A 56413-nucleotide genomic window follows, 5' to 3' on the forward strand; every position below is an offset into this window, starting at 1 on the left:
TGCCAGTGCGTCCAACCGGTCGTCATGGCCCAAGGCCCCCTTCTCAGCTGTGATTCTACTCATCTGGTAGAAGAGAGAGTACGCTGGGTTGCTCTTGGTTGACTCGTAGTCAGACACGATGACCCGTGGGTCTACAATCAGACGGTGCTGCATCATGACAGGCTCAAGGGTGTCTATGATGCGTTTTTCCTTCTGGATATGCTGACGTTGGCCTATGGTTGAACATGGGTACACACGGCTCAGGACAGGCTTCAGCAGGGCCTCAAACATGCCATCACCGAAGTTATCCTCAATGATAATCTCGTTGACCTGATGTTTCTTAGCGATCTTTGCCAAGGACTCCAGAACCTCAGGGCCATAACCGCCGATCAGACCGCCGGCTTCAGGTACAAAGACGTTACCGTTGAGCATGTAACCCACGGCATAGGCTGTCTCGTCCTTACCACGACCTGAGGGGTCAATGGACATTGCCCGCATCTGGTAGTCCACCAGTTCCTTGGCCACATAGAATGGCTGGAAGTAGCGGTCACCGGCCAACCCCAGGTTAGGTAGCTCGGACATCCCATAGTCTTTGTCCAGGGTGTGTACCAGCTCAGTTGGCCCCTTCTGGTATGGGACAGACATGACCAGGAGGTCGGAGAACTTCAGGGGATACTTGTCGGCATCGCTGAGGCTTGTGTCCAGCATGAACTGGAGGGCAAAGCCTGCCTTACCATATGACAGCAGACGTTCCTGCAGGTCTTCGTTACTGAACCGCTTGGGGTCAGTCGTAGAGCCTTGCTCGTAGTTCGGGTTCTCCAGGATGAATGGTGCCAGTTTCCCGGCATAGGCCATGACCTGCTCATCACTTGGGTATAGTGCCGGCCAGATGCGACACTCGTAGCCACGCTTCGGCAACTCGTTGTACAGGCTCATCTCACACTGAGGTGTTCCCAGGAAGATGATACGACTGGTCGGCAGAGGCTTGAGGATAGCGTCGAACTCTTTGACCAGCTCTGAGAGACGCTCTCGGGCTGTCTGGGTCTGACTATTATTCACGACTTCAATGTCATCTGCGATGATGACGTCAGCTCGGCTACCTGTCAGCTGACCTGTGATACCTACGGATTTAACCGAAGGACTGTGGTCAGGACTGGCGGGGCCAACATCAAAGGCGTGGAGGCTGTCTCTCTGTTCCGATCTTGCGGACAGGTGCGCCAGCCAGGGCACGGTGTTAATCAAACGCTTGGTAAACGTGGAGAACTGGTCTGCCCGATCTTTACTGGCCGATACCACCATAATCTTGAGCTGGGGGTCTCGGTACAGAAGCCAGACCACAAAGGCAGAGGTAATCCAGCTCTTACCGACGCCCCGGAAGGCTTCGATGATGCACCGCTTTGGGCCGTGCTGGAGGTACTTACCAATGTCGTACTGGAGGGGTGTTGGGTCAGGGAGCGCCAGTTCTTTCCAGATGGCCAGAAGGAAGTAACGAAAGTCTGACTTCAGTTTCTTCTCGGCCACCAGAACTTTATCGCTCATGGGTTGGTTCCGATGTCGGGTCTAAGGCCCCTCAGGTCGTCCTGGAGAGGCCTCAGGTTAATCAGTGCGTTGGGTACTGGTCGTCAACGTCAAAGGCATCTGGCAGCTCGTCAGCCAGTTTCCCGAGGGGGCTTGTGGCGTTGGGTCGAAGCTCGATGTTGTTATCTTTGAGCATCTGACGGGCTACGTTCAGTTCTGACGCTGAGGCCTTACCTGACCTCACCCGATTGAGCAGTTCACCGGCAGTTGCGATGTGCAACTCTTCCAGCAAAATCTCCAAGGTAAACTGACCGTCACTCATTTGTTTCGTCCTCTGTTCTCTTTCTGAGATTGAATACGGAGGTTGCTCCTTGCGTTATTCCGGGGGTTTCTGTCCCTGTGATCGACGTCCTTGCCGTCACCCTTACGTACCTTTCCAGCCTTCTCCATCTTGCGTCTGGCGGCATTACGCCCTGCCCTACGCTTCTTCTGTTCAGGCTTGGAGTGGTACTCACGGTACTCTTTCTTGTAATCGCGCTTCTTGGACATAGGCGGTCATCGCTGTTCCGTGGGTGTCAAAGAGCCGGGACAACCAGCCTTTGCCAAAGTGTTTGAAGGTTGAGAGGTTGACGTAATGGAGGGCACGTCTAACGGAGTACTGGAGCATCACCACATTGAGTGGGGCCTCGTGTGCGGCACCGAGGGTCATAGGCCCGACGATACCGTCCTGTTTGACCCCAAGTGATGCTTGGAGGAGTCTCTTGGCTCGGCCTTGGCCTTGGTTTACCGCTGAGTCAAAGACCATGAGAGCCAGAGGCCCAGGAAGCTCACCGCAACGGCAAGCCTCCCAGTAATCTCTCCGGTAAATCTCACGGGCCTGTGCCTTGGTCAAATTCGCGATGTCAACCGTAGGGTATGCTCGCTTGGAGATTCCGTACTTCGTTTCACCACCAGGGTCTCGGGGGTCATTAACGTAACCCCCTTCCCAGTGAAAGACGTGCTCCATGGCTACTTCAAAGTAATCCACAGGCACGTAGTCCATTACTTCACCTCAGGGCCGTAGTAGGCTTCCTTGACGGCTGCAACCACTTCGTCATCCACGGTGTTGGTGGTGCGACCAGCGGCATACTCCAGGCCAAGGATGACCAGACGCATGAGGAATTTCTCGGTCAACAGCTTGGTTGCCAGAGAGGTCAGGATTGTTGCAAATACTGCAGGCATAGGAATAACTCCTTGTTATTGTTGTTTTTTAAGGTTTTTCATTTCAGTGCGCAGCTCTACGATGGCCTCAGCAAGCCCCCGCATGTTGTCATCCATCTTGTCGAGCACCTGAACGAAACGCTCACGCTCCTTCCTGGTCTCGTAGTGAGACTGTTCAAGAAGGGTGATTCGGGTATTCAGGTGAACCCAGGACGGGACAATCGCGATGACAGCTGTAAGAACCACCGCCAAGAACCACTTGGGGAGGTCTTTAAGCATGTCTTAGAGCTTCATGATGAAGGCCAGCGCATAGTACGGCGGCAGGTTCTTGTCAGTGCCAGCCTCACCGGCAGAACTCACAGTCACTGTGTGGGTGTGAGCGCCTGTGGTGTTGGTGCTGAAGGTGTGGGTGTGAGCGCCGGACGAGGCCACAGGTGCTGAAGACGTACCTGCGGTTCCGTTGGCACCATAACCTGTAACACGATCTTTGCGGTCGATGCCGGCCTGAGCGTAGATTGTTAGCGTGTGAGTGTGGGAACCAGCACTCGCGGTTGTACCGGAGTGACTGTGTGAGCCTGAGCTTTCGGTTGTGGCTGAATGTGTGTGCTCCACCACAACAGCGTCAGCAGAGCCTCCGGTATCACCTACGGCCCAGCGACCACCAGCACCTACCACAAAACGGTCTACCAGATTAGGCGTCCCGTTCTGCCCATCACACAACGCCCAGCCAGACGGCAGGTTCGTGATTAAACCAGACCACATGGCAATGATGCCGGCAGGAACACCCCGGTTAGTCTCTAGGGCGGACAGAAGGCCATCAACCTGAGTCTGTGTGTAGTAACGACCATCGTGATCACCAGATGTCCGGTGGTCATTCATAGCCTTTGCCTGGAGCAGGCTCACAGTACTGGTTGAAGTACGACTTGCAGTTGTGGAGTTGGGGATATTACCCAGACCCACATCTTCCTTGGTTGTAGCCTGAGCACGTAGCCCAGAGTATGTGCCGGAGGTATTAGCCTTACCGTTCAGAGCGGTCTGTGTTGCCGTGGAGATAGGCTTGGCGAGGTCAGAAGTGTTATCCACGTTGCCCAGACCGACGTCAGCCTTGGTTTCAGCCTTTCGAGTGTCAAGACTGTTCAACGCTTCCTGCAGGTCAGTCACATTCGCAATCGTGTGATTATGGCTGTTATCAGCAACCGTGGCTGTGATCGTTACGTTGGTCGTGCCGTTGAAGCTCGCAGACCCTGTGACAGCACCACCGAGGGCGATGGTACGAGCAGTTGCCAGTCTTGTTGCAGCCGTAGCCGTAGCCGTTGCGTTCAACTTGGAGTCAAGAGCTGTTTGTAAGCCTGTGACCTTACTAATGGTGTGGGAATGGGAGTCATCACCAACCACAGTTGCCAGGGTCACGTTCGCAGAACCGTCCACAGACGCTGAGCCCGTCACACCACCTGTTAGGGTGATTGTCCTGGCGGTAGTCCACTTTGAGGCAGACACAGCGTTTGCTGTTTTGCCCAGGTAACGGGCGTCAGCTGCAGTGATGTCCGGGACGTTCGCACTGGCGGTTCCAACAGCGCGTGTTGCTGCGGTTCCAAGACCCAAGGTTGAACGCATACCCGCTGCTGTAGTGTCATCCAACACCGTTGCGGCGAAAGTAGACACACCAGATGACGGGAAGAAATCACCGGATGCATTCAGAGCCGCAGTGCCTAGACCCAGCAGAGAGCGGCCAGCTGCAGCATCAACCAAGGCTGTTACAGACTCACCGAAGGTTGATACCTTGTTGGCACGGTAGAAGGCACTCGCATGGAGACCATCAACCAAGTCGGCATCAAGCCCTGAACCAGCTCCATCGACGGTCTTAATCTTTGTCAACACGTCGGAGGCGGTGTATCCGTCCTTCCGCTGGTAGATAGACGCGATGTCGGGAACATCAGTTGAACTGAGAACGACGTCAGGGCCTGCCTTCCCGTTAACCGATGACACAAGGTTCGGAGGTAATAGGTTTGCAGACTCGTAGGCAAACGCATCGTTGATTGAGAGTTCCCAGCCAACGTCAACGAAGCCTACACCAGGAAGCGTACCAGCAGTATTGATAATCCAGTACTTACCTGCGTCACCTGTACCAGGACTTGTAATAGGTAGGGCACCACCTGAGGCGTTCCACTGACCCACGTAAGTCTTTGCTCCTGAGGTAATAGCCCGAGCTTCGTCAGCGTAGGCTTTCGCAGACTTCAGTCCTGGTTCAATTTCTCCTGTACCAACAGCCCATGAACGCGCAGTATTCTTCGAGGCCAGAGCCTCCGCAGCAGAGTTCGAGGCAGAACTTGCACTTGACGCCGAGGCAGATGCGCTTGATGAAGCAGAACTCTCTGAAGCTCCGGCAGCATTAGCAGACGCTACAGCTAAATCCTTGGCAGCAACCGTGACGTCCTTATCGGCGGCTACAGTTACCTGTGCCGATACAGCCGCGTCCTTGGCAGCAACAGCTGCGTTTCTTGCCGTCGTGGCTTCAGAGGCCTTGGTTGTAGCTGTAGTTGCAGCTGTTTGTGCTGTAGCGTTGGCCGCAACCGCCGCAGTTTCAGCGTCTGAAGCTAAAGAGGCCGAGATTGCCGCTGCCGATTCGTAACCAGCAGCCGCAGTAGCTGCAGCTTGTGCCGCTTGCTTCTGAACCAGAGCATCAGCAGCAGCAGCCTGGGCGTCAAACCTGTCGTTATCAGCATTGGCCTCAGACAGAGCAGCGTTGTTTGCAGCCTGTACCGCTTGGTTCCTTGCATCAGTTGCAGTCAAAGCATCCTGTTCAACACGGGTAGCCTCAGTGACCACCGTGTCGTGGAGGGTTTGAACTACATTCCGAAGACCCTGAGCCTTTGTCGCATGGTGCAACGCAGAGTAAGAGCCCGGAGACACCGGAGAGTCCACAGCCTTTTCAGACCATTCTGCAGCTCTAACCGCATGATGCTTGGCTGAATACAGAGAAGGGTCTACCTGAACCCCAGGAGCTTCCTCAGCCCACTTACGGGCTTTCAACTCATGGTTCAACGCAGCGTTCTTGGAGTTCTCGGCCTGAATCTTGAAGGTCTCTGCATCAGAAACCTTAGACAGAACAACGGTCTTCGTGGCCTCAACCTGATCGGCCTTGGTCAGGACGATGTCAGTCTTCTCCAGAACCAGCTCTTTGGCGGACTCAGCAGCTAACATGTGCTCAGTAGCGAGAGTTCGGCTCTCCAAGGCACCCTGAGCGTATGTGTTTGCCAGCTGTGACTTAGCATCAGCGTTGGCCGCAGCAGAAGCCGCAGCCGTAGCACTTGCAGAGGACGCAGCCTTATCAGCTGTGATGCCATTACGCAGAGCAGAGTTGATACCATACTGGTCGTCAACGTACTGACGGTTTGCACCATCAGTCGGGAGCAACGGGAAGGCCAAATCCTTCAACCGGCGGTCACTCATTGAGAATGAACCGTCAGGCTGGGGCTTGATGCTGTCCCTAGCCAAGTCGTAGGCTTCCTGCATGGCGTAGAACACTTGGTCTGCGCTGTCGTCCAAGTCTTTCTCGGTCAACTCCGCAGCATTCACGAAGTCAACCACTCGGCTCTCCAGGAAGGTATCCCGGAACACAGTAACAACCTCTGAGCCATTGAGGGGGTTATTCAACTTGATCGTGTGTGAGTCGAGAAAAACGAAGTCAAAGGTCTCAGCGCCATCAATGCTCACATGCACGTCAGACCTGTTGACATAGTCAAAGTCGAACACAAAGGTGTCATCCCCGAGGACGGTACTGTCGTAGATCGTCCTGGAGTAATAGCTTTCTGCCATTCATTAATCCCGTAATACAGAATTGTTGATGTAATGGAAGCCGTACCATGAGTTGGTCGGGATTGACCGCCAGAGTCTCTGGATGTCTTGTTCCCCGAAGTTGCCCATAGCGGCATTACCAGCGGATTTGGTGATGTTTTCGATGGTGGTCAGCCACGGTGCTGAGAACAGAGCGCCCTCAAGTGACTGGTAGCGTTGGCCGAAGGTTGGGAACCCGAAGGGGGCCGCAGCTTTGTTCCAGATGGAGAATGCTCCACCGAGACTTGTGGTGTAACCCAAGGCTCCCTGCCAGTAGGCATGACCACCGAACTGCCGTTCCCGCCATTCGTCTTTCTCTCGTTCAGACATGCCGGCAGCTTTGATTTCGTTACGGGCCGTGTACCACATGGCACCACCCACGATTTCACCCATGAGGGTCAGCCACGTCTCGGCCCTGTTCCAGTTAGCCACCTTGTTGCCCAGGCTCTTGTAGAGGCCAGACAGCAGAAGTTGCTGGAACTGGAAGAGAAACTGCTCGACCGTGGCGTTAAAGAAGACCACACGTTCACCGGCTAGAATCTTCAACACCTGATTGGAGTTCATCCGGTACAAACCTGAGAGGAAGGCTTCCCGTGTGTCTGTGTCCCACTTGTCGAAGTTGACCGTATGGATTGTCTCACCGAATTTACCCTTGGTTCCCTCGGCATGTTTTGACAGGTAGTCAATGGCCTTGGCGTATTGCTCCTCGCTCATTCCCATCTCTGTCCGAGTGAAAAGCATCCTGCCCTTGTTTCTGGCCATCTCAACGCTCTTGTCGATTGACATATAGAACGTGGTCTGACGTGACCAACGGTCGAATGGCGCCATTAGGGAAGCCACAGCGAAGCCCTTGGAGGCATCATGCATGTGGCGTGAGAACCAAGACCCCTGGCCATACATTCCAGTTTCTTCGTATAGGTTGAAGTAGTGGTTGTAGAACAGGTTGTCGACGTTGAAGCCGAACTTCTCGAACTCCTTGGCCAGCTTCACAGAGCCTTGGCCACGGATTGCCGGCACAGACTTCAGAGCTGTCAGTACACCACCACGGGCGATTGCTCCCACCAGTTCTGCCATACCAGCCAGACCAGCCATACCCAGCATCTGAAGGCTTGAAACCTGAAGCAGGTTCCCTGCCCATTCCTTCTGCTTGTCTGTCAGTCCACGGAAGTGGATTGGATGCCCGTTGACCATGGTTATGGCGTCATCGAAGATTTCCAGTTCCTTCTTGATGGCCACATCGTCTAGGTTCTGAGCCTTGAGTTCCTTCTCGATACTACGCCGGAGGTCATTGATAGCCTTTGGACTGTTCAGCCCTTTTTCTGCCAGAGCTGCTGCTCCCTCCATCTTGCGGACATACATCTCGGACACCTGGAAGATGTTCATGTTGAGCATGTCTGCAATGGAGACTGAGCCGTCGTCACTCCTGGCATAGATGTCCAGATCAAGCCGTGGCTTCAGCCTGTCGATAACGTCAAGCTTGTTCTTCCCGTTGGTCTCCTTCTTGTTTTTCTTGAGGTAGGCGAAAGTTTCCTCAGCAACCTCATCGACCGACTTCCCTGCCCTGGCTGCTTCGGTTTCCAGAACCTCGGTCATGAACTCCTTGAACTTGTCGGCATCCTCGAAGATGTCATCCATGACCACCCGACCGTTCGATGCCGCTTCAGCCACACCCCGAGCGATTAACTCGGCAGCGCCTTTGGGCATCTCAGGGTCTTTGTTAATCAGACCGTTACGGATGGACTGAATCACACGGTCATCACCATGAGCCTGCTTTGCGGCAAACATCTTGGCCTTGTCCCAGATGCGTGGTAGGTAGCCCTTGTCGTAAGCCAGACCACTGGTTCCCTTAACACCGAAACGCTGGGCATCATGGAACGCACCTTTCATCCGTTCGTCCACAATCTCCAGCATCTTGCGTAGGTGGGGGTTATCAGGGGTCGTGCCCATCATCCTTTGGTGCGACAATTCGTTTGACACCTCAGACAACGCCTTGTGAACCTTGTGTCTGGTGGCGATATTCCAGCGGTTGATGCCTTGTTCCTTCAGGTAAGCACGGAAGGCCTGAGCCAGTTCCCGGTTCTTCGGGGCAATCAGGTTCTCAACCCGGCGTTGGGCGTTGACGTCTGCAGCATTAAGTTGAACGTCATCCTGCCTACGGATACCGTTTGACAGAAGCTTATGACCCCAGTTACGGAGTGTCTGAGAGTTAGCCTTCTGGGTCTTGCCCCAGTAGTCATAACGCAGCATCCCCTTGATTTGCTCACGGTCAGGCAGGGTATCTTCCATCACGTTGACTGCAGACTGTTGAGCTGGCGACATCTCCTCTACCGCTTCAGGCGCGAGGTCAGGACTTTCAGTCTTAACTTCAGCCTGTTTAGCAATGCGAGCTTGCATCTCAGCCTCTACGTCCTTGAGACTCGAAGGCATCTCCATCTTACTCAGCCGTGCAATCTCAGCGTCTGCCTTGGCGATCTGAGCCTGGAGGTCTGCAATCTCTCGGGCGTTCTTCTTGGCCTTACCCTTGGAACGCTTGGCATCACCCTCAGCCTTCTCAAGCTTCAACTGGAGGGTCACCTTATCGTCCTGAACCCTTGCCATGGTTGATTCACGGCGTACCCAATCCTCAACCCGACTCAACTCAGACTCAGCATTCCTGGCCTCTACATCACGCCCAAGTTTGGTCTTGACCCTATCTAGGCTCTCCGTCAGGGTTTCAATCCGTGAGTTAAACGACGCGACTTCCTCAACCTTACCTACGGTCTTGCCTTTACGGTTTGCGATGAGGTCATTCTTCTGGGTTTGAAGTTCAGCGATCTGGTCAAGCAGTATTCGCTCTTCAGCCACCAGTGCCTTGTTCGTCCCTCGGTCGTTCTTGTTGCCTGCCCTGGCAGTGAGTCCAGCCTTAACACCATCTACCATTTCCTCGTAGCTCAGCTCTCGGATAATGGGCTTCACGGCTTCCTGAACCTCACGGTCAACGACCTTTTGTGAGGCCACAGCAACATCCTCAAGCATGGCATCCGCTAAATCCGTCTTCGCCATAGTCGCGAGGTCAATACTTCTTGACGCACCTCGAAGTGCCAGACCCCCAAGTGGCCCAATCAAAGCTGCAGCAATGGCAGTGTCTACCATCGCGTCATGGCCATTATAGGTATCCTGTGTCTTCGCAACCAAGGCGTTATAGCCGGCAGCTTCTGCCAGAGGTAGACCCAGGTATTCCATAGCCTTAGCGGTCTTCATGGCCGTGCGTGATAACTGGAGGGTTCTGACCGATGCATTAATCGCAGAGCCTGCACCCAGTGTTCCAAGGGTCATCCCCCAGAACGTGGTGTCACCAAGCATTGCAGCCATTTCCGCTTGCAGCATGTGGCCGATACCAGCACCTGAAAACTCTGACATCAGCTCATGTTCTTGCTTTAGGTTGCCAGCAATACGTTGAGCCATGGAAAGATTCACGGGGTTTTCCCGGAAGAATTTCTCCTGGTAATCCCTCGGAAGGTCAGAAATCAGGCTCTTCACCTCGTCAGACTTGAGGTTAAAGTTGGGGTCTTCTTCCTCGTCTGCGAACAGGTTGTCCATGTTGACCGCCCGGAATGGCACAAGCTTGGCAGCCATTGGCAGAACCTTGAGGTTGCCCTCGACGTCACCATACTGTTCACGCAGGCGTTCGTAACTCTGCGCCCGAAGGTTCTGAGCCTTCAGTTTGGCGGCATAGCCACCATCCTGGTACATAGGAGCAGAGAGTGGGTTTCCCGGAACCTCAGGAGTCCTGGCCTGAGCCGGACTCATGGTTGGGACGCGGGGAGCTTCCTCCGCAGGTTTATCCAGCCCATAGCGGGACATGATGTTTTGAGCGTCGGCCTCTGCACCCATGTCCACAGCCTGATTGAACAGACGGTGAGCTTGGGCTACGAGTTGCTCCCTACGTTCATCCATTTACTTCTCCTTATTGCAGACCCCTGCGTCCTCCCATACGGAGTTGTTGCAGCTGGTCGTAGGTTGAAAGTTCATCTTTAGGTTTGATTGGTGACCTGAGGTCATTCACACGGTCTCGTTCTTCCGAGAGAGCCTTGGCTTCAGTATCCAGACGTGACCTGCGGTTGGTGCCATACTCAATGACTTCATCCAGACTATATGAGCGACCGCCCAGAGGCAGGCCAGTCTTGTCCGTCATGGTGATGACACCAGTTGGCTGGATGATCACGGTCACATCGCTTGGACTGTAATCCGTGGCGTACTTGAGGTTATGAGTCTGCAGGCCGTACCCGATGAAGCTGTTGAGAACTTCTTTAGGCGTATCCTCAGGCCTGAGGTACGGAAGACCTGTCTTTTCGTCAGGAACCCCAACGGCATCCAGCAGTGCATCACTCATAACCTCCTGGAGCTGAGGAGCACCTGCGCCATATACCGGTCTACCCCATGAGAAGACCCCATCATCCAACTCTCCGGCCTTAGCTTTCAGGATGTTCCTGGCGGCTTCGTCTGCTGTCTTTAGGGGTAGCATTGAGTACTTGGCCAGGAGTTGACGGTACTCAGAGATCATCTGAGGTGGAAAGTCGTCTGCAAAGTCAGCAACCTTCTCGTCAATACCAGAGGCTGTATGTGAGGGGTCTCTGGCCATCTTGTCGCGGTACTGGTGGTCTGTGGCAGCGCGAAGACCCATTTCCCGACTACCGAAGGCCTGTGAGAATACGACCATATCTTGGAGTCTTGCCCTTTGGGTCTCATCCTTTAACTGGTCTTGAATCAACGCGAACTCATTTCCACCATAGGCTTGAGCCCATGTATCCCATGGAGCTGGGTTGCCGTCTTGTGGGAGCAGAAGTTGACCTGAGGCACCAGCCAGTACCCCGTCTTCTGGGTTTGCATCTGGCGGTAATACCGTGGTTGCCAGACCGACGAGTTGGTTCTGGACTTCGATAGGACGCATACGGATTGAGCGAGCCAGCATGTCCTGGGCCTCAGCAATCTCAAATGGGTCACCACTTTCAGCGGCCTCAGCCATGCGCTCCTGAGCCGATTGGAAGAACTGCTGGGTAGCCTGTCGTTCAATCTTCTCACGTTCAGACTCTTTGATATCTCGGAGCTTACCCACCTCCTGGACGTAATGCCTGAGCTGGTCACGACTCTGGATTGACCCATCGAAGAGCTTGGGGTACACATCCATCGTAGACACACCGTCGGTCAGTTTCCTCAGCATGTACTGACGGTACTTGTCGGCGTCTACACCATCGGAGAACAACTTGTTCTGGATGCCCAACTGTACGTGAGACTCAATGGTTTGAGCCGTGGTATTCGGGTCGAGAATGAGCCCATCACCCTCTTCTGTATAGGCTTGCTTGACGGCAGCAACCCGTGCTTTCTCAAGACCAGCGGTAATGGTTCCACGTAGCTGGGTCACAGCGTTGACACCCTGAGCTGTCTTCGCGTCGAACATCTTGTCCAACTGGTCAGCCAACTCGAAGTCACCACCTTTAACCCTGGCGTCCAGGTGACCCACCATTAGGGCCTCATACTCCTCGGGGGTGTACTTGTAGTAACCCTCGGGGTCTGTGTACTCGGCTCTCAGCTCAGTCATTGCCGCTGTCAATGCCTCGGGATTGTCCCGGTTCATCTCAATGGTGCCGGCCAGGGCGTCAACCGCGAGGTTCTGACGGTCTAGTTCAAGCTTCGCGTATTGCTTGTTGGTTGCATCTCCCCACAACTCGTCGTCCAGGCTCTGGTAGAGCTGGGCCTTGGTCTCAGGGTTATCAATCTCAGCAAACATGTTGTGGTAGGAGTCCAGACCCTTCACGTAGTCGAGGATGACCTCAGGCTTCTCACCTTCGAGGTTGGCCTCTTTGATGGCGTTCTGGATTTCCGGCAGATAGCGCATACGGCGTGACACCGACATGTGCTTGTCTCGGGTGTCAATCTCCCGCTGTTGCTCTGCCACGTACTGCTTCCGCATGTTTCCGACTGAACCCATGGAGTCCAGGATGCGGGTTGAAGCTTCTGCCTCCCGTCCGGACTGACGAATACCCTGAGTGTTTGGTGCATAGGCCAGTCTTTGCTGGTTTGGGGCAGAGTAGATTTGACGTCTTGGTTGTTCGCTCAAGGTTTAACCTCCAGGTTTCGGAATCGTTAGGGTTGAGACCCCAGCGTTCTTGGTTGCTACTGTGGCACCTTCAAGAGGCTTTGAAGCCATCCCTGAGCCAAACTGAGCACCAGAGACACCGCCTTGGATACCTGCTTGAATTGCTGACATCCATGAGAACTTTGGAGTCTGGGTCTGACTTGTGATTCGGCTCTGGGTTGAGAACTGGTTACCCTGAATGTCCTCGGAGTAGGAAGCCCTGGAGTTCTTGAAGTTGGCGTCCAGCGTTGCCAGAGCCCGTTGAGCTTGCTCATTGATTGCCCGGATAATGTTCTCAGTGGAACGTCCGGTCACACCCGAGGCTGCTCCAGCGGTTCTGGCTGCACCTTGAGCCTGCAGTCGTTCGAGCATGGTGTTAATCCGGTCACCCTGGATTACCTGCTCAATCTGCATCTGCTGGGTCGATCTGCCACGGTTCTGATACATCAGGCCTGTGACTTCACTGTCTCGCATCTGCTTGTTGTACTTAGAGGCAGCCTTGATTGCGGCCCTTTGACTGGCGATGTTGAAGCCAATACCCAGCACCGCACCTGCGCCACCACCTGCTGCTGCGCTCATGCATAACTCCTGTGAATAAAAACGAAGGGTTCACCGGAACCCATGAAGTTGGTGTCAATCACACTCTCGGTGAAACCAATAGTTGCCAGCCAAAGACGGGAGGTCTCGTTAGCTAAGGCAACCCAGTTACAGAGGTGTGTGTATTTTGAGACCCATTGGCGGGTCATAATGTGGGAGAGCTTGAGGAAGGACTTGCGGCACTGCGGGAGTCGGTCATCAGTCAATAACCAGACGCCATACCACTCACCATCTAAGGGTGTAACCCCAGAGATTCCCAGAACTGAACCGTCGAGGACGAGTGTTACAAGTTCCAGGCTATCCTTGATACTCTCTTGCAAAGCAGCCAGTGGTTCTAGGCCTGAGGCACAGTAACACTCGTACACGTCGATTTCTTTGAGTCTGGGAGCCAGTTCAACCTCGTCTCCACTCTCGTAGGGACGAAGCTCAAGCATCAGACTCTCCGGTTCCTGGTGTGGTAGAAGCCTTCCCAATGAGCAGACTGGAAGGTAAACCCGAAGATTTCCTTATTCCTAATCCGCACCTTGATAGCCCCGGATTGACCCATGATTGGCGCCGAGAATTTACCTGAGGTCACAGGTACAACACCAATCATGTTGTCCAGACGTCCAAGAACACGCCCCTGAAACACCAGCTCCCGAGTCTCCCGGCCTAAGGTTTCAACCTCAAGCACGAAGTTCGTGGTCTTGTGATAGTCAAGGAACAGTCGCCGCAACTGCAGGCGTCCATCAGACCGTGTCTTCAGTTCCCCATCCCTCAGGAAGAAGGGAGAGAACTCATACATCACATCCAGGAGGTATCCCTTGTAGTAACGGTCTTTGACCCGCTTGGTCACTTCCCCAGGCCTAAGCTCTGAGGCATCCCAAGGGGTGTCCCTGAAGGTGTATGAGTCGAGGTAGACACGGTGGTTGTGGTGCTGTTCAAGCTCATCGAATGAAAGCTCGATTGACTCCAGGAATGTCTTCTGGGAAGGAACACCAGCCTCCACCACGTCGCGCTCAATCAGGAAACTGAGGTTGGTGCTGTCCACCGAGACGTCCACGACGTTTCCATCGAACACCCACTTCGACCAGGATGATTGGAGCCTTTCGTTTCCTTCATCAAAGTAGTTGTAGACGTAGATGGTATCGACGGTGGTATCAGTGCCTGTGGTCTGAACAAAGATTGCATTATTCGCGGTATTACCCACCAGTTTGACCACATCACCCTCAATGTATTCGGGGATATGTGCGCTGACGTCCAGGACAGCAAAGGTCTCGCTCCCTTCCTCAACGTACAGCTCCTTCAGGGCGTGATACTTCCCGCGCTTACTGATGAAGAAGACCCTGTTGCCCACCGCCAACGGTTCGATTGTGAGGTCAGCGTCCTCAGCAGCAACCATCCGTGATGACACTCGGTCAGCTGCAAACACTTGGTCTTTCTGGATAACGTATTGCTTTCTCGCCGTCCAAAGCACCAGAGACCCAGCACCTGGGGTGATATGCTTGACGTCCAGCACGTCATTGGTATCAAGCGTTGTTTCCATGGGGTCACTGTCCACAGTTGTGGCCACAGTGGTTGGAAACATATTGAAGAACTGGTCAACCTCAGAGATGCACAAGGTATCGCCGGCAGCCATGATCAAACGGTTCTGGAAGACACACATAGCGGTTATCGTGCGCTCAGCTTTGACCTTCCCAGTGGTAACGTCGTGTTCTGACATGAAGTATGGGAAAGGGGCTGACAACTCATCACCTACCGCCCGAGGTTCCCACTCTGTGGTGTGAAGCTCGAAGTAAATACCCAACGGGTTCGTCTCACTGATGAGTGCTACGTCCTGCTTCCGGCTCAGTGACAGAGGCATGGTTGTCAGGTCGTACTTGTTGTGCGTGTCCAGTCCTGTAGTTTCAACCCAAACACCTTGGCCACCATCGTTCCTGTCGAACTCAAGCCAGTAGCCTGAGGTGGTTGCATCCCCGATTTCACCCCGTACCTTGACCTTGTAGCCGTTCGGTACGTTTGTGCCTGGGAGGTCACTCTCTTCACGGACAGTTCGCTTGAAGGCGACCAAGGCTGTATCACCAAGTGAATCGAAGGCTTCAATCTGGAAGTCAGACGCCGAGGTAACGTGGACGACATTACCTTGAGGTAGAGCTGTGATTCCCGCAATACCGTTGATGGACGACGCCAAGCCTGCGGCAATGACCTCAGTACGAAGACCATCCCGTGCCTGTGTTGACGTGGCCTCTGGTGTCTTGAAGTTGTTGACCGTTCCATTAATCTTGACGTTGTAGTTAGTGGCATAGTCTGCCCGTCTAACCCACACCAGGGCCTCGAACGCTGGCCTACCGTTTACACCCGTGACCACTGTCGTGACGCTGTTCTTGATCGTCAAGGTTTTGTACGTTCGATGACCTCCATCCACCAAGCGTGTGATTCTGGATTTGTCTGTCACCTTCAGCGTGGTGTTTGCCGGCACTGTGACTGTAACCTTTGACTTCAGGTTGCCTACCTCAAAAGCCGGAAACTTCTCGCCAATCTGCTTAGCGAAGTCTGAGGCGACCTCATTAGCAGTCTTGAGGGGGTCAACCACAATGGACTGACCATTGACCAAGTACCCATACCCGGAGAAAGACGGGCTGTCGATGATTCTGGATTTTGTCACCTGAGATGAGCGTTTGGCCCAAGCCTTCCAGTCCATCGTTGTGAAAGTGAACTCGTATTGCCTGATGTTACTAACCGAGGGCTCTGCAGGCTTGTCCTGAGAGAATAAACGCCGAGTTGTGAACGTCCGGTTCAGAACCAGGAGTGTGTCCTTGATTGGAAGCAGCTGGAAAGCCTCACGATAGGAGACGTTACCTTGTGGGGTCAGGTACGGAACGTCCTTGTAGCTTCCATCCCAAGCTGTGAGCCCTTCCAGAAGTCCATCCTTGATGGTCACTGGATACTCATGACCAAGCTTCCCGTCAAAAACCCTGAGGTTCTGCTGTCCGTCGTGCCTGATGGCAATCCGGTAGTGTTCGTTCTCGTCTCGACGGTAGTCCATGATATGGGCATCGTCAGATGTGATGGCACACTCACCTACAAGTTTTGTGCCCCGCCTTGGCATTAAACCCTCAACCACGGAGTTCCAACAGTTGATTTGCTCAGAGGCCTGAGTTGGTAACCTCAGGGTGGGACTTTGTTGTGAGACCCCACCAACAAGGTTGGGAATATCCTGAGAGACCAGTTGACCCATTAATCATAACCTCCCAGTAATTGCTCGTAGGTGTAACCCAGAGTTGAGCCTGAGCCTGCCTCCTTGCTTGAACTACGACGGAGGTCAGAAGCCACTTCGGGGTTATTGAACAGGTTGTAGTTACCGGCCTCCAGTTCTTCCTGCTTCAACGCAAAGTGGGCCTCAGCCTCATCTTGAGCGTGGAACTGGTTGAGTGTCGGGGAGCCGATGAAGTCAGCCTGGAACTTACGGCCAGCCTTGATGACGATGTAGCGTTTTGCTGTCTCAGGCAGGTTGAGCCATTCAAGACCCAGTACCACGGTCACCCACACGGGGCTGTTGAACTTGGTGGTCTGTCTCAGGCGGTCATAGAGAACACCCCCACGTTGGACGTAGTGTGTGTTCTGGGAGTCCAGCTTCAGGCAGTTACGCGGTAGCTGACACTCACTCTTGTTGTTCGGGGAGAGCTTGTAGTTCTCGGTGTTGAAGTACCAACCGACGGACTGAACCTCGCGTGACGTGCGCTCCAACTGGAGCTGGGCCAAGCGTGACTCAGAAAGGCCAGTACCCACGCTGTTAACAGGAGCTTCACCGATAGCGGCCAACATTTGGTTGATGGCATCAAGTTCAGTCATTGGGCCGATCAAATTTCGTACTCCTCAGAAAAAAAAGCCCGCAGGCCCAATTAAGGGTCTACGGGCTAGGGTTAAGAACCCCGACGTACTTCGCGTATTACCAGAGTGACCTTGTTGTCTCCGGTTCAGCTTGCAGTGGTCAGGGCCGTGTTATTAAACGTGGTACTTCTCGATGTTCACGGAGCAGCCCGGACGCAGCATGTCGTGACCAACAGCCAGTTTGGCCAGGACTGTCTCACCCAGACGCAGAGGCTCATCCACGTTGCGGACTTGCAAGTCCATCAGCTTGGTGGTAGCTACAGCATCTTCAGTGAAGGCCAGACCGATGATGTTGGAGTAGTTACCACGGTACTTGGCAGCATTACCAGAACCGAACTCAACGTCAGACAGCGGCTCAGGGTCAGTTACCAGACCAGCGGTTTCGTTCTGGTTCGGCAGGTTGTTGGACTCGTAGATGGTGAAACCAGCGATACGAGCAACAGGCCCAGTGCCTTCCATGTTCGGGTTCACAGAACCGTTCACATCTTTGTTCAACCAAGTGATAGCGTTCACTTGACCTTGAGCGATGTTGGTCAGAGCCTCGATCTGCTCAGGGCCGAAGACCACATGACCCGGCTTGTAGATGTTCTGCTTACGCAGCTGAGTGCGGGCACGGAACAGAGCGTCCACCAGGGCAGCACCCTCGAACTCGTCACCGGCAGCAGCCAGCATGATGTTCTGGGAGTAGGTTTCTTCAGGCAGAACCTTCAGACCGGCAGCCACAGCTTCTGCTTGAGAAGTGATGTAGCCAGCCTTGGCGATCATACGGAAGATGTTGCGGTCAACCAGACCAGCCAGTGCTTCGGCACACTCAGTTGAGTACTGAGAACGCACGTCGTAGTGAGAAATCGCTTCCTGGATGTCAGGGATGAACACCGGAGAGATGGCGATGTCGTCAATGGTGACGATACGTTCCGCGTGGCCAATCTTGTTGGTCTCGATCAGCTTACCCGGAGTGTGGTACTTGGCGGTGTTCTTACCGATCAGCGGGAAGGAGGCAGATTTACCGTTCTTGATGGTACGAACACGGGTCAGACCCATGGCAATGTGACGAGTACGGAACATCGTCAGAACTTCACCGGCAAACAGCTTCAGGAAGAGTGCGCGGGAATCACCGGCCTTGTTAATCTGACCGGATTGAGAGATAGCTTGGTCTACAGGAAATACCATTATGGTTCCTTATTCTTATTGTTGTTGTGGAATCAGGTTCGTCCCGATGTCAGGACTAAAGGTCAAAGGTTAATACCAGCCGTTCACGCTAGGCCCGGACAGCAGAGCCATAGCGCGGCGAGATACCTCTTCGCGGTAGGCTTCACCAATGGAGTCCATCCGGTGGTAGCGTGGGTCGGCCATGGCTTCGTGCAGCTCACCTTCGGATTTGAAGTTGGAGGTGACCTGGGCGTTTGACCCAGAGACCTGCTTCCCTTCGTAACCAGCGGAGTCACGATAAATGGCTTGCATGGCTTTTACTGCCAGCTTCTTGGCTGCGAGGTCAGAGCTGTCCAGTACGTTGTTGTAGAAATCCAGCTCATCTGCTTCGATGTTCTTGGATGCCCACTCACGGAGCTGGTTATACTCTTCTTCACCGCCAACTTGGCGCACCAACTCTTGGTCATGAAGCTTGATTTCCAGGGCCTTGATACGCTCATCGCGTTCATCGACCTCAGGCTCATCTTCATCTTCCTGGTCGTCGTCACCCCCAGGTTCTTCAGCCTTCGGCTCTTCCTGAGGTTCTGTGGGTTTTTCACCCTTCGACTGCTCGACAAGGTCGTTGTAGCGGTCAATCAGTTGTTCGAGTGATTCGATACCTTCCGGTAGACCGGCTGGCTTCTCTTCGGCACCCGTGGGGATAACGTCACCGTTACTGTCCTGGATTGTTACGTCCGCGAGGTCAACGGTTTCTTCATTCGGTTTAGACTCGGGGTTGTCCATTCTGTCCTCCCATCATTTGTTGAATCGCGGCCTCTCCTCCAGACGCAGCGAGTTGTTGCATGAGCTGTTGTTGGGCACGTTGCTCACGTTGTTCTTCAGTCAGTACCAATCCCTTCCGGTCAATGCTGAGAGCTGCCATGATGCGAGACGCCAGTTCACCGACGTTCACATATTCAGCGACAACTTCAGGCCCGAACGGTGCGAGGGCTTGTGTCAGGATGTTCAGCTTTCCGAGTTCTTGCTCACGACCCAACGCCTCAATGCCAGTCAGAATCTGAGGCTTGAAGGTGTCCTTGGGTAACTGTGGGAGTTTGCCCTCGGCCTGGAGGTAACCAAGCTCAAGGTCAATAATCGGAAGCTGGACTGAGCCAGCCAGCTGGGTGTAAAGACCTCCAAGGCCTTCTTCCAGCATCTGGGTCACCTGCCTGATTTCCTCAGCGGTAACTCGTTCGGCATCCCTTCGGATTGCACCGGTCATCAGGAAAGCTTCCTGCAGACCGGCGATTACCTCTTGGCGAACCTGCTGTGCAATCGCAAAGTCCTGCATCTTGTCCATTTGCAGACACTTCACATCTTCCTCGTTACCGATGACGAACTCACCGTTACGTGCTTTTTCCAAGGCTTGAACCTTGGCAGCAGCATTCGGCTTGACCAGGAAGATGATGCGGGCAGCGGCTACTGATGCCTGGGTAACAGCACGGGTAAGAACTTCAAGTGTATTGAAGTCTCCCATGTGTTCTTCCACGTAGGAGCGACCGTAGTCCTCACCTTCAACGCGTATTAAACGAGCTGCAATCCAGGGACACTTACCCTTGGGGTAACGGCTGCGGGATGTCTGGATGACATGACCTGCAACCTCTTGGTAAGACTCCCAGTAATCCGGGGATGACTGGTAGATACGTGTGTAGACCTTCAGGTTCTTCTTCAGGTCAACGGACTGAGAGTTGTCCAGGCGAATACGAGCCAGGGCTTCAGCCGGCAGTTTGGACGGAGAGACTTCCTCACAGAGGATGATTTCCTCGGTGTCTCCCTCTCCATCCCTCGACACAACGTATTTACTCAGCGGGTAATGCTTGGCTTTCTTCTTGCCGTAGAAGAGCAGGACGTTGCCGGCGATCAGGAGATGCTTCATCCCTTGATACAGCGTGTCCCTTGTGCCCTTGTTCTCTACGTTTCTGACCCCAATACGTTCGATGGAAGCCAGGGTCTCTTCAACCTCGCCATATGACTGCTGGTCTAACCCAGCGTCAGTGAGGGTCTTCTCATCGACGGTCAACCGGAAGAACGGATGACCAGGAGGCAGGATGCCGAGCAATAACTTGGAACTGAGAGTCTTAACTGCCCTAGCACCGAGACCAGAGGACGGGAGTGGAAAGTCCTGACCCTCAGCCTCGTCTCGGGGAACCAGACTTGGAATTGTTACTGACGCACATGCCCGTGCCCGTTGGAGGTATGGTTCGCGTTGTGATGCCAACTGGCGGTAGCGACCCTCCAGCGATACGGTTTCTGACATTCAGATTATCCTGTGCGTGTGATGTTAAGCCCACTCCGGGCACTTGCTCCTGGCATTGACACACCGGGGTTCTTCAGGTCTGTACGCAGCTTCTTGCGGGTCTTTTGACCAGAATCTTGTGTCTTTGCGCTTTTACCCTTACCGAACTCAATGTCTGCAGGTGCAGCGGGTGGCGGGGCAGGAGGAGGCGGCGGGGGTGGAGCAGATACCTTAGGTGTTTTCAAACACATTAAGTGACTCCAGTTTGCCTTCAAGGAACTCAAGGACTTCCCTGCGGCCAATCTTCAGGCCAACAGTCTTTTCGTCATCCTTGAGTTCTACCCTTGTGTTAAAACTGGAAGAGAGTTCTTTTAGCAATAACTTTAGGTACTCTTCCATTTCTATCCTTTGGTGCGACTTTATTCAGCGGGGTCTGCTGGAGCAGTTTCACCGACAGGTTTCTCAGCTTTGACCACAGCACGTTTGCGGGCTACTTCAGCCGGGGCACCCTTCGGTTTTGTCACAACCATGGGAGCACCAACGGGTACTGGTCGGACGTCATAGCCTTTGGTTTTACCCATGGCCTTCTCGGCGTCTTCACGGGTCTTGAACAGGTCTTGACCCTTCACATCCAGGAACTCGCCCTGGGCGTTTACAGCGGCATATCGAAACATCAGGTGTTACCTTCAGTTTTGGTTGAGGAGGTCAGCGGCCTCTTGGACACGCTGGGCGTACTCGTCACGCTTGATCACCTCGTACTGCTCCAGCCGTTCAACGGCAATGCGGGCCACACGGACACGCTCGGAGCTTTTGATGATGCGTTTTGAGTTCAGGTTCATGTGCGTGGTTGCCGCACGGATGAATAGCTTTCGGAGGAATACTGCGAGTGTCAGGAACATTGGCCCCTCATGATTCGGTGGTTGTGGTTGGTGATTGCGCACTCAGCCTGGAGCGCGGCGTAGGCGGTCTTGTCGAGGTAGTCATCTTCGGTGAATTGACCGGCACGACTCCGGGCATCCTTCAGGTACTGCATGAACAACCAGCCGTCCTCTTCGGTCAGCTTGTGGCCAGTCATGGCGTTGAAGGTTGCAACGGTGCGGGCCATTGATCGTTCCTGACCAGCTCCATCACGCTGTTTGCCGCGCTCATCAATGACGTCAGCGGCTTTACGCAGGATGTCACCTGCAAACGGTTTTACTTCTCCGGTGTCCATAACTTCACCTCCTTGGCGTGGAAGTCATAATCATTGGCCTGGAGTATCCGAGCCACCCTCGCTTGACGCAGGGCTTCCTCCTCACACAGACCTTGTTTGTTGAACAGAGAGACCACGACGTCCCAGAGGTCATCGGCTTCATCGGTTGTCCAGCGGGTTTCAATCTCGCCTTTCCGCTTGCCTGACTTGAGTTCGTGGGCGTAGGAGACCACCTTGGAGACCTCTGTTAGGTGCTTCTCAGCGATTACAGGCCCTATGCCTGGGCATCCGTCGTAACCGTCAGTCGCATCTCCCATCAGGGTCTGGAACATGTGCCAGTAGTCAGCCTCCTCTTTGGAGACCTCCCACGGCTGGTAGTCTTTCTGTGGGTTGAACAACCAACCCGGAATGGTCTTCATGTCCTTGTCGATGGACACAATGATTTTCTTCGCCCCTGGCTTGTAGCCGTCCCATGTGGACAGGATTCCCATGACGTCGTCAGCCTCCAGTCCGGGGCGCATGAATGACTCATACTTCTCGGCTAGAGCTTCTTTCAGGGGTCTCAGGGCAAGTGGCTTGCGGCCACCTTTACGTGATTGCTTGTAGGTAGGCAGGACATCGTGACGCCAGTAACGACCAGCAGGGTCAGACCAACAGAAGACAATGGTGTCAGCGTTCAGCTGCTTCTTTAGGTCTTCCATCCGTCTGACCGCGTGGTCAAAGGCATCCTCGAAGAACGAGTGGAGCGTCCAGAGGCCATCACCCCAGTCGATTTCTTGCTCGACTACAGATGCGGCCTCGAATGCAAAGATGTCGCCATCCATAAGCAGGATGGTTTCACTCATTAGTGGGTCTCTTTCCAGGAGTCACCTACAGCGAACTCGCAGTCCAGCGGACAGCGGAACGTGAAGTACTCCTCAGTTATTTTGATGGCTTCCTTGACGACTTCACCCAGAGCTTTGGCTACGTGCTCACCACGGAATGCAATCTGCACTTCATCGTGAACCCAGGCACAGAACGCATAGTCACCGTCCCAGCCATGCTTGAAGCCGCGCTCCTGCATTAGCCGGTCGATTTCCACCACCCACTTCTTGCAGACCAGCGCACCAGCCCCCTGAAGCAGGAAGTTCAGTGCCGCATGGGCTGACCGGACGTAGATGAGGCGACCGTCCAGACCGAACAGATGTCCACGTTCAGCCGCAGCTTTGACGGCGTCACGGAGATTCCTGATGGCAGGAGTGTTGTCGAGGAACTTGCGTTTGATCTTACGGCCAGCCTTGACCTTCTCTTCGGGCGTACCCTCAGGGCAGACAATGGCTCCAATAAGTTCATCCCCTGCCCCATAGAGGAAGGCGTAGATAAACGTCTTGGCGAGGTCACGGGTTGCGAGACCAGCGGCCATCTGGTTGGCGGTGTGGATGTCACCTTCCAGAAGTTCACGGATGTAGGCACCACCGTCGAAGGTGGCCATGAAGTGTCCGAGGCACCGGAGTTCCAGACCTGAGGCGTCAGAGCCAAAGAGCTTCCAGCCAGGAGGAACGGTGAATAGCTCCCGGCACTGCGGGCCGTATTCCACCTTACCGCTGGGAACCTGGGCGACGTTGGGTCTGGAGTGTGTGGCCCGACCTGTGGCTGCACCACCGGTATTCACTGACCCATGGATAAAGCCTTCTGGAGTCACACACTTAGTCCAGGCCTGCTCACCGTCTGCCAGTTGTGATAGTCGTTTCACAACCATGAAGTAACGGGTCAGAGCCTTGGCTTCCGGGTACGGGAGGTCACCCAGAACTTCCTCATCAATCTTGGGTTGGCCACCGTCAGTGAAGACTGTAGGCACCCAGTTGTAGAGGTCTTTCAGACGCTTTGCGATGTGCTGACGTGAGCCTGGGTTGAACTCAACGTACTTGACCTCACAGAACGGGGCGTCAGCCGTTCGGTCAGGCATGTAGGGGTCTTTGTAGCAGATGGTCTTCTTGGGTTTCTTCAGGGCGGTGAACTGATACCAGCACCCGAAGATGTCCTTGAGTTCTCGCTCAATTTGAACCTGTTGGAGGCGAAGCTCCATTTCCAGCCGTTCGGCCTTCTCCACGTCGAAGAAGAAGCCGTTACGCTCCTGTTGTGCCATGACCCAGCAAATTTGGTGTTCAAGCTGGATGGCACGTTCGGAGTAGTTCTTGCTGTCGATTAACTCAAGCAGGTCTAGGGTTACCCAGACGTCCTGCTCACAGTAATCAAGCATGTCCTCGGAGTATGTCTGCCAGTCTGTCTGTTCGGCAAAATCACCTTTCAGACGGTTCAGGCGATAACCCCAGGCTTTCAGGCTGTGGGCACCAAAGAGTTTCGGTGGCAGCATCTGCTTGCCTTCCAGTGTGTTCAGATGCCATGCGATGTCTTTCAGCTTGTTCTGCTGGTAACCATCGGTTTCCATGGACTGCCAATGCTGGAGGTCACCCTGTAGCTGCTCATACTTCCGGTATCTGCGGGTCAGGACTGTGTCCTTGTCACCGATGTTTGGGAAGATGAGGCGGCTGAGTACCAGGGTGTCGATGATGTTGTCACGACGAACCTTCCGGCCAGATAGCTTCTCCAGCGCGGGGTGGTCATACTTGATGCCGTTGTGGAACGCTACGGATGTGGCGCTCTCGATGAGGTCAATGAACTCGGACATCTGGTGTGGGCGGAACTTGTAGACCTTCCGGGAATCCCGGTCGATGGCCACCGCACACCAGAACCTTGAGACCGACTGCAACAGACCATTGGTTTCAATGTCTGCTACGAGCCGCATGTTGTGATTTATTCCTCTGGGTTGTAGACCACTCGAAGGTCGAGGAGATTCATTTCGACTTTCTGGTTGTTGAAGACCTTACGGATGATGTTCGTGCTCACTCCCTGAAGGAATGGCTCAAAGTTCAATTCACCGGCCAACTTGAGGATTTCAGCTTGGGTCAGTTCGATGTGGTCAATCTCTCTGGCCTGTTCAGCAGCCTTAGCCTTCGCTTCAGCCACGCGTTCGGTAATCGTCAGCTCATCTTTCAGTTTCACCTTCAATATCCGTACTCCTCTTGTTCGTTGTGGAACGCACCCATCGTGTACTGAGAGAGCAACCCGGTGTCTGTGTCGTAGCTCAGGCGTATGGTTTCGCCTGTGGCCTGACCCGTGTACCGGTCTTTGAGGATGCGTAGAATCGTGGTCTGGCGTTCCTCCAGGTCATCTGCCTGTTGGTTGCGCTCAAGACCAAACATGAAGTGCGCCCAGAAGCCGATGGCGCGTGAACCCTTGAATTGACGTATGGTTACCCGACCGCCTTCTTCATGGGACGGCCCTCTGTCCGGGGTTGTGAGGTGAGAGATAACGTGGAGGATGATGCCGTAACGCTTAGCCAGAGCGGCCATACGTGCGGTTATATCTTCCAGTACCTCTTTCTCGTCCTTGTCGCCACCAGTGGCCAGAGCCGTAAGGTGGTCGATGTAGAACATGGTGTAGCCTTGGGAGGCCAGGTAGATGATGGCTGGTTCAATCTCGTCCCAGTCAGTGCAACCCCAGGAGTCCCAGATGGTCAGGCGCTCATCCAGACCTGGGTCATCGAGCACAGCGTCCATCTCTTCCTGAGTCCACCCCGAGTCTGGGATGTGGAAACGACGACCAGCAATCTTACCGGCGAACCGTTTGCCCAACTCTGCAGGTGCCATCTCCATGTAGAAAGCGGCAACCTTGTGGCCCAGAACCTTGACGTCATACGCCATGGACTGAGTGAACACGTCGGTCTTACCCACGCCTGTACCGGCACCGAGGAAGTAGACCTCCCCAGGCCTACGGCCATACGTGAGCTTTGTCAGGGTGTCCAAGAACCAGGGGTAACCCCATTCGACCGGCTTACGGACTAACTCCTTGATGTCCTTGAGGGACAGGAGACCAGCGGGCTTGTACTTCTTGGCACCCCAGAATGCGGCCATGAGTTCTTCTACACGGCCTGCCTTGAGCATCTCGTTGGCGTCTTTCAGCGGCAGGTTGATGACCTTGACGGTCTTGTGTAGGAGAAGCTTCGCAGCTTGCTCAACGGCCTGTTGACCTTCCTCATCCATGTCAAACGAGAGGTAAATCTCATCGAAGTTGGCGAGGTAATCCAGGTTATCCGCGATACACTTCTTGGCTGACTTCGCGCCATTCATCAGGCTCACAACGGGGTATTTATTCCCCTGCACCTGACTCCAGGTCAGCATGTCAATCTCACCCTCGGTGATAATCAAACGCTTACCACCGGAGAACAGGTGCATCCCGATCAAGGGCTTCGGCTTAGCCTGACCCAGAGTGATGAAGTCCTTGTTCTGGAACTTCACCTTCTGGGCGACGAGCTTCTGATTCGGCAGTCTGACGTCGCAGACCTGCACTGGTTTACCGTTAAATCGGGCAACCCGGTAGCCAAACTTTTGGCATGTCTCCTGGTTAATGAGCCGAGCTTGAAGGGGTCTGTAATCCCCCATGACTGGCTCGAAGTCTACGGACTGATTAGCCCGCACTTCCCCGCCCTCTGGTGGTTCCCAGTGCTCACAGCCGAAGCAGTAAGCATGGCCATCGGTATACCGAGCGAGGTTGTCCTTGGAGCCACACCCAGGGCATGGCTCATGCTGAAGAAACTCGCTCTCCTGCTCCATGTGTTACACCAGTGTCAGTTGACGTGGCTTACCAATGGCAAGGCGCAGGTTCTGGCAGTAACGCTCAGTCATCTGCGGGAGTTTCTCAGCGATTGTTGACGGCGACCCATGGAACATCAGGTTGTCAATCTTGCGGCGGTAGTACTCAGAGCGGGCCTTGTAGTCCGGGACATACCGCACATAACCGTCACCGATTTCTTCCGCTTTCATGGAAGCACCTGTGTTGTTCAGGTCATAGATTCGGGCAGCAAGGCGTGTGATTCCATAGTGCTGAATTGCTTCCCAGGAGGTGATGCCTCCATTCTTTCGTACATGCTCAACAATGAGTTGACATTGGGTTTTACCCGATGTCGCAACTTGTTGGGTTGAAGCCATAGGTCACCTCCTCAGGTGTTAAACGATGGTGTGAAAAAGGGGTTCTACTTCGGGGTACTGCTCTTGCAGGTAACCGATGAGTCCATTGAGCGCGGCTCTTTGGCCTTCTGTGTACTGATCGTCAGAACCGACGAGCACTACGAAGATTGAATTGGCGTTGTAACGAGGGTCGACGTTGCCGACTTCATCACGGGCACGTATGGCCTTGTAGGTGTTCTTGTTCAGAACGTCGCCATCACGCAGGATGACGTAGTGTGCGCCGATACCATTGACCCCGAGGTCGCGGTACAGACACTCGACGTCCCAGGCGGTCATATCTTCAGAGGCTGAACCCACACTCAGGACAACGATGTTCTCCGTCGTCTCTCTGGTGCGGTACATGGTCTTTGTCTCCTTCTTGGGTGTAAGGGTCTAAGCGGAAGCGGATTGTTTCTGCGCCTTTCTCCACGATGAATTTCTCTACTTCGAGCTTGTAGATGCGGTTGTCGTTGAACAGATACCGTTTCTGCAGGCAGTCGATGAAGGGCTTGAGCGCGTTGTCGAGGTCTGACAGCTTGTTGCTGTAGTAGACCTCTGCGGTCAGTTTCAGCTTGCCTTTCGGTTCGAGCGGAAGGTCGGGCAAGACCCGCAGCATGTGACTTTCGTACATCCTGTAGGCCTTGCTCTTGGTTTTCTTCCCGAGGTAGGACTCATTCGCAGAAAGAGGCTTGAGGCCTGTCTCTACGAATGTGGTCATCAGAACTCGACGTTGCCCCCGGTGTCATCACCAGCGGCAGGAGCCTGACTGGAACCTTCCGGGTTGCTCATGGAAGGAGCGACATAACCCTCTTCCTCTTCAAAGCCGTACTGGGCAGCTGTGCCACCTGTGCCTTCACTCAAGGTGATGACCTGAACAGCTGCTGGTTCCATGCGAAGGCCACACTTCGGGGCCACGTACCATGTGAACAGGCGGCAGGATACTTTCAGTTCACTGCCAGGACGGATAGCGAACTCACCTTTGATCGGCTGACCAGATGCGTCGAAGAATGCGATGTTCTTCTCGAACTTATTGGCACCCGAACCGCCGAAACGCTTCATCTTAATTTTGAAGGTTACGGTGCCGGCGTCTTCGTCAATTTCATAACCCAGTTCTTCCAGCTTCGGTTTCTTACCAGTGGTAGCCTTGGTGACTTCAACGTGACGCTCAAACTCAGCTTCAACGAAGTCGATGAAAGCCTGAGATTCTTCATTCAGTGGGCAGACCAGATTGACCTTGTATTCGCCTTCAGCGTCAAACTTGGTGTCAGCCTTGGTCAGCCACGGGTAGTTAGCCACACCTTTCGGGGTGGTCTTGAACTTGTACTTACTTGCCATTTCGATTTATTCCTGAGGTCGAGACATCCTGACCTGAGAATACCAGTTTCGCGCAGCCAACTCAGCATCTACGCCATGCTCAGACTTAATGAGCGAGAACAAGGTGTCGGGAACGGGCATCTTCTGGTCGAGGAGTTGGTGGTAGAGAGTGATTGAGTTTCTATACATTGGTCACCTCCGGGTGATGATTGGTTAATCCTTTGGGACGACTTTATTGCCGTACCAGTGATATGCCGGAACCACCACCCAGAGGTTTATGGGCGGTAGACTATCGGACAGGACATGCGCCACCAGCGCACTCTGCGTCGAGCAGCTCGTCAAACGAGTTGGCTTCGGAGTCGAGGACGATGGGTTGGAGCTGGGAGGTATAGGCTTCATAGACCTCCTTGGTGACCACTTCCTGGGGTAGGTAGAGGTATCCCAGGTCAGCGGCGGTCTTTGTCGGGTCTGTCCGGTACAGGAAGGAGACGCCCACGTACACGTCCCAGTTGTCCAGCAACCACTTGATGATGGCCGGGACTTCACTCGGGTCGTAACTGATCGTCACGCTGGTGTTCTGTTGCGTCCAGTTCTGTTGCAGGAGCTTGTAACGCTCCAGCTGGCTCACAGCAGACTCCACGTTCACTTCCATACCGTCCACGTTGTCGAACGGCACGTCATCCCAGGACACGGGAAGTGTCGCCAGGACTGCTGACGGGTCGGTCGGGTGGTCAAAGACGCGATAGTTCGCAGCTTTGAGGATTTCAACCAACGGGTCATGCTTCGAGAATGCCACGTTGTTGAAGATGTAGCGCCCAAGCGGTTTGTGGACACCTTCGGTGGTATCCATAACCTTGCTCAGGGTGCCCGAGGGCTTAACACAGGTGACGTTCTTCGGGCGTGGAGTTCCCAGTTCGTCAGCCATGGAGTAGGCAGCAGAGGTCGCCACACGCTGCATATCGGTGTATTCCCAAGCGCCCAAGTCAGGACGGCGGGCAATGCCGGTGAGACCGACACCACAGAGACGCAGGTGATAGTTGTTCAGGTGCCAGGACTCCTGCAGGATACCATCTCTCAGGTCAACACAGGTCTGCCGGTAGTTGGCCCGAGCTGCAATGTAGAGCGCACGGAGCAGGCCTGCGGGGTCATTCTTGAACTTCGCAACGTCGACCTCGGTCAAGTTACAGAAGCTCTTGTTGCCCAGTAGGATTTCCACACACGGGTTGCAGCCCCAGAACCATGGGGCACGGCGCCGAGCTGCCTCAGCATTGATGAACCCAGGCTCAGACCCTCCGGCCTCCAACATGAGCCCGAAGATGTGTTCCAGTTCTTTCTTGGAGGGCTTCTTCTTGAACAGCAGGGAGTTGTTGGATTGAGTCCGGTGAGCGTTGTCGTACAGCCAGAAGTCTTTCTTGGCGACGGCAAACTCTTCCCATTCCTCTTCGTCCACCGGGAAGATTGCAATCTCGGCACTGCGACGTGAACTCAATACGGTGCCCAGGTGGTTCTCAAGGTCGAGGATGTCCATCCGGTTCAGAAGACAGCCAGCCTTACGGTTCAGAATCTGTGCGATCTTCTCGTAGGCATGGGCAATCTGTTCGTCACCGGAGGAAATCCAGCCGTAACCAGCGAGACGTTCACCGGCAGGCCTGATTTGGGAGAAGTCAAGCACCAGCTTGTGCGCCGGGTACTTACCAGCAAGTAGCTTGCCGATAGACTTTGCCCAAGCCTTCGCGCTGTCTCCGACGGTGATTGTCCATACGCCATCCTTGAAGGTCTCAGTATTGTGTTCATTTCCACCTTTACCAGTTCGGGTTGACCGGATGACTTCGATTTCGGGAATGCGCTGCATGAACCCAGTCAGGGTTCCAATCACGGGGCTGAAGCCTACGCCACAGCCTTGCAGTAGAAGCCAGAGGCTATCCACTACGTCGTACACCGTCTCAATACGGAGGAACGAGCAGTTGAACTGAGAGGCTTCACGGGTCTTGGCGACATCAGTACCACCCAACCAAAGGGTACGTCCTGACATCGAGACCTTTCGATCAAGCATCAGCTCACGGAGTTCGTTCAGCTCCATGCGTTGGGCATGACTCAGCTCATGGCCTTGGGCACGTTCCCACAGCCATCGCTGGTGTCCAATGACACGGTTAACGGTTTCCGCCCAGGTCTCGAAGACAGTGCCTTCAAGGTTCAACGGGCGGTTGTAGGTTCTTCGGGTTACGATCTGGGAGCGAACACTCTGGGTCATGCTTCCAGCTCCTTGCGGTGCCGGAGGTGTGACAGGATGAACTGCATCCCGGTGATGTACTGACCATCAGGTAGGCCCAAGGTTGGGACTGATCGTACCTCTTTTGGGAACTGTTCGACGTCATCGACCAGCTCCAGGTTACCCATTAGGTCTTCAGCGTGGAGTGCCAGCTTCAGGGCCTTGCAGGGGCTACAGGTTTGGGTTGTAAACAGCTTCAACGGTCGTCACCATTTCCTTGTAAGGTATTGTTTTTCTTGCGCTCCATGAGCTTCTTCAGGTTGAAGTAGGCGGCATCGCCCATGGCCAGACCCATGACCTCACAGAGCTGGGCGATGTACCAGAGGACGTCACCGAGTTCTTTCTCCAGGTCTTCACGGGGCAACTCGTCGTAATCACCACGGAGGAATTTCTTGACCTTGCCGGCCACTTCGCCTGCCTCTGAGACAAGACCAAGGGTCAGGTACTCCAGGGCTTTGTCCTTCGGGTAAATCGCGGTTGCTGAGGTTTTTTCTTGGTAGTCGTTCATGTACATAGGTCAGGCACCTCCCTTCACAATCAATTCGATGGATTCATCAAAGAAGTCACAAACGTCAGAGACAAACTCTCCGAGGTTCAACTCACCGGCTGAGTACCGAGCGATGAACTCGGCACCAATGGCTATCGGTGATAAAACGATGAAGGTGACACCCAAGGTGCGGGCTACCACATGCTTGAGGGTCAACTTGAATAGCAACTCAGGCTTCGTCATTGAGTTCGACCTCCTTCTTGACGATGGCGTGGGCAATCTGCCGCTGTTCGCCGTAGATGATTGCTGAGAGGACACCTGGGCGGTAATCCAGTACGCCGGCCCATAGTGTGTAGTCCCGGAGGTATGTGATTCCGTTGTAGCTGACCGCAACACGTATGGTGCTGTAGCGGTCTTGTGGTGTGAGCTTGGTCACCGCCCAGGAGCCATACTTCTTCACCCATGCCAGGGCTTCTTCAAAGGTCATGCTTTCTCCTTGGCTTTCGCCCAGATAGACGCGAGGTCAGGACTATTGGTTAAAATCTCATCGACAGCCTGGGCGTAGAGCCGGACTTCCTTCTGAGCGTGTGGGTCAAGACGGAGCTTACAGATACGGGCGTAGTCAGCCAGAGAGCCTGTCTCCCAGAACTCTGTGAGCATGGCCTGAGGCAGAACCATACGAGCCTGCTCTGGGCAAACACCATCAGCCATAAACTCTGCGTAAATATCCTTGGCGTTCTCTGTCATGAAGCCCATGTTGATGTTGGAGCCCACACTTACCTTGCGAGTCACCACACCAGATGAACCCTGCTTGGCACCGTTGGTCGGGGCACCACGCCATTCCTCAATCTCGAAGAACTCAGGCTCATCGCTGACGTAGCGTCTGGACACCTCGTTACGGGTCAGGCCTACCTGATGCTTGAACCACTGGCGGGCAATGGCTATCGGCATCTTCAGGCGGAAGGTCACGAAGTTGAACCGTGGGTCATCGTCCAGCTCTTCATCGCAGTAGTTGACCAGGACACTGTTTGACGGCACATCCTCGGCTTCTGGAAGAAGAAACATAGTGGAGTACTCAGCAGCACGGAGAAGACCGTTGATGATGGCCTGACGGTCGTCTCGGTGCAGTACTGGACACTCCAGGAGCTTCGCCCAACCGTAAAGACTCATGTTCAGGTTCAGTCCGCCACCTTGGTTCAGGTGCCATTGAGCACCGGCAACACCCAGAGGCCCAAGTTCATTGAAGAGTTGGGCTGCCAGGATGAACCCGTAGTCCAATCGGAGACCAATGCGGACATGACTGAACGGTGTCCAGTGGTCGTGGTCAGCGAGGTACTTGATGAGTTTGATGTCGCGGCCATCCAGCTCAGAGCTGGTCTTGGCGAAGGAGACCCGTGCTGCGTTAACTACAGTCAGGTCGTCGTTGTCGTGCTCAACGCGCTGCACGAAGCCATTGGATACTTCAATCATGGTCGCTTCTCCTCAGATTACGTGTACTTCAGGAATACCAACGGGCTTGTGCTCCGGGTACTTCTCCTGCAGTCGAGCCAGACGTCCGGCAATGCGGCTCTCGGTTTCACCGTGGCGCATATAGGTCAAGGTCTTGTTCTCGAAGTCATTCTTAAAGGCTTCGGTGGCGTAGATGTTGCCGTCGTTGCTTCCAACTTGGCACAGACCAAAGTCGAAGTCTTCCATCAGCTCATCCAGGCCCATGTTTCGGGACAGGAAGATGACCTGTACTGGAACCGGGGTGTCAAACTCAACGATGTAAGCGATGTTGCGCTCATTGCCGAGGGTTGAACCGGTGGACATCTCCATCTTGGGCTCACCGAACAGCTCAACCAGGGCCTTCATGGCGGCGTCTTGTCTTACTTCTTCGACGTAGACCCAGAGGTCAATGTCCTTGGGAGGAAGCTTGTGAATCAGGTCACGCAGGACACCGCCTGCAATGAACACGGGACCATTAATGGCTTCTTCGACGGCTGCGGCCAGGATTGCCAGAGGCTGGGGAACTGCTGCACCTTCAAGACAGAATATTTTGGTCATGCTCATCTCCTCAGTGTTTGACTTTCAGACGGCCTTGACCGTCGTATTTGGAACGGGACTCTTGCGGGTGACGTCCGGGCTTGGTCTTCCAGCCAAAGGCAGTAGGCTCGAACACTTCGCAGTACTTCTCGAAGCGGGCCATGGCACGAATGAACATCGGGTCTTGCATTACTGGGTCAGCGAACAGGTTCAGGGTTTGATTCATGGGGCGCACCTCCTCAGGTGTCAGAAAGTAAAAAGCCCCGAGACGTGAATCTCAGGGCTGTTTCGATTGGTTAATCCTTTGGGACGACAAAAAGGTCAGAACGGGTCTCGACGCTTGACCGGCATATCCTTGAAGCTTGTCTTGAAGACACCACAGGTCACGGCTTCGGTTGCTTCCAGGATGAAGAACACGGTGCCTGGGTTCTCTTTAGCCAGACGCATGGCTTCGGCTTCGGCTGTGTCGCGGGAGTAATGAACGGCTTTGGGGGCGTGTTGTAATTTGTCTCTGTAGCCTGGAAGGCCACGGGTAACTTCACTGTTGACCACCATCCAGATTGGACGGACGGGTTTCTGGTCGCTGAACTTCATGTTTGGGTACATGGTCACCTCCTCGGTGATAGTTGGTGGTTAATCCTTTGGGCCGACAAAAAGCCAAACTCAGTGTTGGTGCGGGTCTGCGGGCCGGTTGTCTCTCGTGATCGTCACGCCCTTATAGGTGAAGGACAGGATGTTGGGGTCTTTCTGCTTCAAGCCGTTGAACCGTCGTCTAGCCAGGATGGCAAGCTCTTCCAGCTCGAAGTCCTGAGCCAGAATCTTTGTGACCCTGTGGCCCTGGTTCTTGGCGTCATTCATGACGATGCGTATTTCCTTCAAGATGTCGCGTTCAGAGATGAAGTGCATGTTGGTTCTCCAGGTGATAGTTGGTGGTTAATCCTTTGGGTCGACAAAAAGCTCGGGGTACATGGTGCGCATTTCCCTAAGGCTTGTGGCTTACTTCTTGATCACCCTTAAACGGACGCCCATGAACTCACCCTCGACTTTCTTCATCGCGTATGAGGACGGGTGCATGTGGCTCTGAGCCAGACCTTCTAATTGGGCTCTGAGCATGTCCCACTCTTCCTCTGTGAGTCGTATCTCTTGGATGGTGTCGTTATTGGCCCGTGCGTAATGGATGGTTTGTTGAAGCTCATGCGCTATGTCGCGCTGGTAGATGACTTCCATGGTTCTCTCCTCTGGTGGTTAATCCTTTGGGCCGACAAAAAGAAAAGGCCCCCGGTTGGGAGCCTTTGGTTGCGAGGTCAGGACTATTCAGGCAAAAGCATAGAGCGAGTTCAGGATAGACCCGATGTCGAGACTACCTGCAGAAGGAACAGATGCAACTTCCCCACGGATGTCAGGTGGAAGCTGGGCCATGAACTCCTCCCGTAGGTTCTCAAGCACAGGCTCTTCGTACAGGCGCATGAAGGCTTCCCGGATGACCCGGAAGAAGACGTCAGTGTCTGCCGCGTGTGTGCCGAACGAGTCATGGATGAGTGCGAACGAGTCCAAGCCCTCAGTCACCGATTGAGCGACAAGCTTCAGCAAGTGACTGGAGTCCAGGCTGTGGGTCACGTTGGGACTGATTGCATTACCGGCACGGATGATGTCCATGGCTTCCATATCTTCCTTGATGGACAGGTCAATGGCCTGACCGAAGATACGGGTCTTTACCTTACGCATGGTGAACTTCCGGTAGTTCTGGCATACCGGGAAGCCCAGCGGGGTTGTCCAGCGCACAGGACGGCCCTGAGAGGCCACCAGACGGGCGATACCCTGCATCCACTCCATAGCCTCAGCAGCCTTCAGTACGGTCTCACGGACGTACTTGTAGAGTAGCTTGGCCATTACTCCGGCAGCATCAAACCCATCGTTGGCGAACGGGAACAGCTCACGGTATCCCCTCTCGTCAATCGCACGGCTGTTCAACATCTGGTCTACCTGTTTCTTCAGTGGCCGGATGGTGTCCTCCATGACCTGCTCCTTGAAGCCAAACTCCTTGGAGCCATACGGGAAGGTCATGACCGAACGCTTGCAGTGCTTACGGGTGACCCCGAGCTTCAGCCAGTGGTACATGGCCACGGCGTAGTTGTACTCGCGGCGTACCTCACGCTCGGCCTTGTCCTTGGGCGGCACCTTGTCGCTGATACGGTTCAGGACTGCCGGCCACTTCTGTCCGCTGGCACCTTTGACCTCCCGCAGGTAGTACGCCTTGGCGATGGCCAGGGCCTTACGCTTAGCTTCTTCCTCGGAGGTGCAGTCACCCATGACCTCCTCCATGTGGTTCACGACCTTGTTCATGACCTTGGTGTAGATGTCTGCAGGTTTAGCTGCCGGCACCAGATTTACAGCTGCACCGGTAATCTCACACCGCAGGGCCATCCCAAGGTTCTGAAGCCCGGAGCATGAGCCGTCGAGGTCGATGGGCATATGGGACACGTACTCTGCGCCCTGCTCTACGATACCCTTCAGCTCACAGCAGGCAGCGTAGGCCTGGAATGGCTTGTCGGCTTCCTCCCAGAATCGTTCCGAGATCGGGTCTATTGCACATGCAATGAGCCTACTGGTGTTGTCGTCCACCCACTGGACACGTTCATCGAATGACACCTTGTCCACACCAAACAGGTTGGCAATGTGTATTTTGACCCAGCGTACACCACGGGTTCCAACCTTTTTGCCCTCGGCAAATTCCAGCAGACCCTTAATCCAATCCGCCGTCTGCGGGCTCAACTGAGGGACAGCGTACAGTCGGCCCCGGAAGTCCAGCTGGTGTGGGAAGTAGATGCGGTCGAACTCCATGAACTTCTTGGCGGTGTTCATGACCATGTGGTAGGTCACGCGTTGACCCCGGTTTGCCACATTGGCGTCATAGGCCATGGCCGCTTCCTTCCGGTAACGGTTCCACTCGTATTCCTTCTGCTCAAAGTCAGCCGGAAGCTGGGGTTTCTTCTTGCCCTTGGGGCTCTTCTCGTACTCTCTGATGGCACGACGAAGGTTGGCATGTGCCTCGCCCCAGGTAGGCTTCTGAGGTATCTCTACGTCGCTCATGGAGGGCATCTTGGAGCCTTCAACCGTGCGTCCCAAAGCCTTCAGTTGATCATGAAGAGCAACGACGTGTGGTCTGATACGCCAAGCGGTATCCTGGGCGGCATTGACCGCAGCCAATACCTCAGGCATGTGAGCAGACTTCAGCTCCTCCAGATAGTTCCGATCTCGGGTCTTTACGAGACGAAGAGGCGGACTGTAGGCGCTGAGGTAACCACCGCCATGGGACATCCCCGGCTTCCAGGGAACCGGTGGTACAACCATTGGCTCGTACACTGGCTTGACCGTGGACATGAACTCGATGTTGTTCTCAATCCAGCTCATGGTTGTGTCCGTGGCGATGATGTGCTTCACGGTCTTGCTGCTGCCTTTGACCCCAGGCTTCGCGATGTCTTCCACGGTCACGAAGGATGGGAGGGCTGATCGGCAGACGTCAATCAGGTAGCGTCCAACCTTGAGCTTCTGCTCCTCAGGCCATGGGTCACGCTCAACGCCTGCCATCCGGGCGACACGAACCATGGAGTCCAACTTGTGGCGTACTGCGTTCTTCTTTGCCATCAGCTCTTCCAGCTTGGCGACTAACCGTGCGTCATGCTCCTTCAGGGTCTTCAGGAACAGTTCTTCCTCAAGGGCCTTACCGATGGCCACAGCGACGTTTGTGTAGGGGGCGGAGGTTGTGATGAACCTCATGATTTCTTGCATGGTCAGGAAGGCTGCTTCCCGGTAACCAACTTGGGTTACGACCTCACCAGCCATGGCTTCCACTGATGGACGACCTCGACTGCTCTTCTCCTGCTGCTTCAGACTCAAAGCTTCCAGAGCTTGGGCAACCTCACCCATGCGATGTGCAATGTACCGAGAGCCATAACTTGTGTCTGACTCCTGGCCACGCTCACGGGCCTTCTCCAGGTTCTTCATGAAGCGATTCTGACCCATCTCAAAGCTACGCTCTTCCAGTGCCATCTGGAGGTTGTAGAACTCTGGGGCGGTACGGAGTTCGACTTCAAGTTCAATCTGGGAGTTGTTACTCATGGTTATATCCTCAAGTTATCTGAACTAGTAGTAATTGAACTAGTAGTAATGGAGCTATAAGTAATGGAACTTTAGGTTAGGAACTAAAGGTTATTGAGCTTTGGGTCTCACCTTTGGTGCGACAAAAAGATTTCGTATTTCTGTCGTCCTATTACCTAATCCATAGGGGCGACAAAAAGAAATGGGGTCTGTCGCGGGAGCGGAATAGTATCGAGGTCAGGACTAAAGTCAACAAAAAAAGACAGGCCCGGAGGCCTGCCTGAGGTCTGGATGATAGTCAATCCATCAGGTGATGATGGGCCTTGTCTTTCAGGTGGGTGTATCGTTCCAACATTCTGAGTGAAGAATGACCAGAGACTGCTGCCACCTCGAACAGGTTATTGGCCTTCCCGACCATGTCCGTGATCTTGGTGTGTCTGCAGTCATGAAGCCGTAGATGCTCACGGCCACAGGCCTTCCGTGCCCGAGCGTAGGCGTTCCTGATACTGTCTGGATGCATGGAGAATACCCGACCATTGGTCTTGTCTCCGAGCCACTCAGAGAGGATTTCCGTGGCCCTACGACCCAGTGGCACCTTCCTTGCGCTCTTGGTCTTGGTGGCAATATCCGGGAGGTTGATCACCCTCTCGTTGAGGTCTACCCACTCAGCCCGGAGGTAGACAATCTCGGACAGACGGCAGGCAGTCTCCAGTAGCAGCTCATACACAGCCAGGGGCTCACCGGACAGGTGGTTGGAGATTGCCAGACGGTCTTCAGGTCTGTGTACCAACTCACGGGCGTCATTGGCAGCGGGGAGGCGCACACGGCGTACTGGGTTCTCCAGCTCGACCATGAGCTTTTCCTTGATCAGGAACTCATAGACTGCCGAGATGTGGTAGACGTCCTTACGCACGGTTGCCGGGGAGACCTGTTTAAGACGACTGTCCATGTACCCCTTTAATTCAACGGGACCGAAAGTCTCGACTGTGTGGGCTCCCACGGCTTTCTGCACAGCCCTCAAGGTACACATCCGAGCCTTCAGTGTCTTCCGGGCGTTCGGGGTCTCAGCCTTGTCCTTGAGGGTCTCCATGACCTCCTCGAAGTACATCTCAAACGCGCTGTCGAGGGTCATCGTAGAGTTGACCAGCTGCAACTCCATCTCATGACCCCACGCTTCTGCCTCACTCTTGAACTCAAAGGTCTTGGATTTCTGGACAAACTCGCCGTCAACTTTGCGACGAACTTGTACTCTCCACTTGCCGTTTGGTTGCCGATGTAAGTGCATGATACCTTCCCTCAGATTTCAGATTTTGCGTTCTGCACAATCCGTCTGAAAGCAGGTAAACTGACCTCAGGCCTTGTCTACCAGTCGTTCACCCGTAAGTGTGACTGGATGTTATGACTACTCCTAAGGGGAAGGTAGCAGGTTCGAGTCCTGCCGGGGGTACCAAACAACCTTATTCAAGTGTTGTTATTACCCTCGACCACTGAACACTCTTGCAACCTGAGAGAGAAGGTCAACCGCCTCTAGCAGGGTGCCCGGGAAACGCCCCTGATTGACTTGACCCATCGGTACCCGGCAATCCCCAGCAAACCCGCAAGCAACAGTAATAGACTGGAAGGCTCGGGGACCTTGGCCGGCGCAATCTTTTTAAGGCGACCTGTCAGCCAGTAGTAGTCCCCAGAGTCCCGATTGCCAACGTGCGCACCCTCAAACGGTGCGGTTAGGTGCAGGTTGTCGAAAATATCCTTGCCGGCCTCGAGGTAAAACAGGTCGAGAAAAAGGAAAAACTCAAAGTTATCCACCACAAAGGGTTCGAATCCGTTCTCGTAAAGGGCGTCGGTATCGGATATCGGTTGGTCATACATCAACGGCACAAGCCCAGTCCAACTGAACGTGATCGGGTCACTGGTAAACTGAACAGAAACCAGGCCACGCAGCACCGAATCAACCTCGATGATCGCGGTGGCATTATGACTCTCGTACGGGTTCATAATGGGGTGGTCGTAGCTGTAGGTGATTAGCGCGGCGTTTGCGGCCGGCGCCAAACAGGCAAGCACAATAGTCAGTAGATTCTTCACGCGTTCAGTCCCTCGATTTACCTATGATCCATCAGGGTAATTTAAAGCAATTATCGAACCATGGCACGTATCACTGGGTTTTCAAACGACCAGCAAAACGGCGCACTACTCACATGTAAAATATTCTGACACCGAGAATTTGGAGCGCTCACGCATTGCTGCGTCCAGTTTGGGGTTACAATGCCGCCTACCCTGTCACCACCGGAATCCACCGAATGGCCCGCTTTAACGAAATTGGCACCGCAACCATCCCCGGCAACGGCACCCGCTTGCGCCTGCTGCAGCGCAATGACGAGTTTTCCATCAAGATCGCCGGGGCGCCTGGTGAACTGATGAACAGCCGGTTACATGGTTCTGAAGATGCCCTGGCCACGCTGGCCTGTGAACGCCTGAGCCATCTGCCAGAGCCGCGGATCCTGATTGGCGGGCTGGGGATGGGTTTTACCCTGGCGGCGGCATTGGCATCAACCGGTGAAAAAGCGCGGGTGACCGTGGCGGAGCTGGTCCCGGAGGTTGAAACATGGAACCGTGGGCCCCTGGGCTCAGCGGCCGGCTATCCGCTGAACGATGCCCGAGCCCAAGTGCACATAGGCGACGTAGCAGAACTTCTGAGGCAGGGTGATGGCAACTGGGATGCCATTCTGCTGGATGTCGATAACGGCCCGGAGGGCCTAACCCGCAAGGAAAACAACTGGATCTACTCACCCGAAGGCATTGCCGCTGCCCAGAAATCCCTGAGCAGGGACGGCATTCTGGCCTATTGGTCCGCGGGCCCGGAACACGCTTTCACCGAACGGCTGCGCCGGGCTGGCTTCTCGGTCGAGCCAGTCGTTGTGCGCGCCCTGCGCCCCGGCAAAGGCGCGCGCCATACCATCTGGCTGGCCTGGTAAGCATTGCGGCGGGTTCTGACCCTGTCATTGCGACATTTCGATAAAGTCATTCGAAATGCAGGTTCATATGAACTAGGCTGGACTATAAAGCCGTAATGTTTCGACGAAGATCGTTTCTTTGCAGAAGCACTCAGGAGGTATTTCCATGAAACCCTCAGTGAGTATTACCGGTGAACACCAGGCCCATAAAGTCGCTGCGATATTCGAAACCGAATCGGATGCAAACGGCGTAGCCCAAACATTGTCGCAAGATACCAGCCTGGATGATGAACAGGTTATTGTTGTAACCCCCCACGACCAACATCAAGGTGAAGCGCTGGAGCCCGAGAATAAGGGTATATGGCATACGCTGTTACGCTCGCACCTCTGGCTGGGCGTTGGTGGCGCAATCGCAGGTTTTATTCTGTTCCTGATTCTCAGTGCTGCCGGTGTGGGCTTTATTGTGCAGAACACCATCGCAGCAGCGGCCGTTCTGGCTGCGCTTGGCGGGGTACTTGGCTTACTGCTCGCAGGCGGCGTTACTCTCAGGCCTGACCACACCCCTTACGTTGTGAAAGCCCAGACTGCCCTGACCGAAGGCAAGTATGTACTGACAGTCCATGCCTCAAGCTCGGAGCAGCTCAAGGAGGCCACAACCGTTCTCAAAAACCGGAACGTCAAATTGGTACGCTCTATCTGAGGCCGCGAGCTTGGGTCCAGGAAGCCGGAACAAACCACAGGCAAACCCGCGTCATCCAGCGTAACAGCAACAGGAACGGCAGCAGAATCAGGAACCAGCCGGGTACCTGTACCATCCACGGTGGCACGCCGAGCACCTTGGCAGCGCCGGCGAACAGGTCGTTCAGCACTAGCGGGTGTCGAACGGCCACATAGGCCAGGGCAGCCACGGCGGGCCATTTGGCGTGACCAACCATAACCGAAGCCATGCGCCCGGCCCGGGCAAGGCGGGTGCTGTAAGCCGCTGAACGGGCAGTGACGGTAGAAGCCCGCGCCGTGGTGGCTGCCGCCCTGCCTGCTTTCAGAAACTTCACCGCACTGCCGATAACAATGGCATCCACGGCGGCCCAGCCCACATCGCTGGCACGAATGGGCTGATCGGTCCGATAACGGGATTCCAGGGTGCGAATGCCGCTGGTAAAGAACTGGGTAACGCCTTCGGTGATGCGATCGGTCCAGATCCACTCGATATTCCCGTCCGGGCCCACCACAAACTGACCGGTAAAATCCTGCCCTTCCTTGTTGGCAAAATTGACGGCATACCAGGCGCGCTGTTCGGGTGTGAGGGTTTGGCGGGTTCCGGCCACGCGATTCATCAGCTCTATCGATCTGACCGGGTTCTGGTAAAAATGGATAACCGGAGGTATCAGATACTCACCGTGGGCTTTGAGGGCATCCTGGAACTCGGGTTCCTCCCCGAATAACTCCATCAGCCACCTGGTGTGTTCCGGAAACACCTGGAGCGCCACCTGGGCCTTCAACAGCAGCAGGCGGTCGTCCCGATAATCAAGCAGCAGAGCCTGCACCGGCAGTGGCTCGGCAAGCACGGCCGAACGGGCGCCGAATACATCCTGGGCATGCAGGCGTACCAGCCGCTCTTCCACCGGTTGCGGCTGGAACCGAACCGCTACCAGGATGGCAATAACCAGCGCAATCAGCGCCAGCCAGAGCACGCTCCGGCGACGGTGGGTTCTGAACAGCACAGGCTCTTGCATCGAGTACTCCCGGCGATCTGAAAGGTTTTAGTCTACACGGAACGCCGGCACCATAGGAGTCATGCACAGCTAAGCGCTGTCCCTTCAGGGAACACAGGAGAGTGCAAGCCATTTGACCCGTAGCAGTTAATTACATAAAAGTACCGCAATCCGCTTTACGGTTTGCAAGAAACGGATACCATAGCCTCAGGTAGTGCTTTCCGGACCCGTCTTGATGGATATTTTTGAGCAGAAACGCCGCATCATCACCACCGCCATTGTTGCCGTGGTTATGACGGGCATCATTATTGCCGCAGTGGTTTCTGCTCCGCTGATCAACCAGATTCACACCCAGGCGGCACAGACAGCTGGGGGCGTTGCAGACGCGAAAGCAGAGAACGTCAGAGCTGTTTTTGATCAGCACCAGGACTTGGCCCGCCAGACCGCCAGCCGGTCAGAACTGGCAAAGGTGCTGGGCCAATACGCCAAAGGCGAGGTTTCGGCCGGTGTGGTGCACACTTTTTCCCGCCCGAGACTGCAAGACGCAGCGCAAATCATAGAAGACCTTGCAGTATTAATCCGATACGACGCTGCCGGCAACGAACTGGTCAGGGTCGGGCCCTGGGCCAATGATCTAGCTGCGGGTATCCCTCTCTCTGATACCCTGGACATCAATACTTTCGCGCTGGTGTCCGGCGAAACCAGCAGCCCGCTGCTGCAGGCAGCAAGCCCAATACTGGCCGATGGACGGGTGGTAGGTTATGACCAGCTTCTGTTCTCGCCGGACTCGCTGACGCGGGTCTTCCAGAGTCAGCCGGATTCATCACTTTGTCTGCTCGACAACCGGAGAACAAAGCGCATTATCCTGAACCCACAGACGGATCAGATCGAGCTGACGGCCCCTGAGGGCTGCCTGGCCGTCAGGCAGGGAGTGTCCACCCGAGATCGCTCCGGTGCTTTCCGGGCAAGGCTTGACGATGGTTCCAGAGTGCTCACGTTCCACCGGCCACTGGCGGGTTATGGCTGGGAACTGCACATGTACTCCCGAACCTCACGGGTTTTCGCCGACGTCATCGTCGCTATCATGATCAGTATTCTGGCTATCCTTATGCTCTCTGCTCTTGCAGGGTTGCTGGTCTGGAGGTCACTGAAACCGATAGTCGGTGCGATGGTAAAGCAAACGTCTCAGATCGCCCGTTCCACCGAAGAGCTGCGGCTGGCCTACCAGGTGTTCGAACACACTCATGAGGCGATTCTGATCACCGATGCAAACTTTATGATCGTTCGAGCCAACCCTGCCTTTTCCGACATTACCGGTGAAGAAAACAGAGCGTTACATCGCAAGCTACTGACAGACTATCTGGACAGTCAGAAAGGAAAAGGTGTTGTTCTGGAGGAGATTCGGAAACAGTTGGTCACGGTGAACGCCTGGCAGGGTGAGGTCTGGCTGAAGAGCCATCAGGGCCTCACCATTCCCAACCTGATGACGGTGTCACCCGTCAGAAACAAAAATGGCCAGATCCGGCAACTGGTGCTGACATTCAGTAATATCACGGAGCGGGTACAGGCCGAGAAACAGATGATCCGGCTTGCCCATTACGATGAACTGACCGGCCTGCCTAACCGGGTGGCACTGGAGAACCACCTGGAGCAGGCCATTCAGCAGGCGCGCCGGGATAACAGCCATTTTGCCCTGATGTTCCTGGATCTGGATAAGTTCAAGCCAGTGAATGATAACTATGGCCATCAGGTGGGTGACGAGCTGCTACGCAATGTTGGCAAGCGTCTGAAACACTGCATTCGCAGTGGCGATGTGGTGGGCCGGCGAGGCGGCGACGAGTTTGTGGTGATTACCGGGCCGCTGCATGGCGATGATGACGCCAAGCCTATTGCCGACAAAATCGTCGCCGTGCTTAACGAAACCTTTCACATTCAGGAGCACAACATCCAGATAGGCGCCTCGGTGGGCGTTGCGCTCTATCCGGATGATGGCATGGCGGCCGAGGACCTCCTGAAACAGGCTGATGCCGCCATGTATCGGGTTAAAACCAGTGGCCGTAACGCCGTGGCCTACGCCTGAAGCCGCTCAGGCCTGCTCATATTCCTGCACCAGCTGGCCGAGAAAATACAGGCCTGCAGAACTAAGAAAATACCGCTCGGCACCGGCCCGGAACACCAGATTTCGCTTCTCCAGGTAATCCAGGGCTTCAGCGAGGCCCTTCTCGAACCGGGCCGCCCGGAGAATGTCCTGGTACTCGTCGTCTCCGGCCATGGCTTCAAGGTCCTGCTCATTCAGGCCTGCGTCTGCACGCCCCAGATAATCCAGGTCCCTCCCGCTGCGGGCAAAGTAACGCCCAATTATCAACAGCACCACCTGCACCCTGAACGCATTCTCATCGTGCTCTTCACTTTCGTCGTCACTGCTCTCCTTCAGGAAGAAAAATGCGCCGGTTTCATTGAACACAAGTTCACTACCCAGATGTTCATAAAAGGTGCGGAAGTGGGACAAGTGGTTGTACAACAGGTTGTATAGCGGATTGGCCCGTAGCTCCGAGCGGTTGTTGTCCCACACATCCCGCACGATCACCCGGCCGGCCTGAAACTCCCGGTAAATGGCGGTGCTGTGGGCGGGCAGGATCTGCTCGAAGCTGCCGACTGGCGCTGCGCTCAGGCTGTTTTCCGTCTCGGTCATGTCAGAAAAATCAGGCATGGCTTGGCTCTTGTTTGATATCGGTTACGCCGGGTTCAAGCCGGCGTTTTCGGTAGACGAATTGCTCGCTGTCCGGTGCCTGTTCAAGGGTACGGAAGCGGTTGGTGGTGACCACCTGCATTCCCTCAGGTGGCGAATTCACCAGCCGGTTCAGGGCAGCCAGCAAATCCGGAAAACGGTAGCCGGGAATGAAACCATCCAGCCGGCCGTGCAGCTCGCGCACCAGGTCTGCCGTGGGCCGCAGCTCCAGCGTTTCGAGCCACTGGTAAAGCTGGTTGATGCGCTGAACATCGATCCGACTGTGGCGACCGCTGCCATCCACTTCCTGCAGTACCGGCACTTCCGCTTTGCGGCGCAAATCCGTCAGGCGCAGGTCCAGTTCGCTGAACAACAGCTGGTAGTAGCTGGACGACTGGCCAAAGGCATAATGCTTCGGCCGCTGTTGTGCCCGCAGGCCCACCAGGAACCCGGTGCTGCGGGCAAACTCCCCACCTTCCAGCCACTTGCGGCGCAGGCTGAGGGTTTCGGTATCCCCCTTGAGCGCTCGCAGCTTGCCATAGAAGTGCTCCATGGCATTGTACTGGGCCATGCCCCGGCGGGTCTTGCGCAGGAAGTGCTCCACCTCCTGGGCCACTGCCTGAATGGGTTTATAGAGCGCATTCAGGCTGAGGGACGAGCGGAATATCTGGTCCGCCAGGCTGTGATTGTCGTTGGTCTCCAGCAACCGCACCATAGCCTCCAGGGTTTCGAACAAATTGCTGCCATCGGGCAGCCGGGTGTCCGGATTCAGGAAGACCAGGGTGGGTTTGATGTGCCGGTCGTAAAGAGTCACGATCTGCTCAAACAGGTTCTGGCGAAATTCCAGGTACTTTTCCGGTGCCCGGCTGGCATCACCAGACAAGTCCGCCAGCTGGGCACTGATGGTTTGCATACGCAGCACGTTCTGACGCAACAGGCCGATGAGCTGGCTCACCCGTTCGTTAAGGTCGTCCCGCAGTTCGGTGTAATCCGGGTCTGCTTCACTGAAACTGCTGGTTTCCAGACGATTACGCACATCCCTCAGGGTCACCAGGTGGCCCCGCAGGCGGGCGTCGGTCAGCTCCTGGTAGAGCGAGGCGTTACAGGCGCGCATCAGGTTGATCAGGGCGTCCTGGAACACCAGCCGGCGCTCGCCGTCGGCTTTGATGATGTCTATGATCAGGCCGCTACGGAACAGGTTCTCGGTGTTCAGGGCCAGCCGGACCCGGTCCCGGTCGGCCTTGCCCAGACTAGCGGTATAGTCCATCACCTCGGCCACCAGGTCGCTCTCACGAATGTAGCGGGCCTCATTCCGGTCCATGCGTTCGATCATCCGGAACAAGATCTTCGGGTGCTCGAACAGCAGCCGAGTGGTATCCAGGGTGCTGAAGCGTTTACTCATCCACCGGCTCCAGCAGGCTGTTCTGGGTCTGGTCCGCCCAGTACTTCAAGGCTTCACCACCGGTAAACCCCTCTGCGCCGCCCCAGAACACCAGCGTACGCTGGGGGCTATATGGCCGCGCGGTGCGCATCTGCCCCACTTCCAGGTGCCGACCAATCAGGTAGATGACTTCGGCACTGGCACTGTGGGTGGCGGCAGAGAAAAGATTGAAGCCCTGCTTGCGAAGTCGTTCCAGCAGTGACGGCATCTGGCTGATGTCCACACTGGCCAGTTCGTCCAGCACCATGGGGAACGACAGTTGCACCCCCGGGTACAGCACCCGCTTGAGCAGCCGGTACACCAGTTCCAGGTTGATCAGTGCAGTGGTGGAGGTGGACTGGCCTTTCTTGTCCAGGTTGGCGGCGTTTTCCTTGCGGGTTCGGTAGGAAATGCCGGTGATCACCCTGTCCATGGTCAGGCGCTTGCTGCCGCCCTGCTCTCCGAAAAAGTCCGCCACAAACACCCGCAGGCGGTCATAGAAAGCATCGGACTGCAACTGGTTGCCGTAGGGGTCGATGTTGTTGGCTTCTTCCACCAGGTTGCGGAATTTCGGATCGGTGTGGATATCCACCCGAATTTCCACCAGGTCGTTGATGCGAACGCCGTCCAGCTCCCGATTGAGTTGGGCTTCAAAGCGCGCAATGTGTTCGTGGTTGGATTTCAGCGCCTGGCGGTAGCTGGCCACGGTTTCGTTGTGGATGGCAATCTGCTCTTCCAGCACCTGCCAGCGCTCCGCCATACCGGCGAACAGGTCCGCCAGGCTCTTGAAGGTGTCGCGAATGACCGACGACGCCGGGCTGTCTTTCTGCAATTCGCCTTCGGTGTCTTCGTGGATGCCCAGATAAACAAACTGGCGCAGGTGATCAAGGATGTTGCGGCGCCGTTCTTCCAGATCGTCCAGCTGGGTTTGCAGGTCGTCAAAGGCAGCAGCCGAGACTTTCTCAATGGCCAGTGGCTGTTCCGCTTCCACCGTTTTCAGGTGCGGGAAGCGGTGTTCAACGGTGCCCACGCTGCGGCTCAGGCCCGCCAGCTCCCGCTCCCGTTCTTCGATTCGGTCTTTCTCAGCCTTGGCCTTGGCCGCTTTCTGTTGCACCGCGTCCTGTTTTTCCTGTTCCAGCCGGGCTTGCTCGTCCAGTTTGGCAAGCTGTTCTTCTGCCGCCTGCTTTTCTTCAGTGGCGTCTTTCAGGGTAGTGGCCGCCGCCGGATAGCGCTGTAGCGTTTCCAGGTCTTTCTCAATAGCGCGGATTTCTTTTTCCGTGCGCTCAATCAGCCGGGGCCGGTCGTGCTCCTGATTGGCGGTATCTGCGAGCTCTGAACGTTCCCGTTCAAGACTGTTCAGTTCACTTTCAATGTGATGCCGCTGTTCGGCAAAGTTGGTTTGGCGAGCGGGTTGGCTTTGGTATTCAGTGTCAAACCAGTCGAAGCCCCGGTCGTTGGGTATAAACAATCGGGCGAAGGCTTCAATAGTGGACTTGCTGTCCGCATCCAGGTCCTGACCCGGACTGGCCATCATCAACCGGGGATCGACAGCGCGAAGCGGCGCGGCGGTTGCTTCGTCCAGCTGATTCTGCAACTGCCACTGCTGCTTGCTTTCCCGGTCTCTCAGACTTTCCAGCTGTCGTTCAAGGTCCAGCTTCTTGCGCTGAATCTGTTCCAACCGAATCTCCGCCTGAGCGGCACTTTTCAGGGCGGCCAGGTGCCCGCGCTTGCCCTCAAGCTCCTCTTTCTGGATCTCGGCGATTTCCTGCAGGGTCATCTCGCCGTATTGCGAGACCAGCAGTTCACCGTCTTTCTGGTTCTGCTCGGACTGTTTGATGCGCCGGTCAGCGGAGCGGATCTCGCCTTTCAGGCCGCTGGTTTCCTGCTCCAGTTTCTTAAGGGTTTGCAGTACGTGGCGCAGAGTGTCGTTCTGTTCGTTAAACGCATCCAGCGCCAGCCGCCGTTTGGCGCCAATGTCCGCCAGGGCACTGGCCACGCCGTCCCGGAGGGCGGCGAAATCGTGCTGGCTGCGCAGTAGGGTCTGGTAGGCCTGGTAGTCCCGGTTCAGCTTCTCAAACCTTGGCCGCTCTTTCTCGATGCTGTTGAGCTGGGTTTGCTGCTGTTTTAACTGTTCGTGGCGGTTGAGGAAATCATCAATATTGAAGTCGAAGGCATCGTCGGCAAACTTCTTGTCCGCCTCGATGATGCTGGCCACCGCATTGGCCATGGCCTGGTCGTCGGCCTTCATTTCGAACAGCAGCAGGATCAGGGTGCGCAGGGACTGCACCCGGCGCTCGTCCGACTCACCCAGGGGCAGAACCGAATAACGCACCGCATCGGCGTTCATCAGCTCGCTGCTGTAGAGCATGGATTTGAGCTTCGCCGGGTCGTTCACCAGCCTGGTGTCTTTGGACAGCCTTTTCAGTGCCTCAGACAGCCGACTGAACGACAGCTCCGGCACCGCCTGGCCAATACCGTCTTCATCGTCGCCGTTCCAGAACAGCGGCCGCAGCTGGTCGTAGCTCACGGGTATAAAGGCACGGCCATAGCTGAGCTGGCTGGCGTTGTCGCGGTACAGAATCTGGCAATGGGTACCCGCCGGGTTCTCCGCCTCCATGATCAGGAAGCTGAACTGGCTGGGGAAATAGTGCTGGTAGCTTTCTTCGTTGGTATAGAAGCTACCTGCGCTGGCGTTGCGGAAAGCGAATTTCTTGCGGCTGTTCTTGAAGTTGTTTTCCGGCAACAGGAACAGACGCAGGGAATTGAGCAGGCTGGATTTACCCAGGTTGCCCGGCCCCAGGATCAGGCCATGGTTATCCACCGGAATTTCCACGTAACAGAAGCCGGCGGAATCCACCAGTATCAGGCGGCGTATGCCAAAGGTGAAAGTACTCGCGCTCGCCTGTGGATCACTCATCCAGAATCATCTCCTGTTCCATGAATTTGCCGGTGGCCCGGAAAGCCTGCGCCAGCGACACAAACCCCAGATCTTCCGCCAGCATGATGGCCTTTGTAAACCTTTCGGTGGTGTCCGGGGTTTTGCGGAAGCGGCTCAGCCAGGGTTGCCAGTCAGCCGGCAGAAGATAGCAGGCCTTGTCGCCCAGCGCCGATCGCACCGATGCCAACATCTGCAGGCCGCCGGCATCGTAATCAAAGGCGCAGAGCACCTCATCGTAACCGGCCAGCCAGTTCAGGTCTGCCGCGCGGGTAATCCGGTTACCGCCACCGAGCACGACATCGCAGTCGGTGAGATCGACTGACTGGCCCAGGCAGTCACCGGCAAAGGCCAGCATCTGCCGGTAGTGATAGAAATTTCGCTCATTCTCCACCACCAGCACCCGGGGCGCTGGCCGAAAACCGATATCCACCGAATCTCCGGTAATCACCACCGAATCCGGCCGGTTGCCTGTCAGGGCGTGATGATACACCAGCAGGAAACTCACCTCGGTGCCGTGGCGGTGGGAATCGCCCTTCTTCGCCGCATCTACCCTGCTAACGGGCGCAGCCGCCTGTCGCTGTAACGCTGCAAACGCAGCTTCATCCAGAATGGTTACCTGCCAGCGATTGGCACCAACCTTCTCCGTTGCGAACAGCTCCCGATGCCGCCGACGCAGGGCATCCGGCAGCTTCTTCAGAAAGGCCTCGTAGTTGATGGCCCGGCCTTTAAGGATTTTCTCGAGGTAATCGTTCAATGGCCCACCTGTTCCCGCCTTGGTAAACTTGCCGGAAAGTTTACAACCCGAGGCAGATTATGTCCCTGAAGTACCGCGTGATTCCCGTCACTCCCTTTGAACAAAACTGCACTCTGCTCTGGTGTACCGAAACCAACAAGGCGGCGGTGGTGGACCCGGGCGGCGACCTGGATCGCATTCGGGCGGCGGTGGAAGCCGAGGGCGTCACTTTGGAGAAGATCCTGCTTACCCACGCCCACATCGACCACGCCGGCGGTACAGCGGAGCTGGCCAAGTCGGCCGGGTTGCCGATTGAGGGGCCCCATAAGGACGACAACTTCTGGATTCAGGGCCTGGCCATGCAGGCGCAAATGTTCGGGTTCCCGGCGCCGGAAGTGTTCACGCCTGATCGCTGGCTGGAAGACGGCGACACGGTAACGGTGGGTAATGAAACCCTGGAAGTACTGCATACCCCAGGCCACACCCCTGGCCATGTGGTGTTCTTCCATCGCGGCTCAAGACTGGCCCAGGTGGGTGACGTGCTGTTCAATGGCTCTATCGGCCGAACGGATTTCCCGAAAGGCGACTACAACACCCTGATTCATTCCATCCGGGAAAAGCTGTTCCCCCTGGGGGATGACGTGAACTTCATCTGCGGCCACGGCCCCATGTCCACCTTCGGCCAGGAACGAGCCACTAATCCGTTTGTATCCGATCACCGGGGCTGAGCGCCCCGGTGCCCGCGGCCGGAATCATTGTTGCGACAACCGGAACTGCTCGATGGTCTTACGCAGGGTTTCGGCCATGGCCAGGAGGTCACCGGCAATGCGGGCGGTTTCCTGGGCGTCGCTGGAGGTCTGCTCCGCCGAACGGCTGATTTCAATCACGTTGTGATTGATGGATTCCGACACATCGCTCTGCTCGTTGGCCGCACTTTCCATTTCTTCATTCAGGCCGGTGATTTCGCGCACCGCCGCAGCGATGGTCTGCAATTCCGTTTCCACTTTCAGAATTGATTCCACCTGATGCTGGGCCAGTTCGGAGGCATGGCGCATGGTGCCCACGCAATCCACCACCTCTTTCTTCAGGCCGTCAATGGTGTGGCGAATCTCCTCTGTGGACGCCTGGGTACGCGACGCCAGTGCACGCACTTCATCAGCTACCACCGCAAATCCACGGCCCTGTTCACCGGCACGGGCGGCTTCGATGGCGGCGTTCAGGGCCAGCAGGTTGGTTTGGTCTGCAATCTCGGAAATCAACTCCAGCCGGGTTGCCATCTCGGTGGTACGCTGGTCCAGTTGCTCGATTCGGTGAGCACCGTTCTGCACCTCGGTATTGAGGGTTTCGATACCTGTCACGGCGTTGTGGGCCAGCTGTTCACCGGTCTCCGCTGCCTTTGCTGTGTCTGCAGATTTGCGAGCAGTATTGACCGCGTTCTCCCGCACCTGCACCGCAGACGCCGCCATTTCCGTGGTGGCACTGGCCACCTGGTCGGTGTTGTCCCGTTGAGCGAGAACCTCGCGTTCCGTGGTTTCCGCCTTGCCGGCAATGGTCCGTGCCGCTGATTCAACCTGGGCAGCATTGTCCATGACCGTATTCATGCTTTCCCGAATCTTCGCCACCATTCGGTTAAAGGCCCTGGACAGTGAACCGATTTCATCGTTGCGTGTAACCTCCAGTTCAATGGAGAGGTCTGAGTTCCTGGAGATTTCATCCATCCGGTCATGGAGCCTGCGCAACCGGGAGAACACCAGCCGCCCCAGAACCAGCGCGGTCAGGAAGAAAATCACCACAAAAATGACCACCTGAACACCACCACCCACCAGCAACTGCTGCTGCAGGCGGGCGTCGCTTTGGGCCAGGGAATAATCCACCCGGATGGCACCGAGAATCTCGCCCTCCTGGGCCTGATGGCAGCCAAGGCAATTCACCCCCTGATAGTCTGCCTGGGCAATAACCGGCTCAATCAGGGTATAAACCCGGCCCTGGTCATTTGCCGAGTAAAGCTCCACCCGCTCGCCACGCAGTGCCCGCATATCCTCAGGTTCGCGACGCCGCTCCTCCGCATTACCCGCGCCGTACATCGCGTTCAACTGATCACTGCGCACCACCCGGATGTCCAGAACATCCTCGGATGCCTTGGCCCGATCACGCAGTACATCCCGATTGTTGATGGTGCCTGTCACCATCATGGTGTTGAGCCCGTCAAAGTAGGATTTTGCCAGCCCGTCTACATATTTGTGGCTGAACTCCTCAAGATGCGCGCGCTGCGACTGGGCGCTGTAAACAACGGTGAACGCAAGAATGATGGAAAACGCCACGGCCAGAGCCGACAGCAGCAAAAAGCGGATCGAGTGTTGTTTTTTCATGGTACCCCGGCAGCGGAAGATCAACTGAACAACCATCTGTTATGACGGCAGTTTCGGGCATAACTTTATAGACATACATCAATTTTTATATGACCCAGATCAGCCCGATGCCATCCCTATGACACTCGTTGCAAAGTTTTACATTTCCACGCAAGTACAGACTGCGAAACCTCAAGAACAACCTGGCCCAAAACCTGCTTATTACTCACAAACACACCCCATAATCGAATTTCCGGCAGTTATTTACCGCCGAGGAGGAAATGCACCATGTCTTTGCTGACATCCCTGATACAAGCCAGCACACGCTTTCAGCAAGCCATGGACAGCCGCCAGGCACCCGCAGCCAAGCCCGATGGCGAGAAACCCGCTGCCACGAAGCAACCCGAAGCCGCCGGTAACCCGGGTGATGACCGCTTTACCCCGTCCGGGCAGTCAGAACTGGACCCCGGCAGCCTGAAAGCTCGCAAACTCCCACTCGGCCAGTACAAACAGACCGTTGCGCAGGATCTCTCCTTTGTTCGTGAAACCCTCCGGCACAAACTTGCCGAGTACAACCTGCACCCGGCAACGGCCCTGAGCGTGGGAAAAGGCGAGAACGGCGATGCGGTAGTTGAGGGGAAGCTGCCAGAAGAGCTTCGCGAAAGAATTGAGATGGACCTGAACAACAACCGGGGCTTCCGGGAAGCCTTCAGTCGGCTGAGCGTCAGCGAACCGACACTACACTTTATGGATAACGCCCTGAAGCTCAATCAGGCCTACGGCGTGAACAACTCCCTGCTGGATTCACTGCTCAGCGACAACCAGCAGTTCAACGGATTACAGGATGTCATCCACCGTTACGACAGCCTGAAACGCAATGCCAACAGCGGCCAACCCGACTTTGGTAACAGCGCACAACGCTACGCCTTCAACCTGAACACCCGGGCCTGATACCCGGGTGGCATGGGTCTTTGACCGTTAAACCTGAAACGGAGCGGGATCACCTTTACCCACCCGCGTAACCTCCGGGGCATCCCCGAGGAAGTTCACCACGGTAGTCGCTTCCATACCGCAGAACCCGCCATCAATGATCAAATCCAGCTCGTGTTCCAGAACATCCCGGATTTCATAGGGATCGGTCATCGGCTCAGTTTCATCGGGCAGAATCAGGGTACTGCTCATGATCGGCTCGCCCAACTCGCCCAGCAGCTCCCGCACAATCTCGTTATCCGGCACCCGCACGCCAATAGACCGACGCTTGGGATGCAACAACCGGCGCGGCACCTCACTGGTGGCTGGCAGAATGAACGTATACGGCCCCGGTGTGAACGTCTTCAGCAAACGGTACTGCGTGTTATCCACCTTGGCGTACACACCAATATCCGACAAATCCCGGCACACAAGCGTAAAGTTATGCTTGTCATCCAGCTTCCGGATACGCTTGATACGATCCGCTGCCTGCTTGTCACCCAGGTGACAACCCAGCGCATACCCGGAATCCGTGGGATACACAATCACCCCACCCTTGCGAAGAATATCAACCGCCTGGTTGATCAACCGCTTCTGCGGATTCTCAGGATGGATCTGGAAAAACTGACTCATGAATTCACTCCCTGTCCCAATTTCGCAGCCATGGCGTCATCGCCCTTCGACCCACCCATACAACCAGGCGAATCCGGCGCCGCCTGACCACTGGCCGCCCACTCCTCCGGCGTATACAAATGCAACGCCAAAGCATGCACAGGCCCCGCCAGCTCTTCCGCCAACACTTTATAAATGGCCTGATGCCGCTTAACTTTCATCTGACCGGCAAAATCCGGCGACACCAGTGTCACCTTGAAATGGGTTTCCGAATTCGGCGGCACCGAATGCATATGGCTCTCGTTCTCCACCGCCAACAGCTGCGCGGCAAAACCGTCTCTAAGTTTTGCTTCAATTGCGTTCTGAACTTTCATAACTACTCCACAACCGTCCGTTCAAGTCACCGCAATCACCGCGGCGACCAGCACTGGGCCTAGAAGCGGATGTGAAGGTGGCTTTGCCAAAAGTGTGTGTTGCCAGGGACGGCAACACCAAGCCCCCAGGGATGGGTTCACGGCGTCTTTTGGCAAAGCCACCTTCACAGCCGCCTCCCCCAAACACCAACAGTCTACTACACATAGCCGCGGAACAAACCAAGAGCCCTTGACACAAAAGCCCCAAACAGACACATTCCGATGCCACTCAGCGAACCACCAACACCATGCACCTGTACATCGCCGAAAAACCCAGCCTGGCCAGAGCCATCGCCGCCGCCCTCCCCGGCCCGCACCAGAAAGGCCAGGGCTGGATCCGTTGCGGAAACGGCCAGAAAGCCGCCACCGTCAGCTGGTGCATCGGCCATCTGCTGGAGCCGGCCGAGCCCGCCCGCTACAACCCGGCATGGAAAAAGTGGCGCCAGGAAGACCTGCCCATGTTCCCAGAACAATGGCAGCTCACCCCCAAAGACAGCGTAAAACAGCAACTCAAGGTGCTCGAATCCCTGATTCGACAGGCCGACGTGATCACCCACGCCGGCGACCCGGACCGTGAAGGCCAGCTACTGGTGGATGAAGTACTGCGCTACGTTGGTACCACCGTTCCGGTAAAACGGGTACTGATTAACGACCTGACTCCCAGCGCCGTTGCTCGCTCCATTCAGGCACCCAGAGACAACAAGGAATTCCGCCGGCTATCCCATTCCGCCCTGGCCCGACAAAGGGCCGACTGGTTGTATGGGATCAACCTCACCCGGTTCTACACCCTGAGCTACCAGCAACAGGGTCAGGACGGCGTTTACTCGGTTGGCCGAGTACAAACACCGGTGCTCGGCCTGGTTGTGGAGCGGGATAACACCATCGAGAACTTCGAGCCCAAGCCCTGGTACCGAATTGAAGGTCAATTCCAAGCCTCCGAAGAGGACGACGCGGACCAACGCCCGTTTACCGCCCGCTGGCTGCCGGATGAAACCTATGAAGACCATCTGGACGAAGAGAAACGCCTGCTCAGCAGGGACGTGGCCGAGCAAATTGCCCGTGCCGTGAACGGTCGGCCTGGCACCATCGCAGAATCCCGCTTCAGAGACCGGCCCGAGCCACCGCCCCTGCCGCTGTCCCTGTCGGCACTGCAGATAGAAGCCGGGCGACTGTTCCGGATGGGTGCCAAAGACGTGCTGGACACCGCCCAGAATCTGTATGAACGGCACCAGTTGATCACCTACCCCCGGTCCGACAACCGTTACCTGCCCGAGGAACATTTTCATCAACAGGAGCAGGTGATTCGCGCTATTAGCCGGGTATCCGGCGAGCTGGAAGCGCTCACAGGGCAACTGGACAGCAACCGGCGCTCTGCGGCCTGGAACGACAAACAGGTGGACGCCCACCACGCGATCATTCCAACCGTGCGCCCTACCCCGAATGGCAAGCTGACGGCCGCCGAGGAAAAGATCTATAACCTGATCAGCCGCTACTATCTGATGCAGTTCGCCCAGGATGCAGTTCACCGTGAGGGAAAACTGACGGTGCAGGTTCAGGAACACAGATTCCGGGCCACCGAGACGGCGATACTCACCCCCGGCTGGAAAGCCCTGGAGCTGAAACTTCGGGAGAACAACAACGAGCCGGAAAAACCACCGCTGCCAAGGCTGGGGAGTCGTGAGCCGGTCACCTGCAGCAACACCACGGTAACCGAACGCAAAACTCAGCCACCCCAGCACTTTACCGATGCCACCTTGCTGTCGGCGATGACCAACATCGCTCGTTTCGTGGCGGCCCCGGAACTGCGTAAAACCCTGAGGGAGACCGATGGCCTGGGCACGGAAGCCACCCGCGCCGCCATTATCGACACACTGTTCCGGCGAGATTACCTGTACCGGGAAAAGCGATTCATCCGCGCCACCGACAAAGGCAAGGCGCTGATTGCGGCGCTGCCGGACACTATCCGTACCCCGGACCGTACAGCGGTCTGGGAAGCAACACTGGAGAGCATCCGCCGCGGCGAAGACGACCCCAGGGCATTTCTGGAGTCGCTAAAGCAGGAGATCCGCGAATTCATTCATCGGGCGCCCGATGCGACCGGAACTCCTGCCAGCGAAACGTCTGTGCATTGCCCAAAGTGCCGGGCGCCCATGATCGAGCGGGAAGGAAAATTCGGACGTTTTTTTGCCTGCACCCGCTACCCAAAATGTAAAGGCACGCGCCCTCTGGAAGACAGTGCACCAGCAGACGGAACCGGGCAGAAACCCGTGCCCTGCCCCCATTGTTTTTCACCCCTGGTGAGGCGCCAAAGCAAAAAAGGCTGGTTCTGGGGCTGCAGTAATTTCCCGGCCTGCCGACAAACAGTGAATGACGCCAACGGCAAACCTGAACTGTAGTTACGGAATTCTACATATCACTACTGAACGCAGCCTCATTTTTTGGGATACTTGGCCTCTAATGCAGGGGATTTCTACTCCGCTCTGTGCCAAGACCACGAAATCGGCAACACCATCGAGGGCCAAGCTTAATGCGCATTGCTCTGCTGGAAGACGAACATGAACAAGCGCAACACATTCAAGCCATTCTCTCCGAGAAAGGTCATCACTGTGACAGCTTCCCCAC

General features: G+C 55.5%; 57 protein-coding genes (2 of these 57 only partly in view). 7 read left to right on the top strand and 50 right to left on the bottom strand.

The genetic code is table 11. The features are described from left to right. The 42 genes from terL to FIV08_RS12220 all read right to left on the bottom strand — a co-directional run. A protein-coding gene (terL, locus tag FIV08_RS12020) for a phage terminase large subunit (RefSeq protein WP_152438472.1) crosses the window boundary here: on the bottom strand, nucleotides 1-1518 show its 5' portion. It extends 186 nt beyond the left edge of the window; the window shows 1518 of its 1704 coding nt (coding positions 1-1518); the start codon lies at nucleotides 1516-1518; its stop codon lies off the left edge, out of view. Nucleotides 1519-1579: 61 nt separating this feature from the next. Further along, nucleotides 1580-1819, bottom strand: coding sequence for a hypothetical protein (locus tag FIV08_RS12025; protein WP_152438473.1), 240 nt, complete (start codon nucleotides 1817-1819; stop codon nucleotides 1580-1582). Continuing rightward, nucleotides 1816-2046, bottom strand: coding sequence for an HNH endonuclease (locus FIV08_RS19980; protein WP_152438474.1), 231 nt, complete (start codon nucleotides 2044-2046; stop codon nucleotides 1816-1818). Before FIV08_RS19980 ends, FIV08_RS12025 begins: the two co-directional genes overlap by 4 nt. Then, nucleotides 2009-2539: a glycoside hydrolase family 108 protein gene (locus tag FIV08_RS12035; protein ID WP_216646145.1), complete on the bottom strand. Its 531-nt coding sequence runs from the start codon at nucleotides 2537-2539 to the stop codon at nucleotides 2009-2011. Before FIV08_RS12035 ends, FIV08_RS19980 begins: the two co-directional genes overlap by 38 nt. After that, the gene (locus FIV08_RS12040) at nucleotides 2539-2718 is read right to left on the bottom strand and encodes a hypothetical protein (protein ID WP_152438475.1); all 180 of its coding nucleotides are present in this window, start codon (nucleotides 2716-2718) and stop codon (nucleotides 2539-2541) included. Before FIV08_RS12040 ends, FIV08_RS12035 begins: the two co-directional genes overlap by 1 nt. Before the next feature lie 15 nt (nucleotides 2719-2733). Beyond that, nucleotides 2734-2976 (bottom strand): hypothetical protein, encoded by a 243-nt coding sequence (locus FIV08_RS12045; protein WP_152438476.1) that lies wholly within the window; start codon nucleotides 2974-2976, stop codon nucleotides 2734-2736. 3 nt (nucleotides 2977-2979) lie between these two features. Beyond that, on the bottom strand, nucleotides 2980-6513 hold the full coding sequence (locus FIV08_RS12050; RefSeq protein WP_152438477.1) for a phage tail fiber protein: 3534 nt from the start codon (nucleotides 6511-6513) through the stop codon (nucleotides 2980-2982). 3 nt (nucleotides 6514-6516) lie between these two features. Continuing rightward, a complete protein-coding gene (locus FIV08_RS12055; RefSeq protein ID WP_152438478.1) occupies nucleotides 6517-10467 on the bottom strand; it encodes a hypothetical protein in 3951 nt (1316 codons plus the stop codon). Between the two features lie 10 nt (nucleotides 10468-10477). Then, the gene (locus tag FIV08_RS12060; protein ID WP_152438479.1) at nucleotides 10478-12628 is read right to left on the bottom strand and encodes a hypothetical protein; all 2151 of its coding nucleotides are present in this window, start codon (nucleotides 12626-12628) and stop codon (nucleotides 10478-10480) included. 3 nt (nucleotides 12629-12631) lie between these two features. Further along, a complete protein-coding gene (locus FIV08_RS12065) occupies nucleotides 12632-13225 on the bottom strand; it encodes a hypothetical protein (RefSeq protein ID WP_152438480.1) in 594 nt (197 codons plus the stop codon). Continuing rightward, on the bottom strand, nucleotides 13222-13677 hold the full coding sequence (locus FIV08_RS12070; RefSeq protein ID WP_152438481.1) for a hypothetical protein: 456 nt from the start codon (nucleotides 13675-13677) through the stop codon (nucleotides 13222-13224). Before FIV08_RS12070 ends, FIV08_RS12065 begins: the two co-directional genes overlap by 4 nt. Then, entirely contained in the window at nucleotides 13677-16268 is a 2592-nt protein-coding gene (locus FIV08_RS12075; protein WP_152438482.1) for a hypothetical protein, read from the bottom strand. Before FIV08_RS12075 ends, FIV08_RS12070 begins: the two co-directional genes overlap by 1 nt. A 191-nt stretch (nucleotides 16269-16459) precedes the next feature. After that, nucleotides 16460-17074, bottom strand: a complete 615-nt coding sequence (locus tag FIV08_RS12080) for a phage tail protein (protein WP_152438483.1) — start codon at nucleotides 17072-17074, stop codon at nucleotides 16460-16462. 153 nt (nucleotides 17075-17227) lie between these two features. Beyond that, nucleotides 17228-18283 (bottom strand): capsid protein, encoded by a 1056-nt coding sequence (locus FIV08_RS12085; protein WP_152438484.1) that lies wholly within the window; start codon nucleotides 18281-18283, stop codon nucleotides 17228-17230. Between the two features lie 69 nt (nucleotides 18284-18352). Then, nucleotides 18353-19045 (bottom strand): hypothetical protein, encoded by a 693-nt coding sequence (locus FIV08_RS12090; protein ID WP_152438485.1) that lies wholly within the window; start codon nucleotides 19043-19045, stop codon nucleotides 18353-18355. Next, nucleotides 19026-20558: a portal protein gene (locus FIV08_RS12095; RefSeq protein ID WP_152438486.1), complete on the bottom strand. Its 1533-nt coding sequence runs from the start codon at nucleotides 20556-20558 to the stop codon at nucleotides 19026-19028. Before FIV08_RS12095 ends, FIV08_RS12090 begins: the two co-directional genes overlap by 20 nt. A gap of 210 nt (nucleotides 20559-20768) precedes the next feature. Beyond that, nucleotides 20769-20936: a hypothetical protein gene (locus FIV08_RS19735; protein ID WP_172972276.1), complete on the bottom strand. Its 168-nt coding sequence runs from the start codon at nucleotides 20934-20936 to the stop codon at nucleotides 20769-20771. A 20-nt stretch (nucleotides 20937-20956) separates the two neighbouring features. After that, nucleotides 20957-21211 carry a hypothetical protein gene (locus FIV08_RS12100; RefSeq protein WP_152438487.1) on the bottom strand — a complete coding sequence of 85 codons (255 nt, stop codon included), beginning with the start codon at nucleotides 21209-21211 and terminating at the stop codon, nucleotides 20957-20959. 12 nt (nucleotides 21212-21223) lie between these two features. Next, nucleotides 21224-21436, bottom strand: coding sequence for a hypothetical protein (locus FIV08_RS12105; protein ID WP_152438488.1), 213 nt, complete (start codon nucleotides 21434-21436; stop codon nucleotides 21224-21226). Beyond that, nucleotides 21427-21750 carry a DUF6378 domain-containing protein gene (locus FIV08_RS12110; protein WP_152438489.1) on the bottom strand — a complete coding sequence of 108 codons (324 nt, stop codon included), beginning with the start codon at nucleotides 21748-21750 and terminating at the stop codon, nucleotides 21427-21429. The genes FIV08_RS12105 and FIV08_RS12110 overlap by 10 nt, the downstream gene beginning before the upstream one ends. Continuing rightward, nucleotides 21732-22574: an exonuclease gene (locus FIV08_RS12115; protein ID WP_152438490.1), complete on the bottom strand. Its 843-nt coding sequence runs from the start codon at nucleotides 22572-22574 to the stop codon at nucleotides 21732-21734. The genes FIV08_RS12110 and FIV08_RS12115 overlap by 19 nt, the downstream gene beginning before the upstream one ends. Beyond that, complete coding sequence (locus tag FIV08_RS12120) at nucleotides 22574-24514, bottom strand: DNA polymerase (protein WP_152438491.1); 1941 nt, start codon at nucleotides 24512-24514, stop codon at nucleotides 22574-22576. The genes FIV08_RS12115 and FIV08_RS12120 overlap by 1 nt, the downstream gene beginning before the upstream one ends. Before the next feature lie 8 nt (nucleotides 24515-24522). Then, nucleotides 24523-24771: a hypothetical protein gene (locus FIV08_RS12125; protein ID WP_152480530.1), complete on the bottom strand. Its 249-nt coding sequence runs from the start codon at nucleotides 24769-24771 to the stop codon at nucleotides 24523-24525. Between the two features lie 2 nt (nucleotides 24772-24773). After that, entirely contained in the window at nucleotides 24774-26381 is a 1608-nt protein-coding gene (locus FIV08_RS12130) for a toprim domain-containing protein (protein ID WP_152438493.1), read from the bottom strand. A 3-nt stretch (nucleotides 26382-26384) separates the two neighbouring features. Further along, nucleotides 26385-26756, bottom strand: a complete 372-nt coding sequence (locus FIV08_RS12135; RefSeq protein WP_152438494.1) for a helix-turn-helix domain-containing protein — start codon at nucleotides 26754-26756, stop codon at nucleotides 26385-26387. Nucleotides 26757-26774: 18 nt separating this feature from the next. Next, the gene (locus FIV08_RS12140; protein WP_152438495.1) at nucleotides 26775-27137 is read right to left on the bottom strand and encodes an N-acetylmuramoyl-L-alanine amidase; all 363 of its coding nucleotides are present in this window, start codon (nucleotides 27135-27137) and stop codon (nucleotides 26775-26777) included. Next, on the bottom strand, nucleotides 27076-27405 hold the full coding sequence (locus FIV08_RS12145) for a RusA family crossover junction endodeoxyribonuclease (protein ID WP_172972277.1): 330 nt from the start codon (nucleotides 27403-27405) through the stop codon (nucleotides 27076-27078). Before FIV08_RS12145 ends, FIV08_RS12140 begins: the two co-directional genes overlap by 62 nt. A gap of 86 nt (nucleotides 27406-27491) precedes the next feature. Then, nucleotides 27492-28109: a hypothetical protein gene (locus tag FIV08_RS12150; RefSeq protein WP_152438497.1), complete on the bottom strand. Its 618-nt coding sequence runs from the start codon at nucleotides 28107-28109 to the stop codon at nucleotides 27492-27494. Nucleotides 28110-28377: 268 nt separating this feature from the next. Continuing rightward, complete coding sequence (gene nrdJ, locus FIV08_RS12155; RefSeq protein ID WP_152438498.1) at nucleotides 28378-30339, bottom strand: ribonucleoside-triphosphate reductase, adenosylcobalamin-dependent; 1962 nt, start codon at nucleotides 30337-30339, stop codon at nucleotides 28378-28380. Continuing rightward, the gene (locus FIV08_RS12160) at nucleotides 30336-30557 is read right to left on the bottom strand and encodes a hypothetical protein (protein ID WP_152438499.1); all 222 of its coding nucleotides are present in this window, start codon (nucleotides 30555-30557) and stop codon (nucleotides 30336-30338) included. The genes nrdJ and FIV08_RS12160 overlap by 4 nt, the downstream gene beginning before the upstream one ends. Continuing rightward, the gene (locus FIV08_RS12165; protein ID WP_216646146.1) at nucleotides 30554-30865 is read right to left on the bottom strand and encodes a nucleoside triphosphate pyrophosphohydrolase family protein; all 312 of its coding nucleotides are present in this window, start codon (nucleotides 30863-30865) and stop codon (nucleotides 30554-30556) included. Before FIV08_RS12165 ends, FIV08_RS12160 begins: the two co-directional genes overlap by 4 nt. A gap of 9 nt (nucleotides 30866-30874) precedes the next feature. After that, nucleotides 30875-31087 carry a hypothetical protein gene (locus tag FIV08_RS12170; RefSeq protein ID WP_152438501.1) on the bottom strand — a complete coding sequence of 71 codons (213 nt, stop codon included), beginning with the start codon at nucleotides 31085-31087 and terminating at the stop codon, nucleotides 30875-30877. Continuing rightward, nucleotides 31074-31331 carry a hypothetical protein gene (locus FIV08_RS12175; protein WP_152438502.1) on the bottom strand — a complete coding sequence of 86 codons (258 nt, stop codon included), beginning with the start codon at nucleotides 31329-31331 and terminating at the stop codon, nucleotides 31074-31076. The genes FIV08_RS12170 and FIV08_RS12175 overlap by 14 nt, the downstream gene beginning before the upstream one ends. Further along, on the bottom strand, nucleotides 31328-32314 hold the full coding sequence (locus tag FIV08_RS12180; protein WP_152438503.1) for an FAD-dependent thymidylate synthase: 987 nt from the start codon (nucleotides 32312-32314) through the stop codon (nucleotides 31328-31330). The genes FIV08_RS12175 and FIV08_RS12180 overlap by 4 nt, the downstream gene beginning before the upstream one ends. Before the next feature lie 12 nt (nucleotides 32315-32326). Beyond that, on the bottom strand, nucleotides 32327-32890 hold the full coding sequence (locus FIV08_RS12185) for a hypothetical protein (RefSeq protein WP_152438504.1): 564 nt from the start codon (nucleotides 32888-32890) through the stop codon (nucleotides 32327-32329). A gap of 10 nt (nucleotides 32891-32900) precedes the next feature. Next, nucleotides 32901-33095 carry a hypothetical protein gene (locus tag FIV08_RS12190; RefSeq protein WP_152438505.1) on the bottom strand — a complete coding sequence of 65 codons (195 nt, stop codon included), beginning with the start codon at nucleotides 33093-33095 and terminating at the stop codon, nucleotides 32901-32903. Nucleotides 33096-33190: 95 nt separating this feature from the next. Then, nucleotides 33191-33475, bottom strand: coding sequence for a hypothetical protein (locus FIV08_RS12195; RefSeq protein ID WP_152438506.1), 285 nt, complete (start codon nucleotides 33473-33475; stop codon nucleotides 33191-33193). 57 nt (nucleotides 33476-33532) lie between these two features. Continuing rightward, complete coding sequence (locus tag FIV08_RS12200; RefSeq protein ID WP_152438507.1) at nucleotides 33533-33775, bottom strand: hypothetical protein; 243 nt, start codon at nucleotides 33773-33775, stop codon at nucleotides 33533-33535. 90 nt (nucleotides 33776-33865) lie between these two features. Next, nucleotides 33866-34096 carry a hypothetical protein gene (locus FIV08_RS12205; RefSeq protein WP_152438508.1) on the bottom strand — a complete coding sequence of 77 codons (231 nt, stop codon included), beginning with the start codon at nucleotides 34094-34096 and terminating at the stop codon, nucleotides 33866-33868. Nucleotides 34097-34183: 87 nt separating this feature from the next. After that, the gene (locus tag FIV08_RS12210; RefSeq protein ID WP_152438509.1) at nucleotides 34184-36988 is read right to left on the bottom strand and encodes a DNA-directed RNA polymerase; all 2805 of its coding nucleotides are present in this window, start codon (nucleotides 36986-36988) and stop codon (nucleotides 34184-34186) included. 277 nt (nucleotides 36989-37265) lie between these two features. Continuing rightward, nucleotides 37266-38252, bottom strand: a complete 987-nt coding sequence (locus tag FIV08_RS12215; RefSeq protein WP_152438510.1) for a site-specific integrase — start codon at nucleotides 38250-38252, stop codon at nucleotides 37266-37268. A 242-nt stretch (nucleotides 38253-38494) separates the two neighbouring features. Then, on the bottom strand, nucleotides 38495-39049 hold the full coding sequence (locus tag FIV08_RS12220; RefSeq protein WP_152438511.1) for a PEP-CTERM sorting domain-containing protein: 555 nt from the start codon (nucleotides 39047-39049) through the stop codon (nucleotides 38495-38497). 215 nt (nucleotides 39050-39264) lie between these two features. Here FIV08_RS12220 and FIV08_RS12225 point away from each other — a divergent pair, with 215 nt between their 5' ends. Both FIV08_RS12225 and FIV08_RS12230 read left to right on the top strand, forming a co-directional pair. Beyond that, nucleotides 39265-39939 carry a spermidine synthase gene (locus FIV08_RS12225; RefSeq protein ID WP_058090233.1) on the top strand — a complete coding sequence of 225 codons (675 nt, stop codon included), beginning with the start codon at nucleotides 39265-39267 and terminating at the stop codon, nucleotides 39937-39939. 145 nt (nucleotides 39940-40084) lie between these two features. Next, nucleotides 40085-40618 (top strand): hypothetical protein, encoded by a 534-nt coding sequence (locus FIV08_RS12230; protein ID WP_152438512.1) that lies wholly within the window; start codon nucleotides 40085-40087, stop codon nucleotides 40616-40618. Here FIV08_RS12230 and FIV08_RS12235 read toward each other — a convergent pair. Continuing rightward, complete coding sequence (locus FIV08_RS12235) at nucleotides 40611-41651, bottom strand: hypothetical protein (protein WP_152438513.1); 1041 nt, start codon at nucleotides 41649-41651, stop codon at nucleotides 40611-40613. The genes FIV08_RS12230 and FIV08_RS12235 overlap by 8 nt on opposite strands. A gap of 214 nt (nucleotides 41652-41865) precedes the next feature. On the opposite strand from FIV08_RS12235, the gene FIV08_RS12240 reads away from it, so the two are divergent. Then, the gene (locus tag FIV08_RS12240; RefSeq protein ID WP_152438514.1) at nucleotides 41866-43710 is read left to right on the top strand and encodes a diguanylate cyclase domain-containing protein; all 1845 of its coding nucleotides are present in this window, start codon (nucleotides 41866-41868) and stop codon (nucleotides 43708-43710) included. A gap of 6 nt (nucleotides 43711-43716) precedes the next feature. On the opposite strand, the gene FIV08_RS12245 is transcribed toward FIV08_RS12240, so the two are convergent. From FIV08_RS12245 to FIV08_RS12260, 4 genes are read right to left on the bottom strand one after another with little or no spacing between them, the layout of a single operon-like run. Then, the gene (locus tag FIV08_RS12245) at nucleotides 43717-44340 is read right to left on the bottom strand and encodes a condensin complex protein MksE (RefSeq protein WP_172972278.1); all 624 of its coding nucleotides are present in this window, start codon (nucleotides 44338-44340) and stop codon (nucleotides 43717-43719) included. Next, nucleotides 44333-45760 (bottom strand): hypothetical protein, encoded by a 1428-nt coding sequence (locus tag FIV08_RS12250; protein WP_152438515.1) that lies wholly within the window; start codon nucleotides 45758-45760, stop codon nucleotides 44333-44335. Before FIV08_RS12250 ends, FIV08_RS12245 begins: the two co-directional genes overlap by 8 nt. Beyond that, nucleotides 45753-48695, bottom strand: a complete 2943-nt coding sequence (locus tag FIV08_RS12255) for a hypothetical protein (RefSeq protein ID WP_152438516.1) — start codon at nucleotides 48693-48695, stop codon at nucleotides 45753-45755. The genes FIV08_RS12250 and FIV08_RS12255 overlap by 8 nt, the downstream gene beginning before the upstream one ends. Further along, nucleotides 48688-49470, bottom strand: a complete 783-nt coding sequence (locus tag FIV08_RS12260; RefSeq protein ID WP_152438517.1) for a Wadjet anti-phage system protein JetD domain-containing protein — start codon at nucleotides 49468-49470, stop codon at nucleotides 48688-48690. Before FIV08_RS12260 ends, FIV08_RS12255 begins: the two co-directional genes overlap by 8 nt. 59 nt (nucleotides 49471-49529) lie before the next feature. On the opposite strand from FIV08_RS12260, the gene FIV08_RS12265 reads away from it, so the two are divergent. Beyond that, nucleotides 49530-50177 carry an MBL fold metallo-hydrolase gene (locus FIV08_RS12265; protein WP_152438518.1) on the top strand — a complete coding sequence of 216 codons (648 nt, stop codon included), beginning with the start codon at nucleotides 49530-49532 and terminating at the stop codon, nucleotides 50175-50177. Between the two features lie 24 nt (nucleotides 50178-50201). Here the strand turns inward: FIV08_RS12265 and FIV08_RS12270 are convergent, their stop codons facing one another. Continuing rightward, nucleotides 50202-51818: a methyl-accepting chemotaxis protein gene (locus FIV08_RS12270; protein ID WP_152438519.1), complete on the bottom strand. Its 1617-nt coding sequence runs from the start codon at nucleotides 51816-51818 to the stop codon at nucleotides 50202-50204. A gap of 267 nt (nucleotides 51819-52085) precedes the next feature. Here FIV08_RS12270 and FIV08_RS12275 point away from each other — a divergent pair, with 267 nt between their 5' ends. After that, nucleotides 52086-52748: a hypothetical protein gene (locus tag FIV08_RS12275; RefSeq protein WP_152438520.1), complete on the top strand. Its 663-nt coding sequence runs from the start codon at nucleotides 52086-52088 to the stop codon at nucleotides 52746-52748. A 27-nt stretch (nucleotides 52749-52775) separates the two neighbouring features. On the opposite strand, the gene FIV08_RS12280 is transcribed toward FIV08_RS12275, so the two are convergent. Both FIV08_RS12280 and FIV08_RS12285 read right to left on the bottom strand, forming a co-directional pair. Next, complete coding sequence (locus tag FIV08_RS12280; RefSeq protein ID WP_061333110.1) at nucleotides 52776-53399, bottom strand: L-threonylcarbamoyladenylate synthase; 624 nt, start codon at nucleotides 53397-53399, stop codon at nucleotides 52776-52778. Continuing rightward, complete coding sequence (locus FIV08_RS12285) at nucleotides 53396-53752, bottom strand: BolA family protein (protein ID WP_058090242.1); 357 nt, start codon at nucleotides 53750-53752, stop codon at nucleotides 53396-53398. The genes FIV08_RS12280 and FIV08_RS12285 overlap by 4 nt, the downstream gene beginning before the upstream one ends. 287 nt (nucleotides 53753-54039) lie before the next feature. Between FIV08_RS12285 and FIV08_RS12290 the strand changes: the two genes are divergently transcribed. Further along, entirely contained in the window at nucleotides 54040-56187 is a 2148-nt protein-coding gene (locus FIV08_RS12290; RefSeq protein WP_152438521.1) for a DNA topoisomerase 3, read from the top strand. A gap of 131 nt (nucleotides 56188-56318) precedes the next feature. Further along, on the top strand, nucleotides 56319-56413 hold the 5' end (the start) of the coding sequence (locus tag FIV08_RS12295; protein ID WP_058090244.1) for a response regulator transcription factor. 634 nt of this gene lie beyond the right edge of the window; 95 of the gene's 729 nt are visible here — the first part of the coding sequence; its start codon is at nucleotides 56319-56321; its stop codon lies off the right edge, out of view.

The organism is Marinobacter sp. THAF197a (assembly GCF_009363275.1).
Taxonomy (GTDB): domain Bacteria; phylum Pseudomonadota; class Gammaproteobacteria; order Pseudomonadales; family Oleiphilaceae; genus Marinobacter.

Excerpts from the sequence above, each read along its gene's own strand:
- FIV08_RS12025 (WP_152438473.1), bottom strand. The coding sequence starts at position 1,819 with ATGAGTGACGGTCAGTTTACCTTGGAGATTTTGCTGGAAGAGTTGCAC.
- FIV08_RS19980 (WP_152438474.1), bottom strand. The coding sequence starts at position 2,046 with ATGTCCAAGAAGCGCGATTACAAGAAAGAGTACCGTGAGTACCACTCC.
- FIV08_RS12035 (WP_216646145.1), bottom strand. The coding sequence starts at position 2,539 with ATGGACTACGTGCCTGTGGATTACTTTGAAGTAGCCATGGAGCACGTC.
- FIV08_RS12040 (WP_152438475.1), bottom strand. The coding sequence starts at position 2,718 with ATGCCTGCAGTATTTGCAACAATCCTGACCTCTCTGGCAACCAAGCTG.
- FIV08_RS12045 (WP_152438476.1), bottom strand. The coding sequence starts at position 2,976 with ATGCTTAAAGACCTCCCCAAGTGGTTCTTGGCGGTGGTTCTTACAGCT.
- FIV08_RS12050 (WP_152438477.1), bottom strand. The coding sequence starts at position 6,513 with ATGGCAGAAAGCTATTACTCCAGGACGATCTACGACAGTACCGTCCTC.
- FIV08_RS12055 (WP_152438478.1), bottom strand. The coding sequence starts at position 10,467 with ATGGATGAACGTAGGGAGCAACTCGTAGCCCAAGCTCACCGTCTGTTC.
- FIV08_RS12065 (WP_152438480.1), bottom strand. The coding sequence starts at position 13,225 with ATGAGCGCAGCAGCAGGTGGTGGCGCAGGTGCGGTGCTGGGTATTGGC.
- FIV08_RS12070 (WP_152438481.1), bottom strand. The coding sequence starts at position 13,677 with ATGCTTGAGCTTCGTCCCTACGAGAGTGGAGACGAGGTTGAACTGGCT.
- FIV08_RS12075 (WP_152438482.1), bottom strand. The coding sequence starts at position 16,268 with ATGGACTACCGTCGAGACGAGAACGAACACTACCGGATTGCCATCAGG.
- FIV08_RS12080 (WP_152438483.1), bottom strand. The coding sequence starts at position 17,074 with ATGACTGAACTTGATGCCATCAACCAAATGTTGGCCGCTATCGGTGAA.
- FIV08_RS12085 (WP_152438484.1), bottom strand. The coding sequence starts at position 18,283 with ATGGTATTTCCTGTAGACCAAGCTATCTCTCAATCCGGTCAGATTAAC.
- FIV08_RS12090 (WP_152438485.1), bottom strand. The coding sequence starts at position 19,045 with ATGGACAACCCCGAGTCTAAACCGAATGAAGAAACCGTTGACCTCGCG.
- FIV08_RS12095 (WP_152438486.1), bottom strand. The coding sequence starts at position 20,558 with ATGTCAGAAACCGTATCGCTGGAGGGTCGCTACCGCCAGTTGGCATCA.
- FIV08_RS19735 (WP_172972276.1), bottom strand. The coding sequence starts at position 20,936 with ATGGAAGAGTACCTAAAGTTATTGCTAAAAGAACTCTCTTCCAGTTTT.
- FIV08_RS12100 (WP_152438487.1), bottom strand. The coding sequence starts at position 21,211 with ATGTTTCGATATGCCGCTGTAAACGCCCAGGGCGAGTTCCTGGATGTG.
- FIV08_RS12105 (WP_152438488.1), bottom strand. The coding sequence starts at position 21,436 with ATGTTCCTGACACTCGCAGTATTCCTCCGAAAGCTATTCATCCGTGCG.
- FIV08_RS12110 (WP_152438489.1), bottom strand. The coding sequence starts at position 21,750 with ATGGACACCGGAGAAGTAAAACCGTTTGCAGGTGACATCCTGCGTAAA.
- FIV08_RS12115 (WP_152438490.1), bottom strand. The coding sequence starts at position 22,574 with ATGAGTGAAACCATCCTGCTTATGGATGGCGACATCTTTGCATTCGAG.
- FIV08_RS12120 (WP_152438491.1), bottom strand. The coding sequence starts at position 24,514 with ATGCGGCTCGTAGCAGACATTGAAACCAATGGTCTGTTGCAGTCGGTC.
- FIV08_RS12130 (WP_152438493.1), bottom strand. The coding sequence starts at position 26,381 with ATGGAGCAGGAGAGCGAGTTTCTTCAGCATGAGCCATGCCCTGGGTGT.
- FIV08_RS12135 (WP_152438494.1), bottom strand. The coding sequence starts at position 26,756 with ATGGCTTCAACCCAACAAGTTGCGACATCGGGTAAAACCCAATGTCAA.
- FIV08_RS12140 (WP_152438495.1), bottom strand. The coding sequence starts at position 27,137 with ATGTACCGCACCAGAGAGACGACGGAGAACATCGTTGTCCTGAGTGTG.
- FIV08_RS12145 (WP_172972277.1), bottom strand. The coding sequence starts at position 27,405 with ATGTACGAAAGTCACATGCTGCGGGTCTTGCCCGACCTTCCGCTCGAA.
- FIV08_RS12150 (WP_152438497.1), bottom strand. The coding sequence starts at position 28,109 with ATGGCAAGTAAGTACAAGTTCAAGACCACCCCGAAAGGTGTGGCTAAC.
- nrdJ (WP_152438498.1), bottom strand. The coding sequence starts at position 30,339 with ATGACCCAGAGTGTTCGCTCCCAGATCGTAACCCGAAGAACCTACAAC.
- FIV08_RS12165 (WP_216646146.1), bottom strand. The coding sequence starts at position 30,865 with ATGAACGACTACCAAGAAAAAACCTCAGCAACCGCGATTTACCCGAAG.
- FIV08_RS12170 (WP_152438501.1), bottom strand. The coding sequence starts at position 31,087 with ATGACGAAGCCTGAGTTGCTATTCAAGTTGACCCTCAAGCATGTGGTA.
- FIV08_RS12175 (WP_152438502.1), bottom strand. The coding sequence starts at position 31,331 with ATGACCTTTGAAGAAGCCCTGGCATGGGTGAAGAAGTATGGCTCCTGG.
- FIV08_RS12180 (WP_152438503.1), bottom strand. The coding sequence starts at position 32,314 with ATGATTGAAGTATCCAATGGCTTCGTGCAGCGCGTTGAGCACGACAAC.
- FIV08_RS12185 (WP_152438504.1), bottom strand. The coding sequence starts at position 32,890 with ATGACCAAAATATTCTGTCTTGAAGGTGCAGCAGTTCCCCAGCCTCTG.
- FIV08_RS12190 (WP_152438505.1), bottom strand. The coding sequence starts at position 33,095 with ATGAATCAAACCCTGAACCTGTTCGCTGACCCAGTAATGCAAGACCCG.
- FIV08_RS12195 (WP_152438506.1), bottom strand. The coding sequence starts at position 33,475 with ATGTACCCAAACATGAAGTTCAGCGACCAGAAACCCGTCCGTCCAATC.
- FIV08_RS12200 (WP_152438507.1), bottom strand. The coding sequence starts at position 33,775 with ATGCACTTCATCTCTGAACGCGACATCTTGAAGGAAATACGCATCGTC.
- FIV08_RS12205 (WP_152438508.1), bottom strand. The coding sequence starts at position 34,096 with ATGGAAGTCATCTACCAGCGCGACATAGCGCATGAGCTTCAACAAACC.
- FIV08_RS12210 (WP_152438509.1), bottom strand. The coding sequence starts at position 36,988 with ATGAGTAACAACTCCCAGATTGAACTTGAAGTCGAACTCCGTACCGCC.
- FIV08_RS12215 (WP_152438510.1), bottom strand. The coding sequence starts at position 38,252 with ATGCACTTACATCGGCAACCAAACGGCAAGTGGAGAGTACAAGTTCGT.
- FIV08_RS12225 (WP_058090233.1), top strand. The coding sequence starts at position 39,265 with ATGGCCCGCTTTAACGAAATTGGCACCGCAACCATCCCCGGCAACGGC.
- FIV08_RS12230 (WP_152438512.1), top strand. The coding sequence starts at position 40,085 with ATGAAACCCTCAGTGAGTATTACCGGTGAACACCAGGCCCATAAAGTC.
- FIV08_RS12235 (WP_152438513.1), bottom strand. The coding sequence starts at position 41,651 with ATGCAAGAGCCTGTGCTGTTCAGAACCCACCGTCGCCGGAGCGTGCTC.
- FIV08_RS12240 (WP_152438514.1), top strand. The coding sequence starts at position 41,866 with ATGGATATTTTTGAGCAGAAACGCCGCATCATCACCACCGCCATTGTT.
- FIV08_RS12245 (WP_172972278.1), bottom strand. The coding sequence starts at position 44,340 with ATGCCTGATTTTTCTGACATGACCGAGACGGAAAACAGCCTGAGCGCA.
- FIV08_RS12250 (WP_152438515.1), bottom strand. The coding sequence starts at position 45,760 with ATGAGTAAACGCTTCAGCACCCTGGATACCACTCGGCTGCTGTTCGAG.
- FIV08_RS12255 (WP_152438516.1), bottom strand. The coding sequence starts at position 48,695 with ATGAGTGATCCACAGGCGAGCGCGAGTACTTTCACCTTTGGCATACGC.
- FIV08_RS12265 (WP_152438518.1), top strand. The coding sequence starts at position 49,530 with ATGTCCCTGAAGTACCGCGTGATTCCCGTCACTCCCTTTGAACAAAAC.
- FIV08_RS12270 (WP_152438519.1), bottom strand. The coding sequence starts at position 51,818 with ATGAAAAAACAACACTCGATCCGCTTTTTGCTGCTGTCGGCTCTGGCC.
- FIV08_RS12275 (WP_152438520.1), top strand. The coding sequence starts at position 52,086 with ATGTCTTTGCTGACATCCCTGATACAAGCCAGCACACGCTTTCAGCAA.
- FIV08_RS12280 (WP_061333110.1), bottom strand. The coding sequence starts at position 53,399 with ATGAGTCAGTTTTTCCAGATCCATCCTGAGAATCCGCAGAAGCGGTTG.
- FIV08_RS12285 (WP_058090242.1), bottom strand. The coding sequence starts at position 53,752 with ATGAAAGTTCAGAACGCAATTGAAGCAAAACTTAGAGACGGTTTTGCC.
- FIV08_RS12290 (WP_152438521.1), top strand. The coding sequence starts at position 54,040 with ATGCACCTGTACATCGCCGAAAAACCCAGCCTGGCCAGAGCCATCGCC.